Genomic DNA, 57,671 nt, shown 5'->3' with positions numbered 1-57,671 from the left:
CGCAGTGCCATTCAAGGTTTTCGCGCTCCTGAGTTGGGTCAGAGTCCGGGTTTATACAAAACCTTGAAGAAAGAAGGATTTCGCTATGATACTAGCAAGGTAGCAGCAGCGAATTACTGGCCAAAACCAGAAAATGGGATTTGGAATTTTCCCCTGGCTTCCCTAACGACGGCAATTACCCGCAAAAATGTTCTGTCGATGGATTATAACTTTTACTATCTGCATTCCCAGGGGAAACCTAACTCTAGTAATGCCAAGCACTACGAGGAAGATACTTTTCAAACTTATTTAAAATACTTCCAGAGTAACTATTCTGGCAACCGCGCGCCTGTAAATATCGGTCATCACTTTTCGGCTTGGAATCAGGGGGCTTACCAGAAGGCACTGTTTCGCTTTGCTGAGGCGGTTTGTGGGAAACCAGAAGTCCGATGTGTCACCTATAGTGAGTTGGCGGATTTTATGGATTTGCAAACGCCGGAACAAATTGCTGTTTATCAGAAGGGGGATTTTCCTAAACTGGATTTAGGGAAAATGAATTGAATTATGTTCTCATTTATCAGAATTTTTTGACTCGTAAATTCCGCAATGTCAGAAAACATTCAATTGCTTTTTGATAAAACTATATGGTAGTATAATTTTATAATCAATCCTGATTCCTAAAGGGGTGAAAAACCATGCTCTTTCGCCAATTGTTCGACCCGGAAACCAGTACCTATACCTATCTAATGGCGGATGAAACCACTCAAGAGGCGGTTTTAGTCGATCCCGTATTAGAACAAGTGGAACGAGATTTCACCCTGTTGCAAGAGTTGGGGCTGACCTTGCGCTATTGTTTGGAAACCCATGTTCACGCCGATCACATCACTGGAACTGGGAAATTGCGAGAACTAACTAAATGTCTGGGAGTTGTTCCAGAAAACGCTATTGTTAATTGTGCCGATCGCTGGATTAAAGATGGAGAAATCTTAGAGATTGGGGATGTTAGAATTGAAGCGATCGCAACTTGCGGACATACCGATAGTCATGTGGCTTATTTAGTGAATGGCGATCGCATTTTAACCGGGGATTCCTTATTAATTCGAGGCTGTGGACGCACGGATTTTCAAAGTGGAAATTCTGGGTTACTTTACGATAATATTACCCAAAAATTATTTACCCTTCCCGATCAAACCGCCGTCTATCCCGGTCATGACTATAAGGGAAGAACGGTTTCTACTATTGGAGAAGAAAAACAATTTAATCCTCGTTTTGTGGGTCATGATAGAGACAGTTTTATTAACATGATGAATAACTTAAATTTACCCGACCCCAAAAAAATTGCTGAAGCCGTTCCCGCCAATCAACAGTGTGGAAATAAAGATTAAAGTGATAAGATTTTTGAAGTTCATTTTAAACATCCTATTAAAATGTTGTATAATACAATAGATCAGGTTAATTCAAATTACTTAATTGATCAATTCTAAAAATATGGTTAAATCTCTTAGCGATCGCTTACAGTCCATTGATTCCGAAACCTTAAAACAATGGCTAGATCAAGACAAAATTACTTTAATTGATGTTCGAGAACCTTCTGAACACGCCGGGGAATATATTGCCGGATCAATTCTAGTTCCTTTATCCACTTTTGCTCCCGCAAATGTACCCTTAGATCCCTCTAAATCCGTTGTTTTGTATTGTCAAACCAGCAACCGTAGTGGACAAGCGGCTCAAAAATTATTGGGGGCAGGATTTGAACAGGTGATCCACCTACAGGGGGGATTAAATGCGTGGAAACAAGCGGGATATCCAACAGTTATTAATAAAAATGCTCCCATCAGTATCATGCGCCAGGTACAAATTGTCGCAGGGTCATTGGTTTTAATCGGAACCTTATTAGGGGTATTTGTTTCTCCCAACTTCCTATTTTTAAGTGGCTTTGTCGGAGCCGGATTGCTATTTGCAGGAATTAGTAATACCTGTGCTATGGCAATATTATTGGCAAAATTACCTTATAATCAGCGTGCTTAAGTTAGGAAGAATGCGGGAATATTTTCCGATTTTAGATTGGGGATTAAATTACAAACGAGACGATTTAACTGGAGATTTAACCGCCGGAATTATTGTGGCGAGTTTATTAATTCCCCAGGGAATGGCCTATGCAATGCTGGCAGGTTTACCGCCGGAAGTAGGACTCTATGCCAGTATTTTTCCTCAGATTGTTTATGCGTTTTTGGGAACAGCTTCCATGCTATCTGTGGCTCCGGTGGCGGTGGATTCCTTAATGGTAGCAGCAGCCGTTAGTGCGATCGCCACCGAGAACACACCGGAATATTTGGGATATGCTTTAACCTTAGCATTATTAGTCGGAATTATTGAACTTTTAATCGGAATTTTTCGCTTAGGATTTATCGCTAATTTCCTGAGTCAAGCGGTAATTTCTGGGTTTATTAGTGCGGCGGCAATTTTAATTGGATTTAGTCAAGTTAAGCATCTTTTGGGAATTAAAATCCCTCAGACGGAATCATTTTTTGATACGGTTGTTTCTATTATTCAAGCTAGTCCCAATCTGAATATCATCACTTTAGGGTTAGGGATCAGTAGTTTAGTCTTCCTATTATATTTTAATCGCGGTTTAGGACAATATCTTAAATCTCAAGGGGTTAAGGAATCGATTATTATTCCCCTGACTAAAAGCGGGCCGCTAATATTAGTCATTCTGAGTTCGGTTTTCGTGGGAGTATTACATTTAGATCAAGGATTTGGGGTGAAAGTCGTGGGAGAAATTCCTAGGGGGTTTCCGCCTTTTACCATACCTAATTTTGATTTAAACAATATCAAATTATTAGGGACTTCTGCCTTAGCTATTAGTTTTGTCGGGTTTATGGAAGCCTTTTCTGTTGGTCAGTTTTTAGCTAGTAAAAAACGCCAAAAAGTTGAAGCGAATCAAGAATTGATTGCTTTAGGAGCATCGAATATAACGGCTGCATTCACCGGAGGCTATCCCATAACAGGAGGGTTAAGTCGTTCTGTGGTTAACTTTTCATCTGGGGCAAATACAGCCTTAGCATCAATCATTACGGCATTATTTCTGATGTTAACTGTTTTATTTTTCACCCCCTTATTTTATTATTTACCTCAAACCAGTTTAGCGGCAATTATTTTAGTGGCGGTGGGAAATTTACTCGACTTTCCCACCTTAAAACGGTTATGGAACTATAATAAACTCGATGGAATTACTTGGGGTAGTACCTTTATTGCGGTGTTGCTAACGGGTGCGGAACAGGGAATTATTTTGGGGGTATTGATTTCTCTAGTTTTACATTTAGCTCGAACCAGTAAACCCCATGTTGCTATTTTAGGACGGGTGGAAAATACGGAACATTTTCGCAATATTTTACGCCATCCGGTGACAACTAGCCCCCATATTTTGGCGGTGCGAATAGATGAAAGTTTGTATTTTGTCAATACCAAATATTTAGAAAATTATTTATTAAAATTAGTAACAGAACAAAAAGAAGTCGAATATTTACTGTTAGTCTGTAGTGGGATTAACTCGATTGATGGCAGTGCTTTAGAAACCCTACAGCGTCTGATAGAGGATTTACACCAGATGGGAATTGAGTTTTATCTTTCTGAGGTTAAAGGCCCGGTTTTTGATCAATTAGAAAAAATTGGGTTTGTGGATAAATTAGGACGAGATCGGATTTTTTTAAGCACCGATCAAGCCATCAAAGAACTATCTCAAAGGGTTTCCCTTTAACCCTTAATTGATTTGATAGTGGCATTCCCTGTTTTTTCTGACCTAAAGATGGGATAATTTAATTATCTTGTGTTGAAAAGGATGCTGATGCACGATTCTACTGTAAAACCGATCACCCGTAATTTTTCACTGCTTGTGCCCGTACCTGAAATTCATTTGCTTTCCGGTCAGGATGTTTGTGAACAGGAAGGAAAAGTAGCGTTTGGGAGTCAAGATTTTGAAGTTTTCCGCAAACTTGACCAAGACCGAAATGATCGGATCGTTAAAGTTTTTATCTATGCAACTTTGCAAGAAAATCGTTCCTTTATTCCTAAAGTCACCTGGCAAGCCCTATATATTGGTCATGTAGACTCGCGCCGAGGTCGCCATCCCCAAGGAATGAAATATCGTCCAGCTACAGCCGCCAATGATGCCCCCAATTTTGCTATTTTTTGGGAAGTCACCGACCTCAAACCCTTAGATATTCCTCTGAATATTTCTAATTTCAAAGCCGTGGGGAAAAAAGATGCCTTTCAATCTCGATTTATTCCAGAAAAGCCGTTAATCATTCAATATTTTTAAAATATCTACAAATTTAGTATAAATTCTTCATGAGGTTAATTAAATATTCTCGCTTTCACAAAATATTGTAGGGGCGGGTTCTGTAATAATCTTGAATTGTCACAAATAATTTTAATCAACCCGCCCTACTCGCTCATGGAAATCTACAATTAACGATTAATTAAGATTGTGTTGGGGTCGGGTCGGGTTTAGTAGGTTTTGGGATGAGTTTTCTAGGTTGACTCGAACCCGCCCCTACGGGGTTTGATGAAAATTTAGGCGGGAAATGAGATAAACTATAGACAGCTTAATTTATCATTTCATTAATAATACCGTGTCTCCTCAACCTACAACTACTGCTAACACCAAAGCACTCGCCGCTTTAGACGATCAGCTTTCTAATCGTTTTATTCACCTTGATCCGGCGGGATATTTTATTATTTATATTGACCGAGAAGCGGGATTAATCTGTGCCGAACACTATACCAATGCTATCAATGAAAAAGGATTAGCTGTTGATCCTGAAACCGGAGAACCTTTCCCTTGTACGGGAAGTTTGAAGCGCGAACCTACGGCTATTTTTACGGGAAAAACCGCTAAGGAATTAGGGATTAAAATTACCGAAGAAACCCAACCCTGTCCGGTCAGTTGTTTGGATCATGCGTTGTATCTGGGACGGGAATTTGTGCGGGCGGAAATCTCCTTAATTTCCGGGTCTGATTATATTCAAGATTAAATTAACTAGAGACGTTGCCACCAACGTCTCCATCCTCTTGATTAGAGATCGCCACCACGAAAAGCTAGTAAGATAATGACTGCCGGGCCAGCAACCACAATCAGACCTAACATTGTAAGCTGGGCAATAAGCTCAAAGTTGATATCGCCCAAAAAACTGGTAATTGCGTCCATTATTCCTCCAAACCTAACGAGTGTAAATATTGACTGTTGGTAAAAATCAACAGTTGATCTTACCAGGCGATCGCACCCTCATTTTAAGATTTTTCACAAAACGCAATACAACTCAGGGGATATCGAACCCAGAAGCCGTAATCGGGTTTCCTATTCCCTGAGATAGAGGATGGAGTGGCTGATCTGAGATATAGAGACTAATCTAAGGACAGAACGCGGTAATCGTGGTAAAGTCATGCTCATCAAACCCATTTTAATAAATTCCAAATCACTTGAATGCACATTGCTTGGCTTGGAAAAAAATCACCCTTTTGCGGTAACGTTACTTATTCCCGGGAAATTACTAACGCCCTGTTAGACCGGGGCCATCGAGTTAGCTTTCTGCACTTTGCCCATGAAGGAACGAACGACCGTAACCCAGAATGGCAACTGGAAAACGGTAACTGGAAAATCTCGACTGAGGACAAAAATGGCAAGGTGACACCCTTTCCCATGACTCAGGAGGTGTCTTTACCCTGTCTGTATAAGTCCCAAGTCTATACAATTCCCACCCTCAGTTCTAGCAAAGTCTTAACCAAGTCCCTAAAACGGTTAAAACCCGATTTGGTTCATGCGTCCCTGACCCTTTCACCGTTGGATTTTGTCTTACCTGAAATTTGTGCGGAACTGAATATCCCCCTAGTGGCGACCTTTCATACGCCCTTTGACCATAAATTACGGAATTTTCAATCCGGGACACAACATTTAACCTATCAAATCTACGCGCCTTTTTTGGCAAACTATGACCGTGTGATTGTCTTTTCCCAAGTCCAACGGGAGATGTTAAACCGTCTGGGAGTCGAAAAACACCGGGTAGCTGTTATTCCCAACGGAGTCGATGGGTCGAAATATTCTCCCGGGCCATCGAGCTTTAAGGAGGAATTAGGGGCGGAACGGGTTTTTGTTTATCAAGGCCGTTTGGCTACGGAAAAGAACGTAGAGTCCCTACTCAAAGCCTGGAAAAAGTCGGACATGGGGCCGGGTTGTCTTTTAGTCATCGTGGGTGATGGGCCCTTAGCCCCCTCTCTCCAAGCCTCCTATGGGCCAGAGGATGGGATTATCTGGTTTGGGTTCGTCGGGGATGAAGACCGACGGATTGAAATTCTGCGGGGGGCCGATGTCTTTGTTTTACCGTCGATGGTGGAAGGCTTATCAATCTCCTTATTAGAGGCGATGTCCTGTGGTACGGCTTGTGTAGCGACGGATGCGGGGGCGGATGGGGAAGTAATGGAAGGTGGCGCGGGAATTATTATGAAAACCCAGGGCGTGACCTCCCAACTACGAACTCTGTTACCGTTATTACGAGATCATCCTGAAATGATCCCCCTAGTGGGTCAAAAAGCCCGTCAACGGGTTTTAGAACGCTATACCCTTGATCAAAATATCACTCAGTTGGAACATCTCTATCGAGATTTATTACAAGAACAGCGTTTGCCATTAAGCCACGTTGTTTAACCTGTAGGGGCGGGGTTCTCCCGCCCTTACTCAGTTATAATGCCCTGAACTAAAGTTCGGGCTGAAAGCTAAAGTTATCTAAAGATAACTAAATACCTGTCTTTCTTAACCCGTTTTAACGGGTTTGAGCTTTGAGCCTGAAATTGATTTCAAGGCTTTTGGTGCTTCGCCCCGACAATAGGGTTTAGTAAAAACGGGAAACCAGAATATAGATAGACCCAACAAAAAGGAGGGGCAATATCGGGCTTATGATGGTTATGTTACGCAATATGCGATCGCACGTAATCAAAAACTATGAATGGATAGAGCTTTGTATTATGATTATGATTTTTTCAGATAGATTATAATAAAATCTTATCTACCAAAATTTAAAATTAATGTCTTTTCCAGTCGAAATCACATACAAAATTCCAAAACTTTTTGGAGAACAGCAGAAAAGTTTTCTGCTTTATAGTGGACTAACTATATTTGTTGGGCCTAATGGATCTGGAAAAACTCAGGTTATGCGACACTTGAAAAATAAACTTCGTTGGTATGCTGAAAGCAGAAAAGTAAGGTATCTCTCAGCAGGTCGTATTGCTCCCTTTGAAAACTTTATATCTAATTCTACTGGACAACAAGGTAAACCGCAATATGACAAGGCTAAGTTAGGTGGTAAGGAACATAATCAGTATCGACATAACGCAGAGACTGGTTTCGGAGATTTTCATACCTTAAGTTCTAGACCAGACCTCTATATAAAAGTAGCTGCTCGACTTCAAGCACTTTTTAAACGGGATATATATATTGACTGGGATGCGGGGAATCTCAATGTAAAGTTTAAAAGACTTGATTTACCTGGTCAGTCCTATTCGTTTGCTCGCGAAGCAAGTGGATTGCTAAATCTTGTGGTCATACTTGCTGCTTTATATGATGATGAAAAGTGATAAAGAAGCATTCTTTAGTGAACGTCCTCTACTTGTTGAAGGGCCTAGTGATGCCATTATCTGCAATGCAATTGACCAATGCTTGAATCTCTATTTAGGAGTAGCAGGAACACAAATTGTGCCCGTAACAGGTAAAGGTAGTATGCCTGTTACAGCAAAATTAATGCGTTTGATTGGTAAAAAACCTATTATTCTTGCTGATTTAGATGGATTGGCTGATGGAAACGATTTAGCAGCTATTTTCTTCAATGATGCAAATGCCGAAAAACTTGTTCAAGAGAAAGGACATGGTAGCCTTAGTCAATTTACTAACCAAGTATATAGTGATTTTTGTCAAGCAGTTGAACAACATTGGTATGATCTTCAATTAGATGCCGAAAAACATACATACTGGGAAAATAGAGAGCGAAGTAAAGATGAGAAAATAGCTCGACAACGTTCAATGATGGCTGTTCTTCTATCTTCTAATGAAAGTCAAAGGAAAAATTGGAATAATTCTTTGTTTTGGGAAAGTTTATATACAAGGCTTGTAGCCTTACTAAATGCCATTGAGGAGGCTGGATGTTTTATCCTTCGGAAAGGAACAATTGAGAATTACTACCGATTTTCAGATTCAGCTACCGCTTCTGATAAGCCAAGGGTTGCCGCAGAAGAAGCTGAAAAACTCAGTTTTGAGTCAAGAAGCTTTATTGAAAAACACTATGCAGATGTGGTTAGAGCTTTAAGTTATGCTGCACAAGCACCAACTATTGATGAAGCGACTAAAGTTTCTGAGCTTCTTCTTTCAATTGCTGCTCCCATGTTGAGCCAATTGAAACAGGATACAAACCAAACCCAATTAGAAGCAATAGCAGAAAATATCTTACGGGAGAGAGCTACACTTTTTCAAGTGACAAATAATTCTACAGCAGATAACTTGTCAATTAAAATTGATCTTAAATCTCAAACCCTTAAGGTTTCTGGCTTTCCAATTGTTTTAACGAAAGGTCATGATCCTATCAAGGATGTTGAAACGAAAATAAAACGCAAAGACTTGTGAATCATGCTAGAAATTTCTAAGACGGTAAGCATCCCAGAGCATGAAATTGAAATGAGTGCAATTCGTTCTCAGGGTGCAGACGGGCAAAATGTTAATAAGGTCGCCAGTGCAATTTAGGAAAAGCTTACAGGTAACAAATAGCTATAATTAAGGTACAAGTTTTAGTATAAACTTCCTTCAATCCATTGAGTCAATGACTTTGCCCAATCAACCCCCCTACAACAGTTTAAAACCCAAAGCAACGAGTACAGTCGGTCGCGGAAAAGTTGTTAAACTAGATGCAAGTCCGAGCTTTTCTAAGTGGAGTGATGAATTCGTTACTTTGTACTTAGGTGATAGCCTTGAATATTATGCTCAATGGGAACAGCCCACTGTAATTGTTTCAGATGGGGCTTATGGTGTTTTAGGATTTGAAGGAGATACATCAGATCATCTTGATCTACCTCAGTGGTATGAACCTCATATTCAAGCTTGGTCAAAAGCAGCAATGCCTTGTACTACACTTTGGTTTTGGAATTCAGAAATCGGTTGGGCTGTTGTTCATCCCATTCTTGAAAAATACGGATGGCGTTATGTAAATTGCAATATTTGGAATAAAGGGAAAGGTCATATTGCAGGTAATGTTAATACAGAAAAAATTCGCAGGTTTCCAGTTGTTACAGAAGTTTGTGTTCAATATGTTAGAGAAGTAACGATTAACGATTTGCCTTTAAAAACATGGTTGCTAAAAGAATGGAAACGTTCAGGACTACCCCTTAAACGCGCAAATGAGGCTTGCAGTGTTGCTGATGCTGCAACCAGAAAATATTTTGATCAAGGACATTTATGGTATTTTCCTCCGCCAGAAATGTTTGAACGTCTAGTTAATTATGCAAATGAAAAGGGTAATTCAGAAGGTAAACCCTATTTTTCCTTAGATAATCAACGCTCTTTGACCAAACAAGAATGGAGCAAAATGCGCTCCAAATTTCAATGTCCTCACGGGTTTACAAATGTTTGGGAACGTTCTGCTTTACGAGGAAATGAACGAATTAAAACTAAATCTGGTAAAGCGTTACATCTCAATCAAAAACCCCTTGATCTCATGAGTCTGATTATTCAATCTTCTAGTGATGAAAATGATATTATCTGGGAACCGTTTGGAGGTTTGTTTAGTGCTTCTCTAGCAGCACGTCAATTAAACCGAAAAGCCTATTCCTGTGAAATTGACCCTGACTATTTTTACTGGGGTACAGAGAGATTTAATCCAGAATTTTATCAATACTCTCTTCTTTAATATCCAAATAACTTTGTAAAGCTTGCTTAATTCTTTCCTCTTTACGGCTGGATAAAAGTCTATTCCATTGCCCGATTTTCATACTACACATTTCAATATTAAAGACACGCTGCTTAAATTGCTCAATACCTGGATGTACAATTCGATCCATTTTTGCAAAATTCGTATCGAGTCTATATTTATAGCGGATGAGTAATTCGCGTAAAAGTAATTGATATTCTCTGGTTGGTTTGTAAATTCGTCCTTCACTAGTTTGGTCAAATTGGAAGTGATTTTGACTATCTTTGAAACGTGCTGTTATTTCCGTTGCGAGGGGAAACCAGGCTTTAATTTCTAAACCTGGTATGGGTTGAACGTTACCTACAAAAATAGTATCGGGAAAACCAGGGTCTTGCCGTTGCCACTTGCCAAACTCAGAAAAATCATCTTGTTTATTCAGAAACTCAACTGTATTAAATTCAATCAAATTCCCCAGGAGTGGCGAAAGCTTTGATATTACTTTAGATAGATTAACTGCGGCATCTACAGAAATCGGTTTGGAAATATCCAACAGATCAAAAATATGTCCAGATAAGCCATCTAAATAATGAGAGGCTAGTCTGATTACATCTTGTGTATTCATCTTGCTTTTCCACAAAATATATGTTCTAATTCCTCGTTAATTTCCCTAAGAATGTCACAGGGATCTATACCCATTACACGGGTAATTAACAAAAATTCAATCACATCTAATCGTCTTTCGCCGTTTTCATATTTAGCAACAAAAGATTGGGGTTTATTGAGAGATTGAGCAAGGGTTGCCAGAGTCAACTTAGCTGCCTTGCGTGCTGCAATCATGCACTGGCGAAATATGTCATACTCAGGGCTAAAAATGGTTTTCATCTTGCCTTTAGTGAAGCAATATCTTTACCTCAGACAAGATAAACCCAATTTAGGATAATCCCAAATTAGGATATTTGCGATCGCCTTCCTCTATTTCTCAAACCCAATTTTCTGATAACTTAATAGGGGCAAAGTAACCCCTCCCCTATAACTGATGACTGTTTCCACGCTTGGGCAAATTGGGAGACATATTCTTCCTGTTCGGTGGTTTCTACACAATATTCACGGGTATGGCGGACAATTGCGATCGCATTTTCTGGAGTATAACCCAAGGTGACTAAGCAACAAGACACAATCGTTCCCGTGCGTCCAAATCCCCCCATACAGTGAACCACAACAGTTTTACCTGCTTTGGCTCGGTCGAGAATTTGGGGAACTAAGTTAATCACTCCTGGCATGGAGGTGGGAACTTTCATATCGGGAATGGGAAACCAGATGGTTTCCATCCCTCTAGCTTGGGCTTCGGGGAATAAGGTGGGAATTTGGACTTTATGGAATTCGTGGGGTTCAATCAGGGATACCAAAACATCGGTGTGATAGAAATAGCGCAGGCGGTCTAGGTCATGATATAAATTACGATCCCAGAGCAGGTGCATCCCTTGATGGGATTTTCCGGGGGCGTAGGTCATGCCGATTTTTCCGGTGAAGGGGATGACATCGGGGGGGAGAAAATCAACGTTAATCGGGAAGTTACTGGATGTTCTAGGATAGTTCATGGTCAAGCGAATGGGTTTTGATGTCAACCTGCTTTACAAATTGTAATCAAAACCTTAGCTTTGGTCTACATTGCTCAACAAAATCTGATTATTGAACTCAAACAGGAGATATAGCGCTAGGTAATAGGTAATAGGTAATAGGTAATGAGTTTGCACAGATTTAGAAGTGTCCTAACTGTAATGCGTAGTGCTATATCAAGTCTAAATCAGTTGTACAAATAGCTAGAAATCCAAATAATTGTAGGGGCGAGGCGCACCGCATTAATGTCAACTTAAGCCGAAAACCTCTGATTATAGCCGACATTAGATCCCCCTAAATCCCCCTTAAAAAGGGGGACTTTGAATTCCTGTTCCCCCCTTGTTAATGGGGGTTAGGGGAGATCATTGACTTGGGATCAGATCCAGGTAATTCTGGTTTGATCGCCTACTTTTAGCGTTAAGTTGACACGGATGGGCGCGCCGTCCCCCTACAAGGGAATGTAAGTATTTTTTAGGGTTAATAACCCCGATCATTATGACTGTACAATTCATTTAGACTTGCTATAGTGCTACCCATTACAGTTATGACACTTCTAAATCTGTGCAAACTCATTCCCTATTACCTATTACCTTATTCGGATTTAAGTGATGCCATATCGATACAGAAGCGGTACTTAACATCGGACTTGAGCAGTCGCTCGTAGGCTTCGTTAACCTTCTGGATGGGGATAACTTCGACATCTGCGGTGATATTGTGCTGGCCGCAAAAGTCGAGCATCTCTTGGGTTTCTGCGATGCCGCCAATATTAGAGCCGGAGAGACTGCGACGCCCCATGATCAGGCTGAATGCCGCGATGTCGAAAGGCTTTGGGGGTGCGCCGACCAGGGTGATGTTGCCGTCCCGGGTTAGTAAATTGAGATAGGCATTGATATCGTGATCGGCGGATACGGTGTCGAGGATGAAATCAAAGCTGCCAGCGTGCTTTTGCATTTCGTCGGCGTTGCGAGACATGACCACTTCGTCAGCACCCAGGCGGAGCGCGTCCTCTTTCTTATTCGCTGAGGTGGTGAAGACGACGACGTGGGCTCCGAAGGCACGGGCGAACTTCACACCCATGTGGCCTAGTCCCCCCAGACCGACTATGCCGACCTTCTGGCCCTGGGTGACACCCCAGTGGCGCAGGGGCGAGTAAGTTGTGATCCCGGCGCACAGAAGGGGCGCGACTCCAGACAGATCGAGGTTGGCCGGAACGCGGACAACAAAGCGTTCATCGACGACGATGCTATCGGAGTAGCCCCCATAGGTAACGCCTCCGAGGTGTTTGTCCGGGGAGTTGAAGGTGAGGGTCAGGTTGGGGCAGAACTGCTCAAGACCAGCTTGGCAATTGGGACAAGTGCCGTCTGAGTCAACCAGGCAGCCGACGGCCGCGAGATCTCCGGGCTTGTACTTGCTAACGGCCGAGCCAACCTCGGTGACACGGCCAACAATTTCATGACCGGGGACAATGGGATAGACCGTGGGCATGAAGCTGCTCCACTCGTCACGCACGGAATGGATGTCGGAGTGGCAGATACCACAGAACAGGATTTCGATCTGTACGTCGTGTTCGGTTGGCTCACGGCGCCCGATCTGGCTGGAAGCCAGGGGTGATGTGGCACTGGCTGCGGAATAAGCTTTTGTGTTGTACATCAATTAATGCTCCTATGGGTGACTAGCAGGTGAGTCTTTTAGTTAATTAAAACTGAGTTTTCTCTTGAACAAATTGTAATCAAAATTTTAGCTTTGGTGTACGATGAGTTCTCTTAGATAATAAAACCGATCATTTCGCCAGTCTTCCGCTTTTTTTCGTCCGACATATCCAGCTAGAGGGGAAGACAGTTCGACCAGGATTTCATGAAGTTCCCGTTCTGATAGGAATTGAGGCTGATTTGAGCAATAACGTCCATGAATTCCTGAAACTGTTGCTTCTGCCATTTGAGCATTATTTAGATAGTCTTTGACTACTTTAATAATATGCGATCGCAATTGTAAACGATTAAACACGATTTTAATATATTCATCTATGTTATCATCCATTTGACCCCATTCCTCTTGATCCCTTTTCTTTTTTTTAAAATACTTTTTGAGTTCAATTAAGTCAACTGAACCGGGATATTGAGCTTGGAGTTTAACGAGCTTTTCTAATGTTTCAGGATTAATAATTGTCATCTTATGTACTTTTGCTTCCTCGTTCAGTTGTTCAGTAGGTTCACCAGGGCCTATAATTAATTTAGTGGTGTCTTTGAGCAGTTTTTCATCCTTTAAACGCAGTGTTGCTAAATTGAAAAGTTGAATTGCGGTATTATTGGGGATTTTTTTGCCTGCTTTACATTCTCCAACTAATGGATAGGGTTGTGAACAAAATAAGTCTAATCCACCTGCACCTCCTTTATGAGCATAGTCTATAGTAAAACCTAAAAATTCTAAGCTTTGTTTAACAATATTCTCAAAGTCTGTTCCGGCTTGATAGTTGCTTTTGCCTTCGTCTAGTTCTTTACTTCGGTTTCCGAATGCTGCTATTTCATTAATCCAATTTAAGCTGGAATCATTGGTTAAATTGGCAGGTTTTGAAGTTTTCCAACCTAAGAGTTGATGAATATTGGCTTTTAAAAGGTTTAAACCGAGTTGTTCTTCCTGGGATAAAGGGTTAGTTTGGAATTGGGCGATCGCATTTTCTAATTCTTCTAATTCTGGATGTTCTGGGGGTTGACGATTGAGAATTTTTCGATATTGTCTTTCAAAGTTATTATCATCTAAAATTGCCTGACTTTCATCAACCGTTATGGCATAAGGAAGGGAAATAAACCGACTATTAGAAACCGGATCAATTTCTAGGGGTTGGGGAAGTCGATAAACTCGAAAATACGCTAGAAAAATATGACCTCGTTGTTCTAGGGTTTTATGTAATGCTGCTTCTGTCCAAACGGTTAATTTTGATAATTCTGCAAAATGTTCGGGTTCATTCAGGGTTTGGCAAAGTTCACATTTAGCCCAAACTTTGATTTTAATTTTCTCCTGATTAAGTTCCGCAATACTCTGTTTAGCTGTTGGAATAAAACCAGGACGATAATATTGTTCTACGGGTAAGGAATTAAACTCTATATCTGTTGGATATAGGGCAAATTGTTCCCCTAGGCGCATAAATCGCCGAGGCATTAACAATATATTTCGACCTTGGTTTAAGGCTTCAATATCAGGTGCAGGTAGACACAAAGCTGTTGAAATTGTAGTCATCTGAATCAAAGAGTTTATAGGATTAAGTCACTATCTAAACTAGAGGTAACGTGAGGCATAATAATAGAAATATCTTCATCAATTAAACCATCGGGTGCTTGACCGGAAGGGTCACTCAGAATTTCACAAATGATCGGATTTTTAAGGATTAATTCTGATTTTTCGATAAATTCAAAAATTTCTTCTGGTTTTACTCCATAACTGTCTTGATTTTTGTAAACTGCGTATATTGCTAATAAAGGTTTAATATCTTCCTTGGGTAAACGAACCCATTCCCCACCTTTTTCGTCTTGCAGTTCTTTAAGATATTTTTGCGCTAATTTGGCATTACGACCAATTGTTTTAGACCGAACCAAACACCCTCGCGTTAAATCAAATCTTTGATAATCTCCAAGTTGTCTAAGAATGGCTTGGACTATAGCTCCTCCTGATTGCTGAATCACAGCTAATCCAATTTTAACAGGTTGACCGTTTTCTATTCCATTGATTTTGAAATGAAGATAACAGTTTGTCTGTTTAAATCTTTGGATACTTTTAATTTCGACATTTTCAATCGTTTTTCCGATGATTCGTTCAAAGCTAAAAGCTAAGGTTTCCGCAAGTTGATCACTGTCTTCTAAAAGGTCGGTAATTTTCTGTTCAATTTCTGCGAGTTCATTTTCAAAAGCAGGTTTAACTACATCTAGGTTAGCTGGAGAATCAATTTTGTCTTTTTTCCAATGGGAAGCACACCAACTTAAAACATCTCTAGTCATTGGTTTTTGCTTCCCTAATTCTATCAGTTGAGCTTGAGTAAATGGATATAAAGAATGAGGAGGATCGACTTGATACTGGGTGTAAAATTCTTCTAACCATTGAGATACTAATGCTACAACATCATCTGGTTTTAAATAGTTTAAATAAATCGGTTTTCCCAATTGAGGATAATTGGCAATTCTATGGATAACTGCTTCTGCTTGTTGCAAAGATTTAACATCCTGTAACCAAGTAGGTTCATACATTGCCAGAACAAATAAACCCCGCTTAATGTTATTGAATAAATCTTTAGCGAAACTAGCAGTGATTTGGGGTAAGGAAAAACCCGTTAACTCATCAAACAAAGGTGCATCAAGTTCATCAAAACAGATAACTGGTATTTTATATTGACTAACTAAATTCAGAATTTGGCAAGTTGTCTTAAAAGATTCTACTTCTTTTTCTCCAGTTTTGAAGTTTGGTAATCCCATATCTTGAGCTTGTCTTTCTGCCAATTCCATTCCCGATAACCAATAAGTTGCATACATGGCGTGGGGACTAGAAAGTGTCCATAAAATAGATCGAACGATATAGGGATTTTCAATGATTTGATTTTTTTGTGGGAAAACTAAATCTGTTAAATGATCTAAAATCCTAGTAGAATATCGATTTAGCCACTCAGGAAATTTTTGAATATATTGTTCTGCGGTATAGTTCCATCCTTTAGCTTCATTAATTAAATGGGCTGCTATTTCTTGCCATTGCATGATTCCTTGATATTGACCATAAGCTCTTAAACTGGAAGTTAGGTTTTCCAGAAATTTGCTTTTAATTTTCGAGAGTTTTTCTCCATATTCGCCCATATAAATAAACAAAATTTGATCGGTGTGTTTAAACTGATGACGAATGCGGCTAATAACTTGAGTTTTGCCTAATCCTCTTTCACCAACAACTGTAATCCCTACAGTTTGCATAGAGTCTTGATTTATTTTACTAATAGCCTCAAAAACCGTATCAGAAACATGAGCATTAATCGAGGGTGCATCGGGTAAACTTTTATTCCAGACTTGAGAATTTCTAACTACTGTATGTCCAGCAAACGGGTTATGTTGCTGAATCAGATCGTCAATACTACTAAACTCAGAAGCAGACATAATTTAATCAAAAAGAATAAGTGAACAATGAACAAATGAGAAATTTTATAACCGTTTAGCATAACAACGTAAACCAACCAGTTCTGTGCTGATAGAATCTTCAATTTTATCTAGTGCGCTATCTTCTACACTCCCTCCAATCAGTTGAACTAGATCATTAGCTTGCATTTCTAACATCCATTCACTGAACTGTGAACGAGTAACCTGCTCACCGATAGTCCGTCGGATGCGATAAATTGGGACTAAATTATCATAGTTATAATCCTTATTTAATTGATCATACACCTGAAGGGCGATCGCTTTAAACTCCTCATAGGAAGCGATCGCAGTTTCTTTAACAAATGTTGCGGAAGTTATTCCTTGATTCAATTCTCGAATTAAACCCACTAAACCATTAGCTAAACGAGCAGCGATAACCGTTCCATCAAACACAAAATCAGGACTACTTAAAGCATCAATTAACATTCGTTTTCCCGTATCTGTGATCGATACCATAGGGGTTTGATTTTGCTTATAAATCTTAATCGCTTCGGCCGCTTTCAATTCTTCATAAATTGTTTGAGCAACGCCAATTTTTTTGTTATTGCGTTTTTGCTTAACTTTACTGGTCAATTCACTTTTTTTGACTTCCCCCTCCGTCCCACTCATCGCCCACAAGGTCAGGAGGAGGCGAGTTTTATCCATTATTCCCTTCGTAGCAGTAACCGAATTAGACGAATCCAGAGCAGGTGTTAAGGACATATTATTAATCAGACTATGGAAAAATATGATCAAATTTTACAGCAAACTTGTCTCAATTAAAAGCACATTTGTTCATTTTAATGAGGTAAACTCCGTATATTCTCGTAGAGTTTATAAAATGTTGATACTAAGGTTGATGGATTTCCAGGCTTTTGACCTTAACGGGACATTTTTCTGAAAACAATTGTGTGAATTGATAAAACTCAGGATAGTCAAGGTTGGGATTTGTTATACTCTGCTATGATTAGCGACCTAAATAGAGGACGGAAAACAATGGGACAAACTCTACTCGAACAACTACGGGAAATTACCGTTGTCGTGGCGGATACTGGAGATATCCAAGCCATTGAGATGTATACCCCTAGAGATGCAACCACCAACCCCTCCTTAATTACTGCCGCTGCCCAAATGCCCCAATATGAAAGTATTGTGGATGATACCCTCAAAAAAGCCCGTCAGGAGTTGGGGGGAAGTGCTTCTCCGGCGGAAGTGGCAAATTTAGCTTTTGAAAGGTTAGCCGTGGCTTTTGGATTAAAAATATTAGCCATTATTCCGGGGCGCGTATCAACGGAAGTCGATGCTCGATTATCTTATGATACGGAAACCACCATTGCTAAAGGTCGTTATATTATCGAGCAATATGAAGCGGCTGGGATTTCCCGCGATCGCATTTTAATTAAAATTGCCTCCACTTGGGAAGGGATTAAAGCCGCCGAAGTCCTAGAAAAAGAAGGAATTCATTGTAATTTAACCCTGTTATTTGGCATTCATCAAGCGATCGCCTGTGCAGAAGCTGGGGCGACCTTAATTTCTCCCTTTGTCGGTCGGATTTTAGATTGGTACAAAAAAGATACTGGACGAGATTCCTACCCCCCCGAAGAAGACCCGGGCGTTTTATCTGTTACCCAAATTTATAACTATTATAAAAAATTTGGCTATCAAACAGAAGTGATGGGGGCAAGTTTCCGTAATATTGGGGAAATTACCGAATTAGCTGGATGTGATTTATTAACAATTTCTCCCGCCCTCTTAGAAGAATTACAATCAACTATTGGCGACCTTCCCCGCAAACTCAATCCCGAAACCGCCGCTAGTTTAGACCTGGAAAAAATCTCCATTGATCAAGATACCTTCAACCGAATGCACGCCGAAGATCGGATGGCTTCGGAAAAATTAGAAGAAGGAATTAAAGGGTTTTCTAAAGCCTTAGAAGCCCTAGAAAAATTCTTAGCGGATCGATTAGCAAGAATTGAAGGAGAAGAAGTAATTAGTCATGCGGCGGAAGACATTTTCCGCGCCTATGATTTAGATGGCGATGGCTATATTACCCGGGAAGAATGGTCAGGAACAGACGCCGTATTTGATGCCCTCGATCAAGATAATGATGGTCAAATTACCGCCGAAGAAATGGCGGCCGGACTGGGTGTATCCTTCCATTTAGCCACGGTTTAAACACCCAAAACTTGAGGAAAAACTGTAGAGACGTGCCACGGCGCGTCTCTCTCTACTGTATATTTATTCAAGTTAAACAATCTCTACCCTCAAGGGTAATAATTTTACTAATATGAGTCCATTAATTCCCAATTCTATTTTCAACTCTCTAATGGCTGATTATTCTGAAACGACACCCGCTTTAGAGGATTTGCAACGAGAGTTTGCGGCTAACCTACTCTATCTTCAAGGTCAATTACCCACAACCGCAACCCCCCAGGAGTTATATCAAGCGTTAGCCCATACCGTTAGACAATTTTTAATGCCTTCCTGGGTGAAAACAACTCAAACCTATTCCCAAAATAAAGTTAAACAAATTTGCTATTTTTCCACGGAATATTCCGTAGGATCTCATCTAGCTAATCATTTAGTTAATTGCAATTTGTGGGAACCTTTGAAACAATCCCTTGAAGCCTTTAACTTAAATTTACAAGACTTAATTGATCAAGAAATAGAACCCAGTTTAGGATATGGAAATGTTGCCCAATTACCCATCGATGAATTAGATTCTCTTTCTACCTTAAATCTTCCCGCTATTGCCTATGGAATTCGTTATGAATTTGGGAGTTTTGATCAAGAAATTCATCACGGTTGGCAAGTCGAAAAGATAGATAAATGGTTGCGGTATGGAAATCCCTGGGAAATTGCCCGTCCCGAGGCTACGGTGAATGTGCAGTTAGGGGGTCATACGGAAGCCTATTATGACCAACAAGAACGCTATCGGGTGCGTTGGATTCCCCAGCGTTGCATCAAAGGAGTTCCCTATGATACACCGATTTCTGGTTATCAAAGTCATACCGTCAATACCCTCAGATTATGGAAAGCAGAACCCATTGTTTCCTATAATTCTCAAGATTTTAATATCGGGGATTATTACGGCATAGTTCAGGGAAAACCTTATGTTGAATTACTCACAAAAGTATTATATCCCCATGATGAAAAGATTCAACAAAAACAACTGCGTTTAGAACAACAATTCTTTTTTGTCTCCTGTTCTCTCCAGGATATGATTCGGAATCATTTATCTACCGGAGAGAGTTTAGAGACGTTTCATCAGCACTATTCTATTAGACTACACGATACTTCTAATGCGATCGCGATCGCCGAATTAATGCGATTATTCATCGATGAATATGCCCTAGAATGGGAAAAATCCTGGTCGATTACTAGACAAACTTTTACCTATCTTAACCCGACCTTATTACCGGAAGCTCAGGAAAAATGGTCTGTGGGATTATTAGGAAGTTTATTACCCCGTCACCTAGAAATTATCTATGAAATCAATAATCGATTGTTGATTGGAGTTCGCAATCAATATCCGGGGGATTTTGGGAAGTTATCCCGACTATCTTTGATTGATGAAACCGGGGAAAGATATGTGCGGATGAATCATTTAGCTTGTATTGGAAGTTATGCGATTAATGGGATTTCTCTCTGGCAAACCGAAAGGTTAAAGCAATCAATTATTCCCGATTTTTATGAATTAACACCGGAAAAAATTAGGACAATTAGCAGTGGTATTACCCCTCGGCGTTGGTTGGTTTTAGCTAATCCCCGTTTAACGGAATTAATTACTCATAAAATTGGTAATAGCTGGATTAAAAATTTTGCAGATCTACATCGTTTAGAATCGGAATTAGATTCGGTAGAATTTCGTTTGGCTTGGCGAAATATTAAGCAAGAAAATAAACGAAACCTGGCTAGTTATATTCAGCAGAATTGTGGGATCACGGTAAATATTGATTCTATTTTTGATATTCAAATTGAACGAATTCAAGAATATAAACGGCAACATTTGAATATTTTAAAAATTATTACTCTCTATAATCGAATTCGGAAAAATCCCGATCAAGATTATGTTCCCCAAACCTTTATTTTTGCAGGAAAAACTGCCCCAGGTTATGTGATGGGGAAATTGATGATTAAATTAATTCATGCGGTAGGTCAAGTGATTAATTCTGATCCGGTGATTGGCGATCGCTTGAAAGTCGTATTTATTCCGAATGTTAATCAAACTTTAAGTCAACATATTTATCCCGCCGCCGATGTCTCTGAACATTTAGCCATGGCGGGGAAAAAAGCCGGAGGAATTGCTATTTTAAAGCCAGCTTTTAATGGAGCCTTAACTCTGGGAATTGTAGATGGAGCCAGTGAGGAATTACGCGATGCGATCGGAGCAGAAAATTTCTTTGACTTCGGATTAAGTTTACCTAAAATTGAAGTTTTAAAAGCCAAGGGTTATAATCCTTGGAGTTATTATCATGAAAATGAAAGCCTGCGGGAAAATATTGATCAAATTGCATCGGGTTATTTTTCCCAAGGCGATCCGAATCTGTTTAAAACCTTAATTGATACCCTCTTATATCACGATGAATATATGGTTTTTGCCGACTATCAATCCTATCTGGATTGTCAAGATAAAATCAGCCAAACCTACCGAGATTGGGAAACCTGGACGAGAATGTCTATTTTAACTGTAGCCCGTTTAGGTCGTTTTTCTGCCGATGGAATTGTCCAAAATTATTCTCAAAATGTTTGGCATATTAATCCGATTTAGTATAATATCAAGTTTAAGTTTTTTGCACCCTTTAACCCGCTAAATGAGTAAAATTACTTTTGCAGAGCAGTTCCGCTACAGATTTGACAATTTCATGTCAAAAGGCACCATTGCTTTAGTCAGTGGTTTAGCACTGGTGTCCTTCGCCTTTATTCTGATTATGGGATTTTTAGTGAGTCTCACCAGAGTTGCACCCCCAGGGGATACGGCGCTTAATCCCTTTGAGGCAATGTGGGCTGTTTTAATGCGTACCTTGGATGCGGGCACCATGGGAGGCGACCAGGGATGGTCATTTCGTCTGGCGATGTTATTAGTTACCTTTGGCGGAATATTTATTATTAGTACCCTGATTGGTTTACTTAGTAGCGGCATTGATACCAAGTTAGAAGACCTGCGGAAAGGACGTTCACGGGTGATTGAAACCGATCATATTGTGATCCTGGGTTGGTCAGTACAAATCATCACTTTAATTAATCAACTGATTTTAGCTAATGCTAACCGTTCCGATACTTGCATTGTTATTCTCAGTCCTGAAGATAAAGTTCAGATGGAAGATCGACTCTATGATGGGTTGGGGAAACTGCGTCAAGTTCGCCTCGTTTGTCGTACAGGAAACCCCAGTAATTTAGCGGATTTAGGCATGGTGAATATTCAGGCTGCCCGCTCAATTATTATTTTAAATGAATCTCTAAACCAATCCGATACTCATTTAATTAAGACTCTTTTAGCAATTAAAAATTTACCCCGTTTAGAATCTAAACCCTATCATATTGTCGCTCAAGTTCAGGATATTAATACCCTCGATATTATTCAACTGATTGGACAGGATGAAATTGAAGGATTACTGACTCAAGATTTAATTTCCCGCATGATTGTTCAAACTTGCCGTCAATCGGGTTTATCGATTGTTTATATGGAATTATTGGATTTTAGCGGGAATGAAATCTATATTCACGAAGAACCTGCTTTACAAAATCAATCCTATGGAGATATTCTCCTAGCCTATCTTGATTCTTCGGTGATCGGAATACAATCAACCGATGGAACAATTCAACTCAATCCGACCCTAGATAGGATCTTGCAACCGGGAGAAAAATTAGTTGTTTTAAGTGAGGATGATAGCACGATTCGCCTATCCGGTGTTTCGGAATTTGCGATTAATCGGAGTGTGATGCAACTGACGAAAGAAACAGCCATCTCGACTCCCGAACATACGTTAATTTTAGGGTGGAATGATCACACTCCTCGGATTCTAGTTCAACTGGATCAATATGTTGCCACTAACTCCAGTGTTACCCTGGTTTCACCTTTCCCAGAAACCGATATTATTAATGTCTTAAATACCTTGAATTTACAACAACAAACCCTGGAGTATTATCAAGGATCAACCACCGACAGAAATGTTTTAGAATCTCTCAATTTAGAGAGATATCACCATGTTATTGTGTTGTCTAATCCTGAATTAGAACCTGAAGAAGCCGACGCTCAAACCTTAATTACCTTAATCTATCTTCGAGATATTGCCGACCGCAAAAATCCTAATATACAGATTGTCACTGAAATGTTAGATACCCGCAATCAAGCCTTAGCTCAGGTGGCGCGTCCCGATGATTTTGTGATTACTGAACAAATTATTAGTCGGATGTTAGCCCAAGTTTCAGAACAGAAAAACTTAAATGCTGTATTTGCCGAATTATTTAGTCCTCAAGGGTCAGAAATTTACCTTAAACCAGTCAGTAATTATGTCACTATTAACGAACCGATTAATTTTTATACCGTTGTTGAAGTGGCTAAACAACGGGGAGAATCAGCCATCGGTTATCGGTGTTTGAAGGATGCTAAAAATTTAGCCAGAGGTTATGGAATTGTGATCAATCCGAAAAAAGATGAAGTGATAAAATTTTCCCCTAAAGATCGGATTATCGTTTTAGCGGAGTCCTAACATCAAGCCGGGTGCATCGCTATTTGTTGATATTTAATCAGGGGTGTTTCTATGATGCTAAAAAAATAATTATTTGTTATAAATCCCGGGTAATTTTTAGTTAAAAATTATTGCGAAAACTTGACTTAATCCTCTATAAACAACTACTGTTGTATATCCTCAGTATTAGGATGGAAAAATGATTACTTCAGAACCCATCATTTTAAGTTTTAAAAACGTCACTTTAAGCGACGAGCAATTTTATCAACTTTGCCAAGATAATGAAAATTGGCAACTCGAACGAACTGTCGAAGGAGAATTAGTAATTATGCCCCCCGTTGGTGGAGTCAGTGGTAATCGAGAATCAGATTTAAACGGTGAACTTTGGTTTTGGAATCGTCAAACTCAACTGGGAAAAGTTTTTAGTTCTTCTACTATATTTCGCTTACCCAATGGTGGCGATCGCTCTCCTGATGTGGCTTGGGTAGCTAAGGAACGTTGGGAATTACTAACACTAGAAGAACAAGAAAAATTTTCCCCAATATGTCCTGATTTTGTGATTGAATTACGTTCTCGCACTGACTCCCTAACCCAACTTCAAGCAAAAATGCAGGAATATTTGAACAGTGGTTTGCGCTTAGGTTGGTTAATTAATCCCCAAGAACAACAAGTAGAAATATATCGTCCTAATCAAGCTCTTGAAATTGTCAAACTACCCACAACTTTATCAGGAGAAAATATCTTGCCGGAATTTATTTTAAACCTACCTCTTTTTTAATTATTTTGCTTATTAACTACAAAATTCACCTTAAAATAACCATAGGAGTAAATTAAAAATGGTTCAATTACTAACTAAAACCTATTCCTTTGAAGAATATTTAGCTTATGACGATGGCACGGATAACAAATATGAATTAGTTAATGGAGAATTAAAACTTATGCCTATTGCTAGTGGTTTTCATGCTTTAATTTTGGTTTTAATCTATGATATTTTAAAAGCGGAAATTGATCGAATTCAACAGCAGTGGAAAGTAATGCCTGGTACAGTAGGAGTAAGAACAGCCAAAAAGAAATCAAGGATTCCTGATTTAGTCATTTTGTCAGAAAGTCAATGTCAAGAACTCCGAAAAATGTCCGCCGCCGTTTTAGAAGCACCTCCCCTATTAGCGGTAGAAATTGTTAGTCCGGGTAATTCTGATGATGATTACCGTTATAAGCGTTCTGAATATGCGGTTAGAGAAATTCCTGAATATTGGATTATTGACCCAGAAACCGCAAAAATCTCGGTTTTATTATTAGTTGCTGGTTTTTATGAAGTTACCGAATTTACAGGTGAACAGGAAATTAAATCTTTACTTTTTCCTGAATTAAAGTTGACATCTAAACAGGTTTTTGAGGTCTGAAATTTTTGATTAAAAACGAGACTTGGATTTTTCGGAGTTTGCTATAATTATAAAATTGATATTTTTTTCACAAATTCTTGATGTTCTACGGTTAATAAACCCTCTTGTAAAGCAGTTAATACTTTAGCCAAATTTCCGGCTAATAAAGCAGCTTTATCTAACCATAATCCCGGGAATACTTGAGAACAAATTATATCATCTGTATTAGGCTCAAGTTGAATATATTCTCCTTCATTTAATCTAAACCAATCAAATTGACGGTCATAAACTCGCCAAACTAGATATTCTTGTACTCCATTACGACGATAAACGTTTAATTTTTGGTGCAAATCGTAGGAAGCGGTAGAAGCTGCAATTTCTACAATTAATTCTGGTGCACCTTCGATATAATCATCTTCACTAATGCGCGACTGTCCTCCGGTTTCAATTCTTAGCAGTGCATCGGGTTGAGGTTCATTATCCAGGTCAAGACGCACTGTAGTATTATCCAATACCTCCACTCCTAGCGTAGCAGCTTCGTAAGTGACTAGCCAACCCATAATTCCAGCATGGGGTTTACCGTGACGTTTTGCTCTAACAGGAGATGCCATATAAACTATTCCTTCAATTAATTCCGCTTTTTTGAGATTAGGCAATACCTGATAACGACGCTCAAATTCAGCACGGGTTAATTTGTCGCCGTTTTCTAAGGTCGGAATAGTTAAGTTGGTCGAAATTGCATTAGCAGCTATCATCAGCTTTTTTTTGCTATATACGGATGTTAAGTATAGCATATTTTATATAATCTGCGGTTAATATAGCAAGTCTAAATCAGTTGTCTAAATAGCTGGAAATCCAAATCATCGTAGGGGCGAGGCGCGCCTCGCCCCTACACACCTTTCCTAATATTCAAAAAGCGATCGCTTCCTTATTGATTAAAACTTACTTTACCGCCAATCTCCCTGAACTGTAAACGCCGCCCAATAATAGGGAGATTGCCATTTTCCCGATTTCCACATTTCTAACTGAGCCTCTCTTAAAGCGATAATGGGATTCTTACCCCCCTTCAATATCGGCTGATAAAATCGAGTCATTAACTCAGAAGTTGACGCATCATTAACACTCCACAAACTAACAACAACCCGCCGCGCACCAGCATACATAAATCCCCTTGTCATCCCCACTAAACCTTCGCCTTTCGTCTCTTTCCCTAAGCCCGTTTGACAAGCACTTAATACCACTAATTCCGCAGGTAAATTTAAGTTAAAAATATCGTGGAGACGCAAAAACCCATCCTCAGCTTGTCCTTGTTGATTAAATAAGGAAAACACCACTCCCGATAGTTCAGGATTGACAGAATCCAGTAAACCATGAGTAGCAAAATGAACTATTTGATATTCAGATAAATTGGGATTTTTGGCTTCTTCTAGGGAGGCTTGAAAGTCTAGGGCTTGTAACCTTTGATTTTCAGGAACTAATGCTAGAATTTTCTCAGCTTCGGTGCGGGTATACTCCAGACGGCCATAAGCTTTAGGCCCTTCCCCAATACCTAAATTACGGGTAGCCCGTTTGAGGGCTGACTGGTTTACAGTTTCTCCAATAGCCCCCCTTTCTAAGGGGGGTTGGGGGGATCGACTTGTCAGGCGAGAGTCATTAAGGCTGAAAACGGGGTCGGCTAATACCGCGACAGTTTTGGCTACCGTTGGGCGATTTTGTAGTTGTTCCCGTTGAATAGCAATGGTTGAAGTTGAGGGAGAGGTAACAATTTCATGCTCTACTAAAAGGGGTGTATTAGGTTGAGATGGAATGGGTAAGGCGGCAAAGGGAATATATTGTAATACCCCATCCCCAACAATTAATAAACGTTTATTTCCCAGTTGAGAAGCTACGGGTTTTAGTAATATTTCACTGAGGGGGAGTCCGCTTTCTACGGAAGTAGATTCATTAATTTCTCGCCAAGGTTTGGCAATTTCTTCTATTTCACGTTGTTTAGGTAAAACATAGCTGGTGATGCTATTTTTAGTTACAGCCCAGAGATAACTGCGGTCTTCTCCCAAGGAATATTGTAATAGTAGGGTATCATCATCAAGGACTTTTTCTTGGATTTGTTGTAGGGTGAGAGGCTGGGGATATTTGAGGTTAGCATAACGGGGACTGGTAAGGCGAATTTTAGCTTCTAATTCGTCGAGTTGATTGAGTAAAGATTGAGATTGTTGTTTAATTTCATCGAGTTGTTGTTGGGTATATTCAGCGCTTAAGAGTTCCTGTTTGCGACGTTCTACGGCGTTGAGTTGCCGTTGTAAATTTTGTTCCTGTTCTAATAGTTTGGGGTCAGCACCTTGGCGAATATTAGCACCCGCTTCGGTGAGGAGTTCTACAAGACTTCTAGCACGACTGCTTTCGCTGGCATGAAAAGCTAAAGCATCATATCCTTTTTGGGGGTTTTGTTGATGTAGCTGCATTAATAAATCAATATAAAACTGGTAATAATCTTGGACAGTGGCAAAATAAGATTGTCGGAGTTCCTGACTACCTATTTTTGTGCGAAGTCCTTCGATAATTTTAATTGCAGCTTCAATATTAGTCAGAGATTGATTAAAATTGCCTCTATCTCTTTCTATTCGAGCAATTATTGCTAACTCGAATGCTTGATTACTAAGATTTCCCATCCCTTGCCATAGTTGCAGGGATTGGTTATGGTATTTAAGTCCTTTCTCGTAATCTTTTAACAAGTAATAGGTATTGGCAGCACGGGAAAACTCAAGAGCTTTAAACCCCGAGTAGGTTAAGTTTTCAATTATTGGAATTGCCTGGTTTAGATATATTAGTGCTTGATCTTTATCTCCTAACAAGCTATATACCATAGCCAATTTTACCAGGGTTTCTGCTTCCCAAATAGGGAGTTTTTGAGCTTGGAATATTTGCAGTGACTGATTTAGATATTCCTGCGCTTGTTGGTAATTTCCAGACCAATAATAGATACTACTGATAGCATTGAGAATCTGGGCTTCTTCTGACTGGTTATTCAATGATCGCCAGACTGAACGTGCTTGTTCATAGTAGGAAATAGCTTGTTCTGTATCGTCTAAAATGGTGCGATAGGTTAAACCAATTTCTGATAGCATCTGGGCTTGACCTGCCGAATCATTGAGAGCTTCCCAGAGGGAAAGAGCTTGTTTTTGGTAGGATAAACTGGTATCAATATCGCCTAGCTGTATGTAGAGTTGACCTAAAAATTGGAAAGACTGAGCTATCCGATCTTTTTCTCCCAGATCTTGCCAAATAGAAATGGCTTGGTTGTAGTAATTAATTGCTTGCTGATAATTACCTAAATTACTGGCAGTAGCACCCATAAGTTTTAGCACGCTGGCTGCCTCACTCTTGGAGTTAATAGCTTGCCAATATGAAAATGCTTTTTCGTATTGAGCGATCGCACTCTGATTATTGCCTGATAATGTGTAAATTAATCCCAAGGCTTTCAGGGTATTAGCAGCATTTGCAGAGTCTTTTTCGGCTTCATAGAGGGTGATGGCTTGGTTAAAATAAGCGATCGCTTGCTCGAAATTGCCTAGAGATTGGTATGTTGAGGCAATTTTTGCTAAAACGAGAGCTTCTTGAGCTTTTTCCCCTGTGGTTCGCAACAGAGGTAATGCTTGTTTGTAGTAAGATATAGATTGCTGTAGTTGATTCAATTTTTGGTAAGCCAGCCCAATCCTAACTAAAGAAGTGATTTGATTGGGAATATTTTTTTCAGCTTCAGATAATTTTAATGACTGGTTTAAATAGTTAATTGCCTGTTGTTGTTCGCCCAAGTCCGAGTAAGCAATACCCATACTACCCAGAGTTTTAGCTTCTCCATGTTGATCGGCTGCGGCTCGAAATAACTGGAGTGCTTCTTGATATTTAGCGATCGCTTGTTTCAAGGATTCTACAGTTTCTTGATTTTGGAGTTGCAAGGCTTCAGCAAAGGCTTTTTCAGCAAGTTCTTTAGCTGTCTGTTGTTCGGTAGTAGCTGGCTGTTGTGCTATATTTGATATTGGTCTTTTGCCTTGATTAAAAAGGGGTTTGGGTGTGGCGATCGCTAACACTCCAGGGAAAAGGAATAATATAGTTGTCAGTAATGCAGTCCCCCAAAATTTATTTTGTTTATTCATTGGTTTAGGGAATGTTTTTTATTTTTATTTAACATCATTATACACTAATTTTTACCCTATTCTTCAGCGAGTCAGGACACTCGCACTGCTGAAGGGATAAAACTATGCCAATGTCAAGAACTCTTTTTCGGTTTCAAGTATTTTCCAACAGATGAATTAACAGAATTTTTCCTTAACCATTGGGCTAAAGAGTCTTGAGTTTCTTGGTCAGTTGCTAACCCTTCCATGATTTGCACAACCTCGATTTCTGGAACTTCTAATAAATAGCTATTCACTAACAAAAAAGTTGCCATTACTGCAAAAGCTGTGCGTTTATTACCATCAATAAACGGATGGTTTTTAGCTAAACCATAACCATAAGCGGCTGCCAGGTCAAATAAATCAGGTTGACCGTAAGCAAATAAATGTCTGGGTCTGGCTAAACTTGCAGAAAGGAGATTTTCGTCCCTGAGTCCTAAACTACCACCATGCTGCTGAATTTGATCCTGATGGATGACTCTAACAATTGCTTCAGAAATCCATAAGGGTTCATTCACTGGGCTAATTCCCTTAACGCATTTTTATATTTTTCGCTAATCACTTGATAAGCTGCCATTGCTTTGTCAAATTCAGATTGATCAATAGTTGAGGAATTATCCGGGTGAGTTTTCTGTGCTTTTTCGGCGAGAGAACGCAAAAAAACCAGGGCTTCTGGTAACAGTTCATCAGGTAATTCTCTGGCTAAGGTAACGATTTCTTGACGCATTTCTTGAGTCATGGTTATTGCCTATTATATTTTAAATTATAACAAAAGACATCTGATCACGGCTTAATCCGGTTTTTTCTAACCTATTAATATTCCTCTTAACTTATCAAATGCAGGGGCGTTCCTACGGTTACGGGTTGCTCAATCTTTGCCTGTCCTACTAACCCATCACGGGAAATGATTTTCACTTTTCCTGTACCATTAATAGCAGTAAATATTGTTCCTGTTGTCACCTTTCTTAAATCAATTCCCCCTAACCATAATTGGGCTGTGTCACCACTGACTGCCGTTACAACTGCTTGGGCAGGAGATTTGGGAGAATTAATAAAATAGGGCAGTTGTTGTTGATACCCACTCCCCACTTTAACTTCATAACGGGGAACTTGGTTGTATCTTTCAGGAATTTCTGGGAGAATTTTTTGAAATACTCGTTCAATATTGTTGTCTTCCTGCCAGAGATAATAAGTTAGTAAATAACTAAATAGACCAGATTGAAAACCATTAATATTTTCTTCCCGCGACAGTTGGTTTGGGGAAGTTGCTGCTAATACGACCCCTTTAGCTACCCCGGTCTGATAGCTTTTAACAAATTGTTCGGGAGATAAATTTAATCGAGATAACCACTGTTGCTGATAGTTTTTTTCATCAGAAGAAACTAAAATATTTTTACCTCCTTCCCTGGAACGCACCCGGACTTCTCGGGTAGCCCCACCGGAAAAACAACTATCTAAAACCACCGTCACATTGTCGGTTTTCAGGGCTGACATTAATAAAAATAAGGTATGCCCCATAATATCTTGGACAACTCCCCCAACTTCAGGATATCCGGCAGGTAAGTTACTATTAATAGGAACAAAGGTTCCATTTAATCCTTGTCTATCTCCTAATCGGGTTATAATTGGATCGGGATCAAAAATCCGAGAACCATGCCCCGAATAGTGATAAACCACAATATCTCCGGGTTTAGCTTGTTTGATTAAATGTTCTTCAAAGGCGGTTAAAATTCCTGTCCGGGTGGCTTCGGTTTGGGGTAAAATATAAATATCTTTAGGATTAAATCCGAAGCGATGAATTAACAAATAGCGTTGTAAATCTATATCGTTGACACATCCTTCTAGGGGGTTGAAAGGATATTGATTAATCCCTACTAATAAAGCTAGTTTGCGGGGGGTACTTTGGGCGAGGACTTTGCCAGCTTGTTCAGCTTTTTGTTGGAATAGGAATTGATTAATTCCCAGAGTTGCTAGTGCTGAACTTGCAAATTTGAGGAAATGACGACGATTAATAAGGGTCATTTTAAAACTTATTAAGAAAAGCATTTTTTAAATGTGATCGCTGTTCTGAATCAAAAAGCGATCGCAAACGGTATTTTAATAACCTGTGCCAGCATCTAAATTAGCTATTTCTGAATTGACTTTTGCAGAACACCCAGATAGTATTGCTAATTAACCATGATCGGTCGTCTCATCAGGAGGTTTACTAATTCCTAGACTTTTTTTGGATGAACGTAATTTTTTCCAAAGTTGTTTGATTTGTTGATAAGCTTCCTCTGAACTTACTTTCCCATTCGTCTCCAATCCACAAATATAGTTAACTCGCTGGGCAAATTCCTGCAAGTTGGAATTGAAAATGAGTTTTTCTGGGGTAAACTCTCCCTGGTAGCGACTGCGAGGGTAGAGAAAATCATCGCGTTCTGACATAGCTATCTCCCAAACAATTAGGACTGTGGGGTTCCGAATAGGACGGAAAATGGACAATTAGCCACCACTGGGATTTACCAAAAGCAGTTAAGGGCTATTGATATTCTATTGAGTTTAATCCTCATTGTACTTAGCATAGCCTATCTGCTTGATTAATTGTGCCTTTAACAACTATTGACTAAGCCGTGGCTGAATATTAAGACTGGGAGTAGTAGGGGCTCTGGGTAAATCTGATAGCAGCGAGAGCCTAAACCCTTACAATGTTTGTGAATACAATCGTGTTGAGGATGTGAATTTCAGTGGCCAATCCATTTTTAACCGTTAACGACGAACCCATTCTCTTAGGTCAAGCCCTAAAATACCTGCAAACGGCTGGGAAACTACAGCCCATGGTAACCGATATTTTGCGAGAATATATCCTAGATCGGGAATTGCAATCCCGAACGGATTTGGATATACCTGCTGCTAGTATTGAACAATCGGTAGTGAATTTCAGATTAGAACGGAATCTCAGTGACCCCCAAGCCTTTCAACAGTGGTTAGAAAGTAACCGCATGACCTACGAAGCCTTTCACCAACAAATTGTTTCTGGGTTTAAACGGGAAAAACTCAAACTCTCGATTGTACAACCTCAACTTGAGGAATATTTTCAGCAACGGAAACCTACTTTAGATGCAGTGGTGTTATCCCGAATTTCCTTGAATGACTATGAACTTGCAGAAACATTAGTCTCTCGTTTAAAAGAACAGGAAAGCCGATTTGAAGAATTAGCCCGAGAGTATTCCATTACCAATGAACGCTCTTTTAATGGGATGATGGGAGCCGTGGGTTGGTCAACTATTCCCGATCCCCTCAAGGTCATATTACAACAAACCCCACCTGGACAAATTGTTGGCCCGATGGAAGTGGAGGGAGGCTGGTGTATTTTCCGAGTGGACGAGTTTTTAGAAGCCTCCTTAGACAACCCTCAAGTTAGACAACGGTTGCAAAACGAATTATTCGAACAGTGGTTAAATCAACAACTACAATCCGCTAAAATCTCCCTGAATATTCAAGATTAATTCTCTAATAGTAGGGCACAGAAAACGGTTTAACGGGTAACAAAAACGACAATAATTTACTCTCTAGGTTTGAACATTAGTGTTTGTCCTAACCTTGCTTCTGCGATAAAAACACAGGAGTTAGAATTAATTCTAACTCCTGTGTTTTTGCAATTCTGCCCCCCTGGAGATAATATTCCATCCCTTGAAGTTTTCTACATATCTGTTAAGTTCAGTAATATTACTGAATTTACGGGTAAAAATTTGACAGATTAATTGAGCAAAATTCAGTATTTTTTCTAATTGATTAAGGGGCGTATTCAAAGTTAATATTTTGTCTAATAAAAAGATTACCGAATCATTCCCTAGGTCAGCGGTTGGATTGCTCCTGATTCAAGGGTAATAAGTGCTGATGTCGTCTTCTGAATCGCAAAACCAGCTTTAGGGTATAAGCGATTGTACGCCTAAATAGAGCAGCTTGATGTTGCACTCTCATGTTGTGTTAAATCTAGGACTGACGCTTAGGAGTCGCTATTTCAGAAGGATTCTGAGGTATTTACTCCGTTTGTAGAAGTTCAGCTTGTGGAAAATTAAGTGTTTCAACATGACCAAACTTTGTAAACTCTCTGTTTTTGGATTAAGGAGCTACCCGGAATGCGATTAAAAAAATTATGTTTAGTAGGAATATGCACAAATTCAATTGAATCAATAGAGGAGGGCGGTCAACATGACATCTTTTGAGTCTACTGACAGCAATAGCGTTGAAGCAAATGGAATATCTCTAGAAATAGTAAATCCTAACTCAATGCTGTTTTCTACTAGGGTTTATCCCATTCCCAAAAATGAGCTTGGGGCTACTACTAACATTGAATTTACTGTACGTATTATTAATAATACTTTAAATCCAATTCGCCTCAACCCATACCAGACATTTATTCCAGAGCTTTTAACAGCAGATGGTCAGCCCCTACAAAAACAAATAGCTACTGTGCAGCCTGTTACCAACACTCACACAAACGAAAATTGTTCATCAATACAACAGCCCCATGAAACCAGAAAATTTACTCAATGGGCAGTCAAGTCTGAATTACCGACAACTACTTCTCTAACTGCCAAACTCTCTTGGTACGACAACTTGCTCCAACTTAAAATCCCTACTGTTCCTCGTTTCTTGCTTAACTCTAATAACATCTGGTGTTTCAATTTAATCGAGTCAGCAAGCTATCAGTTTCGATTCATTTTGAACACTAACCACGAGACAACATCCATCGTGGAATCAAAAAGAAACGAAGTAAAAACTGCACAGCCAATTGGGTCAGAAGTCGTGGCAACACCTTGGGTTAATCTTCGCCTAGTTCAACCCGTAGCGACTGATAGCAGTGCAATTGAAATTGATGGTCTCCAATTCAAAGTTGAGATGCCGGAGACTGTATTGACGATTCCCCCTAGATTACCTAGTGCACAGACTCCTGTAAAACTAGGTATTCGCGTTACTAATAATACATCAGCCGTTCTTCGCTTTGAGCAAATAGGTTCTCTTGGCTTCAATCTAATAGACTCCGACGGTAAAGAAATACAATTCACTGAGGCGCAATGGAGACGTTGGGTAGACAAGGGACTAGAGTGTTACATCGTTCAACCCGGAGAAAGCGAAATCTTGGTTTTAGATGGAACGCTTTCCTGGCATTGTTCTCAACTACAACTTGTAATTCCTAATAAAGCTGGTGGGTTTTATTATTTTCGTGGGCTAAAGCAGGGTATATATCAAATAAAAGCTATCTATCATACTTCTGAACACAGAGCAAACTACCTAAATAAAAAGGGAGTGAAAAATGTCTGGAGTGGCTGGATAGCGATGCCCTTTGTAAAATTTTGCATTGTTTAATAAACATCAAAAAGCTATGAAAATCTTATTAAGGCAACTTCTCTTTGTTGGATTTGTGTCAACCTTCACAGTTACGCTAACTGAACGTTCAACTGTTGCATTTACTCTTGTACCTGCACAACCAGGCGCTACTTCTAATTGGAGACCAGTTTCACCCTACCTTATACAAGATAATTTGGGCAACTTCTATGAAGGTAGTACAGAAGTAGATACTAGATTATGGATGCAGCCTATACCTCCAGGATGAACTGGGACATTTAACATCACACTTGGTCTCTGGGCAACTGCGTCTGAAAGAGGATTTTTCGGGTGGAATTTTCAGCCAGCAGAGCAGGAATTAAAAGGTAGCTTTGATATCGTAAATTATCTCGCCTGCGGTTATAGCGTACTTTGTGGTATTGAAAACCCAGGGGAACCTGATCCCAGGGATAATGGAGTTGGCGCTACTTTTTATTTAAAGTATCGTCCAGCACCTGATGACCCTCAACCTGGACAACAAGGTAGACAACTCCATTGGATTCAAATGGTACGAGCTAACTACGGTGTAGGTTTCCCAGGTGGCCCTATTTTACCTGGTCTTCCGTTCATTGACAATTTGGCGAAAAGGGACGACCCATACTACGATACTGCAGCGTTTCCCGGTGAAGCAGGCGAAGACTTTTTTATGGACAGACCTTATAGCCCCGGTGAAATAGCAGCTTTATCAGAGACTTATTTCGAGGCAGAACTTTACCTAGTTGAGGAGACCACACCTGTAGGAAATCCGGTAAGGGAAGTCACAATTTATAATGGCATCAAATGGGGCTGGATAAATAAAATCTCCCCTATCTGTCCAAATAATACTATTAAAGTTAACGGAGTCTGCCTTCCTCCTCAACCCACCCAAACATTTTCCAGCACTCTCACCGCCGGCTCCAACGAAAACCAACATCAAATCAACGGCTTAACTCCAGGAAACTACTTTTATGCCTGGACTAAAAATGACCTGCCCTCAAATCAATGCAATCCCAACACCTACTTAACTACATATAACAACAATAGCTCTTGGGATGACGACGACAGCAGTTTAGTCGGAGACGGCTTCGCTTCTGCACTCGCAGGTATCGTAGCCGATGACGGTACTATTAATCTAAGTGTCCGTGCAGCAAATCCAGGGGGTCGAGGAGAAGACAGTGGCGACTACGAACTTTATACCACAGTCTACCATCCTGAATCTGCCCCACCAGACATCATCGTCGGAAGCAGTGGAGGTGGGGGAGTCGTCTTTCAAAGACCCCGGCCAGGTGGAACCCAACAAAATCCCATCCTACCCACCAGTAGTAGTTCTGGGGGTTGGCAAATCTTCAACAACGTACCCGGTTGTCGGTTTATTCATATTGGGGGGATGGGGGATCTTTCAATGGCGAAAAATTCAGAAGGATAAAGAGCCATGAAATATCTCTATACTTTGTTGTTAGCTCTGAGTCTGATTCTGATTAATCCTTGGGGTGATAATCGAGGCGAAATCTGGACTTATCCTAAAGTTTTTGCGGTTCTACTCATAACTCTATTAAATCTTTCAATTCTCTGGACAGAAAGATTTGATTTAACGATCTTAATAAGTTCAGTAATATTACTGAATTTACGAGTAAAAATTTGACAGATTAATTGAGCAAAATTCAGTATTTTTTCTAATTGATTAAGGGGCGTATTCAAAGTTAATATTTTGTCTAATAAAAAGATTACCGAATCATTCCCTAGGTCAGCGGTTGGATTGCTCCTGATTTAAGGGCAATGAGTGCTGATGTCGTCTTCTGAATCGCAAAACAAGCTTTAGGGTATAAGCGGTTGTACGCCTTGCACCGGAGCAGCTTGATGTTGCACTCTCATGTTGTGTTAAATCTAGGACTGACCCGAGGAGTCGCTATTTCAGAGGAATTCTCATGCGTAACTTTTTGATTTTCTGTTGGGCTTTGGCTTTAGTTTTAGTAGGGCAAATAACGCATTTTCTGATGCCAACCGAGTTAAGTGCGACGGAAGATTTAGGCATGAAGAAATTCGCTAACTTGATATCTGTTGAATCGACTGACAGCAATGCAGTTGAAGTCGATGGTATCCGGTTTGAAAGCTTAATACCCCAACGGGTGCTAACTATCCCCCCTAACAGACCTGATGCCCAAATTCCCGTGCAACTTGGTCTTCGCATTACGAATCAATCCCAAAAACCCGTTCGCTTTACTCGGTATGATACCCTTTTCCCACTACTTATAGGGCCGAATGGTCAACGATTACAGCTTGGAGGAGGTAGGAATTGGAGTGCCTCGCCTGGTGTATCCGATTGTCCGTTACTTCAGCCTCAAGAGAGTGTGACATTCTTTCTCGACGCCAGGCTTTTCTGGCAAGATAATCTGCTTCGACTTGGAGGATCTGATGGATTTGGTGGTATTTGGTTTTTTGACGATCTCAAGCCAGGTACATATCGAATCGCTCTCGGTTACTCCATATCTTCTACGCCAGTGCTACTGGTATATGACCCAGAAATAAAGACATTCAGAAAATTAACCGATCTCTGGAGAGTTCCGGTACCTACACCCTTGGTAGAGCTTCGCTTAGTCCAACGCTGATTTGTATAAAAAGGAACAAAAAATGCAATTACGACAATATCCCTTAGCTTTCTTGGCAACCACTTTGTTACTCACCATAACCGAGCAGCAAGGGGTCGCTTTTACATTAACGTATCAACCTGGTGGCACTTACACCGCTTTGAAGCAATACCAACCCTCGAATGGTGGGCAAGGCATCGTGCAAACATCTGTTCCATTTATCGTCAGCCCAATTGGGACGGATAATTTTCTCGAAAGACTCAGAGCAGCTTTTCCTGCCAGTACAGGCTGGACTTTTAATCAAGCGACTAAAGACATAGCGGGTAATCAAGTGCCATTTGACTTAGCTGGTAGCTTTGATATTAGCCAGTATTACGCTGATGTTGTATATCAACCTGCATATTTGGGTTTATTTGAACCAGTGGCTGTAGGGGCGCAAATTCAACTTCATTACACTCCAGGTCTAGGTGATCCAACACCTGCAATCAATCAACTTCACTGGATTCAACGGGTAAGGAGCAACCATAGTTATGCAACCAACACCCATGGCGATAATGAAGATGTCATCGATGTTCCTCCTGGGCAGAGTAACCCGTTTTACGACCTAATTCCAGGTATTGCCTATACGGACGAGGAAAATTTCGCAGATGGGCCGAAACGATTTGATATCCAGAACAATCATCTTTGGTCAGCCGAACTCTTTTTGGTTGAAGTACCTGACCCAATCAAGCCAAAAACAGTAACAGTGTACAACGGTATGTCATGGGGTTGGAGAAATTTATATACTCCTGGGCCTCCTCAACCCACCCAAACATTGTCCGGCACTCTTACCGCCGGCTTCAACGAAAACCAACATCAAATCAACGGCTTAACTCCAGGAAATTACTTTTATGCCTGGACTAAAAATGACCTGCCCTCAAATCAATGCAATCCCAACACCTACTTAACTACATACAACAACAATAGCTCTTGGGATGACGACGACAGCAGTTTAGTCGGAGACGGCTTCGCTTCTGCACTCGCAGGTATCGTAGCTGATGACGGGACTATTAATCTAAGTGTCCGTGCAGCTAATCCAGGGGGTCGCGGAGAAGACAGCGGCGACTACGAACTTTATGCCACAGTCTACACCCCTCAATCCTGCATTTCCAAATTAACGGTTTAATCATTGGTGGAGTTATTCTGGCTCTTAGTATTTTTCCTCAAGTTATTAATTGGAAAATCGACTATACAGCCACATCAGGTCAACTCTTACAGACTAATATTTTAGTTAGCACAATTTTCCAAACCCATCAGCCGATTGGTTTGTATTCCCATCGGGGACACACTGCGTTTGTGTTAGCAGCAGTGGCGGTATTAGCAGTCACCTGTTGGCAGAAAAGATGGCTCAGTCATCGTAGATTAGTAATTTTTCTCATCCCAATTATTTTAGCTTTATTGTGTACTCAAAACCGAGCCGCTTTATTGGCTTTAATCGGAACAGTGATTTACCAACTCGGACGCAAATCTTATCAATTCTTAATTCCGGCTGCCCTAGTTGGTTTGCTAGTCATTGGTATGAATACAACTACCCGTAAAATCGAGAATCTACCTTTAATCAAACAAGTTACATCAGGTCGCATTTATTTAGGGCAACTATCAGGAGCGGGAATTGTTCAGCGTCCTCTATTGGGATGGGGGATGAATGGTTTTGGAATTGCTTATCCTTATATTTTCAATCCTAAGTGGCAACCGAGAATTGTTCATCTGGGTGATTTTAGTTTTGAATACATCAATAAAAAAGGCGTAATTGACAGAAAAGCGATCGCAACCCATAAAGCTCACAATTTAATTTTAGATAGCTGTTTATCGGTTGGTATTTTGGGGATGGCGTGCTATTTGGGACTGTTTGGTTTTAGCTTATGGCAAGTTATACAGTCACCTTACCGTGGGATGGAAGCCATGGCAATCTGTTATTTAATTTTTACCCTAACCTGGTTTGAATGCGCCCAATTTACCCATCTATTTTGGTGGGCACTCAGTCTGTGGGGGCACAATGCTCAAATACAAAGCAGAAAAAGAAGGGAAAACCTATATCGAAATTGATCGGTTTTTCCCTTCTTTTAAAACTTGTAACGTCTGTCTAAATCAAGTCGTAGGGGCGAATAGCCATTCTCCCCTACGACTTGATGTTAGAAGAACGCAGAGACGTACTAGAAGTGTAGGGAGTTCACTCTTTTTCCTTCGGCCCGAATACCATTTGCACCACCATGGTTTCTCCTCCCTGTTGATGATATCGATCTGCCCATTGCCGAATAATTTCATCTAATTCTTCAATGGCTCGATCAATTCGTTCACGGGGGATATCTAATTCTTCTAAAACCCTCATTACCCTAGGCTGACGTTCAGCCCACTCCTTCATTAATTTGAAATATCTGGCTGTATCTTCCACCATAATAAAAGTTCTTTCCTCCTGATCTTCGGGGGAATAGGTGGCTCGATTTAGGGCATAAAACGGCATTCCCCAAGGAGATTCGATTTTGATTACGGTTTCAGAATAGGTTAAACGGCGTTTAATATGTTCGGCTAAGGCTTCACTTAAAGGCATTCTCCGATTGGGCTCTAAATCTTCCTGAGAACGGGTATGTAAAAAATCAATTAATTCCATAAATTGAAAGGAATTAATTAATTGAGCATCGGGTAAACCTTGAGGCAGTTTACTTTCAATTACCCGCTTTTCTTCTTGAGTTAAACTACTCCCGGAAATCCGAGAACGTCCCGGTTGCCAAGGATAATGTTCTAACCAAACATAGGGAAACTGAATCAAATATCGAGGTTCTTGAGACCCCAACATTTTTAAGAGTTTGCCTTCGGTTAATGCTTGTTGAACTTCCTCAACAATCACCTTGACTCGCTTGGGTTCAATATGGTGCAGGTGTCCTGTCATTCTCAGGTTTTTTCCCTGTTCCATATAGGTCATATAAATGGCGCATTTTGCCGCCGTGGCAGCCGCATCAAGGAACGCCCCATGTCGATGTCCACTGGTTCGCATGGCACTAAAAGCTAGATATAACAGAATCTGATCCATGGCACTGGGGCTAAGACTTTTGATCAGATCGGTGTCTTTTGTCATAGAAACCTCATAGAAATTTAGAAGTGAGCGTGGCTTTATTCCTGAACATAAAAGAGACTGAAGGGGTTTCAGTCACCTACAAAATGCTCAAGTTGATCACAGCAACAAACCAACGACTGCACCGCTCATGAGTCGGTAGGCACTTTTGCATTGTTGATTAGCCTATCAAAATTAAGTAGATTATTTAGCACCCTTGGCACTCAGGGTTCCAATATTAATTGATTGATCACACAAATCTATTCTATCTTAAATATTGTTCGCAACAGCTTATTAAACCCCATATTAGCGGTTATATCAATTGGGGTCAACCCATCAAAAATCAAAAAAACCCAAAAGCCCAAACAACCATTAACCTCCCTAGCCTGATGTAGATAGCTAGAGAGGTTAATGGTGTAAAACTTGCTAGATTAGGAGCGATTGATCTGATTTGCTATATCTGTGAACATCGCCAGACTCGGCCCTGGCCGACGACGGGGGGTGGAGGCTTGGGGCATTAAATATTCCGTAGAAAAGTTCACCCCGGCAGGTGTTTTTACCTGGGGGTTAAGGGGGGCGGGTTCCTTAACTGGGGATGGTTGAGGGGGAGGAGGAGCAACGGTCGTGGTTTTTGGTTGAGATGCGGCTGGTTTTGCTGATGCTGCTTTGGCTTGGGGTGCTGGTTTAGACTCGGCTGGGGGTGCTTTTTTATCTTGAGCATCGCCAAACTCTAAATAATAGTCATCTTTTTTCTTGGAACCCAAAATTTTATTTAACATTATGCTTACTCCGTGGGTATTTTTAGGAAATTTAAAGCCTTAGCCCTGAATTCAGACTAGGGAAAAATGAAAGATTTGTCTACAAAAATTTACATATTGTTACATTTTGTTGAAATAAAACCACCGATTTCCCCAGGTTGAGGTAAAAAATTTCTCATCTGTTTGCATTTATTTACAGATTTCTCAGAATAGGAGTGAGCCGTTAATCAATAACCAGTTGGATGACTGTCCTCCAATTGCATCCAGAATCTCCCGTGATAGTCTAAGTTGGAACCAATATTCATCCAATTTTAAATCCCATGGATAACAGCACTCCTCGCAATCCGGTTTTATTGATTCACGGTATATTTGATACCAAAGCAATTTTTAAGACCATGACAACCCATCTAACTAAACGGGGATGGGAAATTCATAGTCTGAATTTGGTTCCCAATGACGGTCGATTTGGGTTAGAAACCTTGGCCAAGCAAGTTGCAGAGTATGTGACTCGAACCTTCCTCCCCGAACAACCGATTGATTTAATCGGGTTTAGTATGGGAGGAATTGTCAGTCGTTATTATCTCCAACGCTTGGGAGGCATTGAACGAGTTCAACGTCTGATCACGATCTCCTCCCCCCATCACGGAACCTTAACGGGATATCTTTACCCCACCCTAGCTGCATCTCAAATGCGTTCCAATAGTCCGTTTTTAGAAGACTTAAATCGGGATTTAGAAATCCTAGACTCGATCAATTTTACCTCAATTTGGACACCTTTAGATGGGATGATTGTCCCGGCCCAAAGTTCTCAAATGCCCATTGGTCAAGAATTCACGGTTAATGTTTTTCTTCATGCTTGGATGGTGACTGATCCCAAGAGTTTAGCATTAGTTGAGAAAGCCTTAAATTCACCCCTAAAAACCTTAACCCCTTCGGTGTCACCCGCTACCCTTTAAAGGTCTCCAACCTGGGCGTATTCGTTACAGCCAAATACGGCTTCGGGATGACAGTAATATTTGAATTCCAATAGATTATAAAAGGGATCTTCTAGGAAAAAAGTGCGATGTTCTGTGGGTAAACTCGGAAAACGGCGTTTGGGTTCTTGGTAAAATTTTAGGTGTTTTTTTTGGGCACGGTCTAAGAGGGTTTCCCAGTCCGTCTCGGAAGTAAAGATTAACCCAAAGTGTCGGGGATAAATCCCATTTTGGGGTGTAAGGGGTTCTTGACTCAGATGGGCGACAATTTGATGGCCGTAAAGGTTCATAATCATGGAATTACGGGTTTCTCGACCGATTTCGCAGCCTAACCCCTCCCCATAAAAGGCTTTAGTTTGTTCGATATTGTTCACGGGAAAGGCAAGATGGAATAATGTTTTATTCATGGTTTTGAGATCGAATTTATGATTTATGAATTAGTGTCGCTTAATCCTTGGTTATTTGCGATCGCTTTAAATACAGTTTTAATTAGTTTAGGGGTGATTGTCGCCAAAAAGTTATTAACCCCCGCCGGATGGATTCATGCTTGGATATTGGGAGTCCTGATTTGGGGATGTTTGGGTTGGCGGGGTTATTTGATTGTGGTGTTCTATTTTTTAGTGGGTTCGGGTGTAACCCGGATTGGCAAAACCCAAAAGGAAGCCGCGGGAATTGCGGAAAAACGCGGGGGAGCCCGGGGGCCAGAAAATGTCTGGGGTTCGGCGTTAACGGGGATGTTATGTGGGTTAGGGGTATTTTCCCTACAATTATTGTTTCCTGATGCAGTTGGAATACAATCTTGGATTCCACTATTATTATTAGGATACGTTGCTAGTTTTAGTACAAAATTATCCGACACCTGTGGCAGTGAAATTGGCAAAGCCTACGGGAAACAGACATTTTTAATTACCACCTTAAAACCCGTGCCTAAAGGTACGGAAGGGGCTGTAAGTTTGGAGGGAACTTTAGCTGGGGTGGTGGCTTCTATTGTCGTTTCTGTGTTAGCTTGGAGTATCGGTTTAATTGATATTTGGGGGATAATTTGGAGTGTGATGGCGGCGTTTATTGCCACTAATTTGGAAAGTGTAATTGGGGCAACCTTACAAACCAAATGGACATGGTTAACCAATGAAATTGTGAATTTTATTAATACTTTAATTGGGGCGATCACTGCGATATTTTTTGCTTATTTTTGGCAATTTTTATAATCAGCTTTAGGGGTGAACTTCACAGGATCAAGGGTAAAAATCAGACTCGCTAAAAAACCCATTTCTCAGACCTTATTGACTCAAATTGTTAGATTATGACGCTTATTGTTGCTGGAGAACGTAGTGGAGTTGGGAAAACAACAATTACACTAGCGATTTTATCCTATTTAAAGAAACACAATTATAATATCCAATCTTTTAAGGTTGGCCCCGATTATATTGATCCCATGTTTCATCACTATGTTACGGGTAAACCTTGTTATAATTTAGATTCGATTTTAACTTCAGAATCCTATATTAAAGCCTGTTATGATCAACATATTCAGGCCTGCGATTATGGTTTAATTGAAGGAGTTATGGGTCTGTTTGATGGGATTCCTAATGGGGAAAAGGTTCCAATTGCTTCAACGGCTCAGATTGCCTTAATTCTTGATTTACCTGTGATTTTAGTCTTAGATTGTAGTCGATTATCTGGTTCTATTGCCGCGATCGCAATGGGGTTTAAAAACTTTAATCCTAATATAAAATTAGCGGGTTTGGTTTTAAATAAAGTGGGAAGCGATCGCCATTTAGAACTGTTAAAAGCTTTCTTAGAACCTCTGAATATTCCGATTATAGGAACGATTAAAAGACAAGAAAATATTGTGATTCCCGATCGCCATTTGGGGTTAATTCCCACGAATGAACTGCCTCAGATGGATTTATTCATTCAAGAGTTAGCTGAATTAGCCCAAACTTGGTTTGACTGGGAACAATTATTACCCTTATTAAAAAATACTCTAATTTCCGATCCTAGTCATCCAGTTAAGCAAGAAAATTCCATCCCTACCCTATGGGTTGAACATAGCTATCAACCAATTAGAATTGCGATCGCCAAAGATGCGGCATTTAATTTTTATTATGCTGATAATTTAGAGATTTTACAACAGTTGGGTGCGGAATTAATCGAATGGAGTCCTTTAAAAGATGCTCAACTCCCGACCGATATTAAAGGATTATATTTTGGCGGGGGGTTTCCCGAGGTATTTGCTCAAGAATTAAGTCAAAATCAGTTAATTTTAAATGCAGTTAAAACCGCTATTTTATCAGGGATGCCAACCTATGCAGAATGTGGGGGGTTAATGTATTTGTGTGAAAAGATTATTGACTTTGAAAATAATTCTTGGTCAATGCTGGGAATATTACCGACCACTGCGGTTATGGGAAAACGCTTAAAATTAGGATATTATCAAGCAAAAGTCTTAAAAAATACGCCCTTATTATTAGAGGGAGAAATCATCACCGGACATGAATTCCATCGGTCTGAACTGATAGAAAACTCGTCTGATCCTTTATATGAAATGCAGCGTTTTATGTCATCGCAAACCAACGCCCCCGTATTAGAAGGTTGGGGAAATTATTCCAATGTTCATGGGTCTTATTTACATCTCCATTGGGGAAATAGGGTTGATATTCCTACGCGGTTTTTAAAGTCTTGTATAGAATTATAGGAGGGAGGATCACGGATTTAAGAGGATTTCGCGGATTTCACGGATTTTAATCTGTCCCCCAATCAAGTCGAGGGCAGGGTTAATCTGCGTAATCTTCTTAAATTCGTAATTCGTAATTCGTAATTACCCATTACCCAATTGACTTAACCTTTCTTGGAGAATTTCTGCTTGTTTTTCCGCTTCTGCTAAACTATTGCGGGTATTTTCTACAACTTCTGGTTCCGCACGGTTAACAAAATTTGGGTTATTCAAATTCCGTTGAAACCCTTGAATTTCTTTTTCTACTTTTGCTAATTTTTTCTGCAATTTCGTTTGAAATGCAGCTAAATCAACTACCCCCGCTAAGGGCATTAATACCTGTACAGTTCCCACCACTCCGGCAATAGTTTGACCTTCATTTCCGGTTAACTGTTCGGTAATGGTTAATTCTTCAACTTTCCCTAACTCTTGAATATAGGTTTGTCCTCGTTTCAAGATTTGCTGTTCTTTAATGCTTTCACTTTGCAGAATCGCATTAACCTTAACTTTCGGTTTAATATCCGCTTCCGCGCGTAAATTTCGGACGGTACGAATGGCCCCAATAATTAACTCAAAATCCGCCTCTAGTTTCGGATCAATAATGCTGATAATTTCACTGGATTGCTCTTGACTAATCGGGGAATAAATGTTAGGAGTTTCAATGTTTTTATCTGCTTTTTGACTCCCGATAAATTCCGTTTTCAACTCCTGTAAAATCTTCCCAAGTTCCTCCCGTTGAGATGCTTTCAGCAAATAGCGATACACAAACCAACCGGAATATCCCATCCCAATTAATTCAAAAATTGTAGATAATAAGGGTAACTCATTAATCGCATTTAACGCGGCAACAAAACATTTAATTGTTAAAAAGGCAACAAAGAATAGACCCGTCAGAATTAGCGGTTTTTGATATTGTTTAAAGAAACCTCCTAAAACCTCCGGTAATTCAAACAAAATTGTAATGGATTGACCTAAAATTGAATCAGGATCATTCACAAACTTTCCTAACCGTTGCACTTCTAGGTCTAATACATGATCTTCTACTACCACCGGATAGGGTTGCAACGCTAAACAAGATTCTTCTCCCGTTTGGGTTAAACTATGCCATATTTCTTCGGTAATATGGGGCATAAACGGATGGAGAAGTTTTAAAATCCCTTCTAAAACATAAGCTAAAGTTTGTTGGGAAACCTGACGAGAGGCGTTATTTTCTCCTTGTAAACGGGGTTTAGCTAATTCAATATACCAATCACAAAAATCTCCCCAAATAAACTCATAAATGCCTTTAGCCGCTTCACCAATACCGTAATTATCCATATCCTCACGGGTTTGTTTGACGGTTTGGTTAAAGCGAGATAAAATCCATTTATCACTCAGTTCTAATTGATTAATATTGGGTTCTCCTAACTGTTTGGGAGATTTTCCGTCTAAATTCATCATCACAAACCGAGAAGCATTCCAGAGTTTATTGGCAAAATTTCGAGACGCTTCAACAGATGCAGATTCGTCGGTTTCTCGATTATATTCTAAGCGAATATCCTGCCCTGCCCCGATGACTTCTTTCATTAAGGTAAACCGTACCGCATCAGTTCCGTATTTATCAATCAGTAATAACGGATCAATACCGTTTCCGGCGGATTTTGACATTTTCTTGCCGTTTTCATCCCGAATTAACCCATGAATATAAACGGTTTTGAAAGGCATTTTATCGGTAAAATATGCCCCCATCATCGTCATCCGGGCAACCCAGAAAAAGATAATATCAAACCCCGTTGACAGGGTACTGGTGGGATAATATTTACTTAAATCCAAAGTTTCTTCCGGCCATCCCAAGGTGGAAAACGGCCATAAACCGGAAGAAAACCAAGTATCCAAAACATCAGGATCTTGTTCTAAAATTACAGTTTCTCCGAATTTGGCGATCGCTTTTTCCCTGGCTTCCGCTTCATTTCTGCCGACAACAAATGGCGTGTTATCGGTAATTTTACCGCCCGTTTCACTAACCGCATACCAAGCCGGAATTTGATGTCCCCACCACAATTGTCGAGAAATACACCAATCATCTAATTTCACTAACCAATCTCGATAAACCTTTGTCCAACGGTCAGGAACAAAGACAGGAGCATCCTGATTATCTAAACAATTTAATGCCTTATCTGCCAGAGGACGAATTTTAACAAACCATTGGGTTGATAATAGCGGTTCTACCGGAACTTTACCGCGATCGCTATAGGGAACCGTATGTTTATAGTCTTCAATTTTAACTAAAAATCCCTTATCTTTCAGGAATTGAATCAGATTTTTTCGCGCTACAAATCGATCCTGTCCGGCGAAGGGCCCGGCATTTTCATTCAGAGAACCATCCTGATTCATAATATTAATCATCGGCAGTTGATGCCGTTGACCCATTTGAAAATCATTCGGGTCATGGGCCGGAGTTACCTTAACACAACCCGTGCCAAAATTCGGATCAACAAAATCATCCCCAATAATCGGAATTTCCCGTTTAATAATCGGTAAAATCACCGTTTTTCCAATTAAATCTTTATAGCGAATATCATTAGGATTCACCGCCACCGCCGTATCCCCTAACATTGTTTCCGGTCGAGTGGTTGCCACTTCCACATAACCCGTACCATCGGTTAAAGGATAGCGAAAATGCCATAAATTCCCATCAACTTCCTTATTTTCAACTTCTAAATCCGATACCGCCGATTGACTCGCTGGACACCAATTAACTAAATATTTACCCCGATAAATTAACCCATCTTCATATAGTCTAATAAAAGCTTCTAATACTGCTTTTGATAACCCTTCATCCAGGGTAAATCGTTCCCGCGTCCAGTCACAAGAAACCCCCAACCGTCGCAACTGATTAACAATAGTTCCGCCGGATTCTTGTTTCCATTCCCAAGCTCGTTGTAAAAATTTTTCTCGCCCTAAATCGTCGCGGGTTTTTCCTTCAGCTTTAAGTTGTCGTTCTAAAATTGTTTGGACTGCAATACTGGCGTGATCCATCCCTGGCAAATACAAAGCGTTATGACCCTTCATCCGGTGATAGCGAATCAGGGCATCAATCAGGGAGTTATTAAAGGCATGACCGATATGGAGATTTCCCGTAACGTTGGGCGGGGGAATCATAATACAATAGGGTTCCCCGGGTTGGTTCGGGTCAGCTTTAAACACCTGATGGGCTTCCCAATACTCTTGCCATTTGGCTTCGGTACTAAAGGGTTCGTATTTTGTGGCTTGGCTTGGGGTGGTTGCAGTCATGTTTCGACAAGATGGGCAATTTTAGACAATCTTTTCTATTCTGCCATATTTGGGGTTGAGGGCTGCTCTTTGATCCTAGAAATGCTGAACAGTATAGGTTTGAGCGATCTTAATTTTTTTTTGAAAAAGGGGTTGACATTCCCAGAAAAAGCGAGTACATTAGTAAATTGTGAGAGGCAAGCGGAACACAAACGACTGCAAACCTCAAACCCAGGTAAAAGTTTGTAGAGCTTTCCTGGTGCCTATGGCTCAGTGGAACCACTCCGATCCATCTCGAACTCGGAAGTGAAACGCTGACACGGCGAAGATACTTGGAGGGTAGCCTCCTGGGAAAATAGCTCGGTGCCAGGTTAATAATCAAAAACCCCCTTCCAGTGATAAATCGGAGGGGGTTTTTGTATGAATAGATTTTTATTATTTTTTTATCAAAGCTATTGGTAGGCAAATACATCAACATTGATAGATTTAACAGGTTAGGATCGGGTTCATAAATAGTAATAATTTTGGTGATTTCTGATTCTTGGCATGAAACTTGGATGTGCAGAACTTTACCTGTTCTCTAATTGAATTAAATTAGCCCTGTATGGTAAAATTTAGCTATTTACTATTCCTGATTAAATTGAGGTTGAGAAACAAATTTTTGATTTTGATCAATAGAATAACCCGTAGCGGAATTCATTAATTGATTTACCCTTTCGTTTGCTTCAAAACCAGGCTGTTTTAGGGTTGAAGATTGATTAATATTTGAGAGTGTGACCTGAGTTTTTTTAACCGCTTCTGCTAAAGGTTCTAATTTTTCCGACATTGATTTTTGTCTTTCTAAACGTTGGGTTGAGTTAAATAATCTCCCCAAACCATTAATTAAGTTTTTCAGGTTATTTTGCAATTGTTCATCCCCGGTTAATTGGCTCACATCTTCACTAATTTTTTGCAGGGTTTGTAGGGTATTTCGAGTGGAATTTAAAGTTTCTTGAATGAGGATTAAATTTTCAGGATCACTCACTCCCTTTGATAAATCTCTGAGGTTAGCTGATGTGGCTTCTGCATTCGCTGAGGCGGCTTCCAAATTTTTAATAATATTAGCCTGTTCTAATTGAGTCATGATCGGGTTTAGACTTCCGACTAAAACACTGAGTTCCTTGGTGGTTTGATTAATATTTTCTAAAGTAGAAATTAAACCAGAGCGATTATTGGCTAATAATCCATTAAATTGATTACTAAGAGCGCCCACTTGATTCGCCGCCCGACTGACAGAATTTGCAGAATCAATAGTCGCTATGGTGACTTCTTTTGTGTCTTTTTGAACAACAGTTGAAAGATTAGCCATTTCTGAAGTCAAAGCATTAACTCCCTGGCTCACCGATTGATTTAACCCCCCAATTCCAGTCCCTACAGACGCATTGAGTTGTTCAATTTCTGACTGGGTGACAGCCAAAAATTCTGATATTTTTCCACTTAATTTTATAGCTTCTTGAGCCGCACTAGAACTGGACTTTGCCGCGGAGTTTAAGTTAGTAAATAATTCAGGATTTCCATATATTTCTGCAAATTGATATAAACTCCCAATCAGTTTCATAATATCGATTCCCGGTTCCCCAGAAATTCGCGTATTATTACAAAGAATAGTTTCAGGACAATCGGGACTCATTGGATCGGCATTAGCCAAACTTTGAGAAAATTTTCCTTGAGGAATAATGTCAATATATCCTTCATTTAATAGACCAATTTGGTTAGATTGAATGATCACATTCCGAGGAATAATAAAACTACTGGGTGTAATTTCTAAGATGGCATCAACAGCATTTAAGGAAGCTTTAAGTTGAACCAATCGACCGACTTTAACCCCTCGATATCTGACAACTGTTCCGATTTGTAATGCAGACGCATCAGAAAATTCTGCAATAATCGTGTAACTACTACTTCCTAAACTAATATTTTTCAGCCATAAAACTACGGCTCCAAGTAAACCCAATCCTAACAAAATTAATAGACCCACAGAACCTTCCCGAATAGCTCGTGATCTCATAGTTTTCTCTCTCACAATTAGGGTGAACTTTTAACATCATAAATCTGGTATTTCCCTCTAACTTAACTGGACAACAATTTGATTATTTAAAAGCAGTTTATCGGTTAATAAGTCCTCAACCGTAATTCGTAAAAATCGTTTTTCATCCACTTGAAATAAGACTTTAATCCGATCACTTCCTGGGTTTCCGGGTGGGGTTAATTGAGCAATGGTTCGACCGCCTGGGGTATCATTCAAAGATTGGACAATTTGGCTTTGATCTAAACGACGGGTGACCAAGCGATCGCCATCAAAATACACCTCTGTTCCTCCGGTTTCATCTCCTAATTCCCCTAAAATCAATTCAATACTGGGTTGATTTTCTAAAGATGCACCCAACAATAATTCTATGGGTGTTGTCATCGGATAGGGTTGACCTGATCTTATAATTGAATGCCAACTATGGCAATTATCCCGACGATTCCAGTAGCGAACCCCATAGCTATGATATAAAAAATCTTCTATTTTTGTCCCTTGATTTAGTTGTAAAGCTCCATGGGAAATCGCCTCGAATGGCTTTTCACAGCGAATTTTATCATGATCAAAATATTGCTGAATCCAAGTTTGTACCGATGGAATTTGGGCACTTCCTCCCACTAATAAAACAGCATTAATATCAGAAACTTCAATTCCTTGACGGCGAGCTTGTTGGAAGACTTTACCAATAGAATCATCTAAGGTTTCAAAAAAACTAGCATTAGTAAGAATAGTTTCAAATTGATTCCGGGTTAAGGTTAATTCATAACTATCTAAGGTTTGATCATCGAAATAAACTTCCGTTGCTTGGGTTTGTAAAGATAATTGAATTTTCAAGCGTTCAGCTAAACGAGTTGTTAAGGCTGTTTTGGGTAAATCTTGGGTTTTAGCAAAATAATCCAATAACCAATTATCAATATCAGAACCCCCTAAATTTTGCCCCGCTTTGGCTAAAACCCTAGCAGTTTGTACCCGTTGTCCTGATGATTCTGCAAAGGATTTTTGTCCCCATTTTAAAATAAAGCCTAACGGTTTTTTATTGCTATTTATTTCTAACCGAACTAAGGAAAGATCTAATGTTCCTCCGCCTAAATCAATTACCAGTAAAAGCTCTTGATCGGCTAATCCATAACCTAGGGCCGCCGCCGTGGGTTCATCTAATAATTTTACCTGTTCTATATTAAGGGATTCAGCAACTTTTCCGAGCCAATGACGATAGGATTCAAAGCTATCAACCGGAACCGTAAAGACTAAGGAATTAAACTCTATAGGGATTTGACGAATCTCGTTCACAATTCCGTTTAAAAATAGGTCTCCCACTCGTTCAAAGCTAATAATCTGACCATCAATTTCGGGTAAAAATCCCTGAATATTACTGCCAATTCCCCGTTTAAAGTTCCTGAAAAATCGAGGATCATTACTAATATCATAGCCTCCATCCCGCACTTGTTGACCCAATAAAATATCCGGTTGAATCGCATCTTTTAGATAAACTAAACTCGGAATTAGGGGCGGATTTTGGCTGGAAATTTGGGATAAATTAGGCAGTTTTAAGGTTTCGGGTTTTTGTGTCGCCGAATTCCAACGAGAAATCACTGTATTACTGGTTCCAAAATCAATCGAAATAGTCATTTTTCTAAATACTTTATAATAGAAATAATTAAGAGTTTGCTTCTTTTTCTAAGATTAACGTAACTGGGCCATCATTTTCGATTGAAACTTGCATGATGGTGCCAAATTTTCCTGTTTCTACTTTCAAACCACTCAGACACAATTGTTCAACAAACTGTTGATAAAGCTTTTCAGCCGTTGCTGGAGGTGCTGAACAATCAAAGGACGGACGCCGACCCTTGCGACAGTCCCCATAGAGGGTAAACTGACTCACCACTAATAATTCACCCTGGATTTCTTGGATGGATTTTTCCCATTTTCCGGTGTTGGTTTGGGGATCGGAAAATAGTCTTAATTCTAAACATTTTCGCACCATCCAATTAATCTCTATTTCGGTATCTGTCTCAGCAATTCCTACTAATAGATTCAGTCCTCGCCCAATTTGACCGATAATTTCACCTTCGACGGTAACTTGAGACCCATTAACTCGTTGAACAATGACCCGCATATCAGTAATTAGTAGGGGCGAGGTCTCCTCGCCCAATCCGTTATCAGTAATTGGTTATCAGTTAAGATTTAACTGTATATTTTAACTGTCAACTGTTAATCGTTGCTATTTTCCAAAGCCTTTTCCTCGACTGGTAGAGGGAAGACATAAACAATGATTGAGTTGAGATCGCAGGGTTTCATGATCTAATTCCTGACCAATTAAAACTAATTGGGTTTTGGGTTCAGTTTTCCACTCATCATCATCAATAGAAAACCGTTTTCCGCTTAGATGAAAAATATGACGTTTGGGACTTTCATCAAACCATAAAATTCCTTTAGCTCGAAACACACTTGCGGGAAGTTGGTTATCTAAAAAGTATTGAAATTTTCTTAAAGAAAGGGGTTGATCACTTTGAAAAGAAAGGGAGGTAAAACCATCATTTTCTAAGTGGTTGGAATGGTCATGATGGTGGTGATGATCATGATCATGATCATGTTCACAATGGTCATCACAGACATGATCTTCATGGTCATGGTCGTGATCATGTTTGTGCTCGTGTTCATGGGATTGATCATCAAAATATTGATCGGATTGAAATAATCCCACACTCAGAATTAAAGGGAGAGCAACTTGAGAGTTACTGGTGCGTAAAATTCGGGCGTCTTTTTTCATATCCCGAATTCTGACTTCTAATAAATCTACCTCTGCTTCATCCACTAAATCAGTTTTATTTAAAACAATAATATCCCCGTAGACAATTTGACTATTGGCGGCTTGACTATTGAATAAATCCAAACTAAAGTTGGCACAATCAACCAAGGTGACAATAGAATCTAAACGAGTCATATCGCGTAATTCTGTACTTAAAAAAGTCAGAGCGACCGGGAGCGGGTCGGCGAGTCCGGTGGTTTCTACCACCATATAATCCACTTTTTCAGGACGTTCTAAAACCTTGTAAACTGCATTGACTAAATCTTCATTAATGGTGCAACAAACGCAACCATTACTTAACTCAACCATCGTGTTATCTTCATTGGTATTGATAATCAATTCATTATCAATTCCAATCTCCCCAAACTCATTGACCAGGACGGCGGTTTTGATTCCCTGTTGATTGGATAAAATATGATTCAGCAGGGTTGTTTTCCCACTCCCGAGGAACCCGGTAATAATGGTGACAGGCATTCCCCGTTTGGGGTCATCCATGGTTAATTCTGTCTCAGGTGTGACGGCGGACTGCATAGGGGTACTACCAAAAACGTCAAAAACTCAAACTGTAATTTTCAGTGTATCGTATTATTCCTACGATGACAAAGTTTCTACCTGGGAATCTCAAAAAAAATTTTTGCTTAAAATTTCAGAATTAAAGGTGATGGAATAAAACCTTTAATAACTGCTCAACCACAATTTTCCAGGTAAATCTTTTTGATACAAAATCAGGCCCAATTTTTTGGAGGGATTGATAAAGGGTTTCTTTTTGAATGACCATTTCCATTAACTGTAATAAATGTTCCTGATCGGGTTCTAAAAAAAATCGAGTTTCCCCTGTTTTTAAAGTCATTTTCTCGAACTTACTTCTGATTTTATAGACTAATGTGTCATCTGTAAAATCATCCGTTGGCCCCCCGTCGGTACAGATAACTGGAATACCAGAAGCCATCGCTTCTAATACCGGAAGATTAAACCCTTCGGCGGCATAGGGAGACACATAAGCATCGGCGGCTTGATACAGTTGTGCCATTTCTAGGGAGGATAAATTATTCCCAATATAAACCATTCGAGAGGAAATCCGTTGTATTTCTGTCTCGGTTAATGTGTCTTTTGTCGCCTGTTTGAGATAGTCTTTAGACGGAAAAATAGCATCTCTACCTTTTAAAACTAATCGAGCTTGGGGATATGTTTCTGTAATCTGGGCGAAGGCTTTTAAAATCCGATCAATTCCCTGACGTTCATTCCACATTACTCCAATATTCAGGAAGATAAAACAATCATTCCAGCCAAATATTGTTCTGAGTTCCTGTCGTTTTTCTTCGGGTAAAGGATGATAAATATTAGGGTCAATTCCTAAAGGAATCACTACCACTCGTTCAGGAACAGCCCCACTACGAATAAATCCTTCCCTCGACCAATGGGAAGACGTAATAATTAAGGTATCAGAATGGCGATGAGCTTCTCTAAAACATTGAATTTTCATGCCATTTAAAATAGAACGTGGCACAATTCCCCATTCTGTACAGCCAAAAATTGCGGTTTTTTTACTAGCAGAAGCTGTTAAATTAAAGGGACAATAAATCCGTAGGGTAACATCCGCTTGTTGCTCGGTTTGAGGAACCGGAATTCGGTCTAATAAATCTTCAGCTTCAACACTTAATAAATGTTTGCTGGGTTTCCAGTCGGAGGTTACATAGGGAATATCTTTATGAAAAACTTTTAACGCGGGATATTTAACCATTTCCAACAGTTGATAACTGTTGATAAAGGAATAGGAATGGGGAATATCTCGCCATCCTTCGACAATAACACTGTGGGGAGCAGATAAAGAAACAGAATCTTTAATCATGGGATTTGCCCAGGATATTGCTGTTTGATCCTGGCAAATTTCTAAGAGTTGATCAACAGTATGTTTCCAGGTATAATGTTGATTAACCCAGTCAGGAGCAGTTTTTCTAGCCTGTTCTCGCCAGGTAGAGTTATCTATGGCTTCCTGCATTAATTCCGCCAAATGGTTCCAATTTGGATGCAGAAAGAATTGACTTTGATGTTGAATAACTTTAGTTTTAAATCGAGTATCTATTTTTAAGGTAAACTCTGGATTGATAATTTCCTCAGTTGCTCCTCCAGAAGTGTAAATAATCGGTAGTCCCGATGCTGCTGCTTCTAATACGGATAAATTAAAGGCTTTAGCAATATCCACCGCTAAATAAGCATCGGAAATTTGGTACAATTGGGCTAGGGATGTACAGGATAGGGTTTGATTAAAATAGGCAACTCGCTGTTTAACTTGAGTAACTTCTTCCTCAGTTAATACCTGTTTACTAGCACTGGTTAACCACTGGTTAGAGTCATGGAAAAAATCCGATCCTTTTAAAACTAATCGCGCCTGGGGATATTTTTCTATAATACTAGAAAAAGCTCTTAAAATTGGTTTAATTCCATCTTGATCCTGTAAACTTCCGACATGGAAAAAGATAAAATAATCTTCCCATCCCCATTGTTTTCTTAATCGAATTCTTTCTGTTTCAGTTAAGGGATAATAAATTTTGGGATCAACACCCCAAGGAATAACCTTTATTTGTTCAGGATTTAGACCACTGCGAATCAGTCCTTCCCGTGACCATTGGGAGGGGGTAATTATAGTAACATCGGGATTAATAATTTGATTTTTTAAGTGAAATAGGGGTTTAAGTTGGGGGGAAGAATCAATTAAAATTCCCCAGGGTGCAGTGGCATAGACCAGGGTTTTTTGACTGTGAGATGAGTTAAAATTAAAGGGTTGATAAAAACGGATAGTAACATCAACCGAGGGATTAATGGCTTGAGGAATTTGTTGTAACTGGGTTTCTAATTCTGACGGGAACAATCCGTTTAAATGTTGCCATTGGGGTTTTAATCCGGCAATATCTTGATGGGTTATTTCTAAGGGCGATCGCTTTAACAGTTCCAAAAGTTGGAATTGATTGGCAATACTATAAGCATGGGGAATAAAACGCCAACCTTCAACATGAATTTTCATAGATAAAAATTTCTCCTCTTTTCCTGGAATCAGTTATTATAACACTCAAAAAAACAAACCATCATTACCCATTTATCATGGAATCTCTCCCCATCCCCCTATTTAACAATTATAAGATAGTTAATAACAGATCAATAGATAATTTCTCTTGACGAATGTTCCTGTAATGATTAGACTAAATCAAGAAAGTGAATAGAATTAAAACATAGTTTTTGATCCGTATCCACCCCGGAGACTAACTTACCGCAAATCTTGGAATTCACCCGTTGTATCAACTTTTATCTGTTCTGGGAGGGGTACAAGTTCTCGGAATTTTAGGTGCATTAATTTTACCCCCTTGGTTTGCCGGAGTAGCGGCATTAGTTGAAAATCTGTATCTACAACCGAAATTAATTGCTGAACAACAGGGGGAAAGTCCTGACCCGGGTGACGGGGTATCGTCAGGGAACTAATGTTTCATTTTTGATGACTTGCTAATTCCAGAGGCTAAACTAGATCCGTTGCCCCAAAAAAACATTGGGAAAACTAGCCCCCCCTTGCTCTGTTTTCCCCTGACTGCATCCCGACTTCTTCAACCGGTGAAATTCTATGCACTACGCGCTCCAACGCCAACTTAAACGCCTAGGTCTTGATCAACAAACTCCTCCGGTTGATATCACTACATGGCAAGAATTTCTGGAAGTGGTTAACCACAGCTACCATGAAGCGGATCGGGAACGAAATTTAATCGAGCGATCGCTCACCCTATCTTCCCGGGAAATGTTGGAATTATATAACCAACAAACTCAAGAATCGGCGGCCCGTTTACAAGCCGAACGGAATCGAGCCAAATCGGTGATTAGTTCCCTCGGGGCGGGGTTATGTATTTTAAATCCCCTAGGCCGTTTGTTATCAATGAATCCCGAGGCCGAAAGGCTCCTAGGATGGTCGGAAGTTGAATTAGTCGGAAACCCGATTTTAGAGTGGATTGGAGGGCGATCGCAATTATCCTTAGATGGGTTTCAACAGATGACCGAATCCTCCTCCCCCGGAGAGTTGACCTCTCTCATGGAACCGATCAAATCCAGTGATGATCAATTTCTCTGTGCCGATGGCAGTATTTTACCCGTTTCCTATGTATTAACTCCGATTTTGGAACAAAACACTTTTATCGGAGCCGTTTTAGTGTTTTTAGACATTACCGAACGCAAACAAGCTCAGTTAGAAGCCGAACGATCGCTCTCTCTCCTCCGCGCCACTTTTGATTCCACCGATGCCGGAATTTTAGCCGTTGATCGTACGGGTAAAATCTTAAATTTTAATCAGAAATTCGTGGAAATGTGGCAAGTTCCCACCACCCTATTTAAACCTCCCCATGATCAATCTGCCTTAGCCTTTGTGTTAAGACAATTAAAAGATCCACCTCGATTTCTCAAAACGGTAATGCAGCTTTCTTCTGAACCGCAAACACCAACTTATGATGTGGTAGAGTTCAAAGATGGTAGGATTTTTGAGTTATATTCCCATCCTTCCCAAATGGGGGAAAAATTAGTGGGCAGAGTTTGGAGTTTTCGAGATATTACCCAACGGAAACGAGTGGAAAAAGCCTTGCAATATCGGGTAGAATTTGAACAATTAATTACTAATTTATCGACTCACTTTATTAGTTTAACCACCGATGGGATTGAAAATGGCATTCAACAGGCTTTAGAACGAATTAGTATCTTTATTGGGGTAGAACAAAGCTATTTATATTTATTCGCTGATCAGGAAATCCAGATGAATTCGGTTTATCAGTGGTTAGCAAGCAAAAGTCCCAATCTTGGCTTGCAGGAAAACTCCAGATTAACCGATTTATTAAAAAAAATATTACCCTCAAAACTTTACCTGTGTGATATCCCTTGGTTAGAAAAACAACTCAACCGCTATGAAAATATTTATCTAGCCATTCAAGATTTACCCCCAGAAGCACTAAAGGATTTAGAATATTTACGACAATTTCATCAAAGTTTAGAATTATCATCCTATTGCGAAACCGATACTTCACCTGCAATTGCATCCATTATTCTAGTTCCGTTAGTCTGTCGTCGCGCCCTGGTGGGCTTTCTGCGATTTGATTCTATCTATTCTAGTTATACCTGGTCATC

General features: G+C 39.9%; 49 protein-coding genes, 1 rRNA gene and 2 pseudogenes (2 of these 52 cut by a window edge). 29 read left to right on the top strand and 23 right to left on the bottom strand.

What is annotated here, in order from left to right; genetic code table 11:
* The 6 genes from AC2D3N_RS00545 to AC2D3N_RS00520 all read left to right on the top strand — a co-directional run.
* Nucleotides 1-540 carry the 3' end of a polysaccharide deacetylase family protein gene (locus AC2D3N_RS00545; RefSeq protein WP_484692459.1) on the top strand. It extends 936 nt beyond the left edge of the window, so only the last 540 of its 1,476 coding nucleotides appear in the window; its start codon lies beyond the left edge, outside the window; the stop codon is at nt 538-540.
* Between the two features lie 134 nt (nt 541-674).
* Nucleotides 675-1,364 carry an MBL fold metallo-hydrolase gene (locus tag AC2D3N_RS00540; protein WP_484692458.1) on the top strand — a complete coding sequence of 230 codons (690 nt, stop codon included), beginning with the start codon at nt 675-677 and terminating at the stop codon, nt 1,362-1,364.
* Nucleotides 1,365-1,467: 103 nt separating this feature from the next.
* Nucleotides 1,468-2,007: a rhodanese-like domain-containing protein gene (locus tag AC2D3N_RS00535; protein WP_079680271.1), complete on the top strand. Its 540-nt coding sequence runs from the start codon at nt 1,468-1,470 to the stop codon at nt 2,005-2,007.
* 10 nt (nt 2,008-2,017) lie between these two features.
* Nucleotides 2,018-3,739 (top strand): SulP family inorganic anion transporter, encoded by a 1,722-nt coding sequence (locus AC2D3N_RS00530; RefSeq protein WP_484692457.1) that lies wholly within the window; start codon nt 2,018-2,020, stop codon nt 3,737-3,739.
* Between the two features lie 87 nt (nt 3,740-3,826).
* Complete coding sequence (locus AC2D3N_RS00525) at nt 3,827-4,300, top strand: hypothetical protein (RefSeq protein ID WP_079680332.1); 474 nt, start codon at nt 3,827-3,829, stop codon at nt 4,298-4,300.
* Nucleotides 4,301-4,613: 313 nt separating this feature from the next.
* Nucleotides 4,614-5,015, top strand: coding sequence for a DUF4346 domain-containing protein (locus AC2D3N_RS00520; protein WP_079680273.1), 402 nt, complete (start codon nt 4,614-4,616; stop codon nt 5,013-5,015).
* Nucleotides 5,016-5,056: 41 nt separating this feature from the next.
* Here AC2D3N_RS00520 and psb30 read toward each other — a convergent pair whose 3' ends face one another.
* Nucleotides 5,057-5,188 (bottom strand): photosystem II reaction center protein Ycf12/Psb30, encoded by a 132-nt coding sequence (gene psb30, locus AC2D3N_RS00515; protein WP_026785372.1) that lies wholly within the window; start codon nt 5,186-5,188, stop codon nt 5,057-5,059.
* A gap of 276 nt (nt 5,189-5,464) precedes the next feature.
* On the opposite strand from psb30, the gene AC2D3N_RS00510 reads away from it, so the two are divergent.
* The 5 genes from AC2D3N_RS00510 (at nt 5,465) to AC2D3N_RS00490 (ending at nt 9,923) form a co-directional block, all read left to right on the top strand.
* Nucleotides 5,465-6,682: a glycosyltransferase family 4 protein gene (locus tag AC2D3N_RS00510; protein WP_484692456.1), complete on the top strand. Its 1,218-nt coding sequence runs from the start codon at nt 5,465-5,467 to the stop codon at nt 6,680-6,682.
* 377 nt (nt 6,683-7,059) lie between these two features.
* Nucleotides 7,060-7,608 carry a hypothetical protein gene (locus AC2D3N_RS00505; protein ID WP_484692455.1) on the top strand — a complete coding sequence of 183 codons (549 nt, stop codon included), beginning with the start codon at nt 7,060-7,062 and terminating at the stop codon, nt 7,606-7,608.
* On the top strand, nt 7,592-8,647 hold the full coding sequence (locus AC2D3N_RS00500; protein ID WP_484692454.1) for a TOPRIM nucleotidyl transferase/hydrolase domain-containing protein: 1,056 nt from the start codon (nt 7,592-7,594) through the stop codon (nt 8,645-8,647). The genes AC2D3N_RS00505 and AC2D3N_RS00500 overlap by 17 nt, the downstream gene beginning before the upstream one ends.
* Before the next feature lie 3 nt (nt 8,648-8,650).
* Nucleotides 8,651-8,764: a peptide chain release factor-like protein gene (locus AC2D3N_RS00495; protein WP_484692453.1), complete on the top strand. Its 114-nt coding sequence runs from the start codon at nt 8,651-8,653 to the stop codon at nt 8,762-8,764.
* 76 nt (nt 8,765-8,840) lie between these two features.
* Entirely contained in the window at nt 8,841-9,923 is a 1,083-nt protein-coding gene (locus tag AC2D3N_RS00490) for a DNA methyltransferase (RefSeq protein ID WP_484692452.1), read from the top strand.
* Here AC2D3N_RS00490 and AC2D3N_RS00485 read toward each other — a convergent pair.
* The 7 genes from AC2D3N_RS00485 to AC2D3N_RS00455 all read right to left on the bottom strand — a co-directional run bounded on the left by AC2D3N_RS00485 (nt 9,889) and on the right by AC2D3N_RS00455 (nt 17,404).
* The gene (locus tag AC2D3N_RS00485) at nt 9,889-10,545 is read right to left on the bottom strand and encodes a hypothetical protein (protein WP_484692451.1); all 657 of its coding nucleotides are present in this window, start codon (nt 10,543-10,545) and stop codon (nt 9,889-9,891) included. The genes AC2D3N_RS00490 and AC2D3N_RS00485 overlap by 35 nt on opposite strands.
* A complete protein-coding gene (locus tag AC2D3N_RS00480) occupies nt 10,542-10,805 on the bottom strand; it encodes a helix-turn-helix domain-containing protein (protein WP_484692450.1) in 264 nt (87 codons plus the stop codon). The genes AC2D3N_RS00485 and AC2D3N_RS00480 overlap by 4 nt, the downstream gene beginning before the upstream one ends.
* A gap of 119 nt (nt 10,806-10,924) precedes the next feature.
* The gene (locus AC2D3N_RS00475) at nt 10,925-11,521 is read right to left on the bottom strand and encodes a cyclin-dependent kinase inhibitor 3 family protein (RefSeq protein ID WP_484692449.1); all 597 of its coding nucleotides are present in this window, start codon (nt 11,519-11,521) and stop codon (nt 10,925-10,927) included.
* Between the two features lie 610 nt (nt 11,522-12,131).
* Nucleotides 12,132-13,190 carry an NAD(P)-dependent alcohol dehydrogenase gene (locus AC2D3N_RS00470; RefSeq protein ID WP_484692448.1) on the bottom strand — a complete coding sequence of 353 codons (1,059 nt, stop codon included), beginning with the start codon at nt 13,188-13,190 and terminating at the stop codon, nt 12,132-12,134.
* An 87-nt stretch (nt 13,191-13,277) separates the two neighbouring features.
* Complete coding sequence (locus tag AC2D3N_RS00465) at nt 13,278-14,774, bottom strand: DUF1802 family protein (RefSeq protein ID WP_484692447.1); 1,497 nt, start codon at nt 14,772-14,774, stop codon at nt 13,278-13,280.
* 14 nt (nt 14,775-14,788) lie between these two features.
* Nucleotides 14,789-16,663 carry a hypothetical protein gene (locus AC2D3N_RS00460; protein WP_484692446.1) on the bottom strand — a complete coding sequence of 625 codons (1,875 nt, stop codon included), beginning with the start codon at nt 16,661-16,663 and terminating at the stop codon, nt 14,789-14,791.
* A 45-nt stretch (nt 16,664-16,708) separates the two neighbouring features.
* Nucleotides 16,709-17,404 (bottom strand): hypothetical protein, encoded by a 696-nt coding sequence (locus tag AC2D3N_RS00455; protein ID WP_484692445.1) that lies wholly within the window; start codon nt 17,402-17,404, stop codon nt 16,709-16,711.
* A 273-nt stretch (nt 17,405-17,677) separates the two neighbouring features.
* On the opposite strand from AC2D3N_RS00455, the gene AC2D3N_RS00450 reads away from it, so the two are divergent.
* From AC2D3N_RS00450 to AC2D3N_RS00430, 5 genes are all read left to right on the top strand, one after another.
* The gene (locus AC2D3N_RS00450; RefSeq protein WP_484692444.1) at nt 17,678-18,856 is read left to right on the top strand and encodes a transaldolase; all 1,179 of its coding nucleotides are present in this window, start codon (nt 17,678-17,680) and stop codon (nt 18,854-18,856) included.
* A 151-nt stretch (nt 18,857-19,007) separates the two neighbouring features.
* On the top strand, nt 19,008-21,452 hold the full coding sequence (glgP, locus tag AC2D3N_RS00445) for a glycogen/starch/alpha-glucan family phosphorylase (protein ID WP_484692443.1): 2,445 nt from the start codon (nt 19,008-19,010) through the stop codon (nt 21,450-21,452).
* Between the two features lie 94 nt (nt 21,453-21,546).
* On the top strand, nt 21,547-23,394 hold the full coding sequence (locus AC2D3N_RS00440; RefSeq protein WP_484692442.1) for a CASTOR/POLLUX-related putative ion channel: 1,848 nt from the start codon (nt 21,547-21,549) through the stop codon (nt 23,392-23,394).
* Nucleotides 23,395-23,572: 178 nt separating this feature from the next.
* Nucleotides 23,573-24,151 carry a Uma2 family endonuclease gene (locus AC2D3N_RS00435; protein WP_484692441.1) on the top strand — a complete coding sequence of 193 codons (579 nt, stop codon included), beginning with the start codon at nt 23,573-23,575 and terminating at the stop codon, nt 24,149-24,151.
* Between the two features lie 58 nt (nt 24,152-24,209).
* Nucleotides 24,210-24,776, top strand: coding sequence for a Uma2 family endonuclease (locus AC2D3N_RS00430; protein WP_484692440.1), 567 nt, complete (start codon nt 24,210-24,212; stop codon nt 24,774-24,776).
* Nucleotides 24,777-24,823: 47 nt separating this feature from the next.
* Here AC2D3N_RS00430 and AC2D3N_RS00425 read toward each other — a convergent pair whose 3' ends face one another.
* The 6 genes from AC2D3N_RS00425 to AC2D3N_RS00400 all read right to left on the bottom strand — a co-directional run bounded on the left by AC2D3N_RS00425 (nt 24,824) and on the right by AC2D3N_RS00400 (nt 31,354).
* On the bottom strand, nt 24,824-25,510 hold the full coding sequence (locus AC2D3N_RS00425; RefSeq protein WP_484692439.1) for a Uma2 family endonuclease: 687 nt from the start codon (nt 25,508-25,510) through the stop codon (nt 24,824-24,826).
* Between the two features lie 192 nt (nt 25,511-25,702).
* Nucleotides 25,703-28,909: a CHAT domain-containing tetratricopeptide repeat protein gene (locus tag AC2D3N_RS00420; RefSeq protein ID WP_484692438.1), complete on the bottom strand. Its 3,207-nt coding sequence runs from the start codon at nt 28,907-28,909 to the stop codon at nt 25,703-25,705.
* Nucleotides 28,910-29,022: 113 nt separating this feature from the next.
* The gene (locus tag AC2D3N_RS00415) at nt 29,023-29,445 is read right to left on the bottom strand and encodes a type II toxin-antitoxin system death-on-curing family toxin (protein WP_484692437.1); all 423 of its coding nucleotides are present in this window, start codon (nt 29,443-29,445) and stop codon (nt 29,023-29,025) included.
* Nucleotides 29,442-29,666, bottom strand: coding sequence for a hypothetical protein (locus AC2D3N_RS00410; RefSeq protein ID WP_484692436.1), 225 nt, complete (start codon nt 29,664-29,666; stop codon nt 29,442-29,444). Before AC2D3N_RS00410 ends, AC2D3N_RS00415 begins: the two co-directional genes overlap by 4 nt.
* 86 nt (nt 29,667-29,752) lie before the next feature.
* Nucleotides 29,753-30,949 (bottom strand): caspase family protein, encoded by a 1,197-nt coding sequence (locus AC2D3N_RS00405; protein WP_484692435.1) that lies wholly within the window; start codon nt 30,947-30,949, stop codon nt 29,753-29,755.
* A gap of 150 nt (nt 30,950-31,099) precedes the next feature.
* Complete coding sequence (locus AC2D3N_RS00400) at nt 31,100-31,354, bottom strand: DUF7219 family protein (RefSeq protein WP_079680290.1); 255 nt, start codon at nt 31,352-31,354, stop codon at nt 31,100-31,102.
* 299 nt (nt 31,355-31,653) lie between these two features.
* On the opposite strand from AC2D3N_RS00400, the gene AC2D3N_RS00395 reads away from it, so the two are divergent.
* The 7 genes and pseudogenes from AC2D3N_RS00395 to AC2D3N_RS00365 all read left to right on the top strand — a co-directional run.
* Nucleotides 31,654-32,415 carry a peptidylprolyl isomerase gene (locus AC2D3N_RS00395; RefSeq protein ID WP_079680291.1) on the top strand — a complete coding sequence of 254 codons (762 nt, stop codon included), beginning with the start codon at nt 31,654-31,656 and terminating at the stop codon, nt 32,413-32,415.
* Between the two features lie 706 nt (nt 32,416-33,121).
* Nucleotides 33,122-34,279: a hypothetical protein gene (locus tag AC2D3N_RS00390; RefSeq protein WP_484692434.1), complete on the top strand. Its 1,158-nt coding sequence runs from the start codon at nt 33,122-33,124 to the stop codon at nt 34,277-34,279.
* A gap of 664 nt (nt 34,280-34,943) precedes the next feature.
* Nucleotides 34,944-35,702: a hypothetical protein gene (locus tag AC2D3N_RS00385; RefSeq protein WP_484692433.1), complete on the top strand. Its 759-nt coding sequence runs from the start codon at nt 34,944-34,946 to the stop codon at nt 35,700-35,702.
* 499 nt (nt 35,703-36,201) lie between these two features.
* On the top strand, nt 36,202-36,882 hold the full coding sequence (locus tag AC2D3N_RS00380) for a hypothetical protein (RefSeq protein ID WP_484692432.1): 681 nt from the start codon (nt 36,202-36,204) through the stop codon (nt 36,880-36,882).
* 22 nt (nt 36,883-36,904) lie between these two features.
* Complete coding sequence (locus AC2D3N_RS00375) at nt 36,905-38,026, top strand: hypothetical protein (RefSeq protein WP_484692431.1); 1,122 nt, start codon at nt 36,905-36,907, stop codon at nt 38,024-38,026.
* A gap of 170 nt (nt 38,027-38,196) precedes the next feature.
* Nucleotides 38,197-38,946: an O-antigen ligase family protein gene (locus AC2D3N_RS00370; RefSeq protein ID WP_484692430.1), complete on the top strand. Its 750-nt coding sequence runs from the start codon at nt 38,197-38,199 to the stop codon at nt 38,944-38,946.
* Nucleotides 38,894-39,037: pseudogene (locus tag AC2D3N_RS00365) on the top strand (zinc ribbon domain-containing protein); the annotation flags it as partial. The gene AC2D3N_RS00370 and the pseudogene AC2D3N_RS00365, both read left to right, overlap by 53 nt.
* A gap of 33 nt (nt 39,038-39,070) precedes the next feature.
* Here AC2D3N_RS00365 and hetR read toward each other — a convergent pair.
* The gene (gene hetR, locus AC2D3N_RS00360; protein WP_484692429.1) at nt 39,071-39,973 is read right to left on the bottom strand and encodes a heterocyst differentiation master regulator HetR; all 903 of its coding nucleotides are present in this window, start codon (nt 39,971-39,973) and stop codon (nt 39,071-39,073) included.
* A gap of 407 nt (nt 39,974-40,380) precedes the next feature.
* A complete protein-coding gene (locus tag AC2D3N_RS00355) occupies nt 40,381-40,728 on the bottom strand; it encodes a hypothetical protein (RefSeq protein ID WP_079680294.1) in 348 nt (115 codons plus the stop codon).
* A 299-nt stretch (nt 40,729-41,027) separates the two neighbouring features.
* Between AC2D3N_RS00355 and AC2D3N_RS00350 the strand changes: the two genes are divergently transcribed.
* Entirely contained in the window at nt 41,028-41,663 is a 636-nt protein-coding gene (locus AC2D3N_RS00350) for an esterase/lipase family protein (RefSeq protein ID WP_079680295.1), read from the top strand.
* On the opposite strand, the gene AC2D3N_RS00345 is transcribed toward AC2D3N_RS00350, so the two are convergent.
* A complete protein-coding gene (locus AC2D3N_RS00345) occupies nt 41,660-42,088 on the bottom strand; it encodes a VOC family protein (RefSeq protein ID WP_484692428.1) in 429 nt (142 codons plus the stop codon). The genes AC2D3N_RS00350 and AC2D3N_RS00345 overlap by 4 nt on opposite strands.
* Before the next feature lie 18 nt (nt 42,089-42,106).
* Between AC2D3N_RS00345 and AC2D3N_RS00340 the strand changes: the two genes are divergently transcribed.
* Nucleotides 42,107-42,889, top strand: a complete 783-nt coding sequence (locus AC2D3N_RS00340) for a TIGR00297 family protein (protein WP_079680297.1) — start codon at nt 42,107-42,109, stop codon at nt 42,887-42,889.
* 95 nt (nt 42,890-42,984) lie between these two features.
* A complete protein-coding gene (locus AC2D3N_RS00335; protein ID WP_484692427.1) occupies nt 42,985-44,379 on the top strand; it encodes a cobyrinic acid a,c-diamide synthase CobB in 1,395 nt (464 codons plus the stop codon).
* Between the two features lie 123 nt (nt 44,380-44,502).
* On the opposite strand, the gene AC2D3N_RS00330 is transcribed toward AC2D3N_RS00335, so the two are convergent.
* Nucleotides 44,503-47,670 (bottom strand): valine--tRNA ligase, encoded by a 3,168-nt coding sequence (locus AC2D3N_RS00330; protein WP_484692426.1) that lies wholly within the window; start codon nt 47,668-47,670, stop codon nt 44,503-44,505.
* 234 nt (nt 47,671-47,904) lie between these two features.
* Here AC2D3N_RS00330 and rrf point away from each other — a divergent pair.
* A 5S ribosomal RNA gene (gene rrf, locus AC2D3N_RS00325) occupies nt 47,905-48,021 on the top strand.
* 253 nt (nt 48,022-48,274) lie between these two features.
* Here rrf and AC2D3N_RS00320 read toward each other — a convergent pair.
* The 5 genes from AC2D3N_RS00320 to AC2D3N_RS00300 all read right to left on the bottom strand — a co-directional run bounded on the left by AC2D3N_RS00320 (nt 48,275) and on the right by AC2D3N_RS00300 (nt 55,545).
* The gene (locus AC2D3N_RS00320) at nt 48,275-49,696 is read right to left on the bottom strand and encodes an MlaD family protein (protein ID WP_484692425.1); all 1,422 of its coding nucleotides are present in this window, start codon (nt 49,694-49,696) and stop codon (nt 48,275-48,277) included.
* Between the two features lie 57 nt (nt 49,697-49,753).
* Complete coding sequence (locus AC2D3N_RS00315; RefSeq protein ID WP_484692424.1) at nt 49,754-51,343, bottom strand: Hsp70 family protein; 1,590 nt, start codon at nt 51,341-51,343, stop codon at nt 49,754-49,756.
* A gap of 28 nt (nt 51,344-51,371) precedes the next feature.
* On the bottom strand, nt 51,372-51,830 hold the full coding sequence (gene dtd / locus AC2D3N_RS00310) for a D-aminoacyl-tRNA deacylase (protein ID WP_484692423.1): 459 nt from the start codon (nt 51,828-51,830) through the stop codon (nt 51,372-51,374).
* Nucleotides 51,831-51,935: 105 nt separating this feature from the next.
* A complete protein-coding gene (locus AC2D3N_RS00305) occupies nt 51,936-53,054 on the bottom strand; it encodes a CobW family GTP-binding protein (protein ID WP_484692422.1) in 1,119 nt (372 codons plus the stop codon).
* 121 nt (nt 53,055-53,175) lie between these two features.
* Nucleotides 53,176-55,545 carry a glycosyltransferase family 4 protein gene (locus AC2D3N_RS00300; protein WP_484692421.1) on the bottom strand — a complete coding sequence of 790 codons (2,370 nt, stop codon included), beginning with the start codon at nt 55,543-55,545 and terminating at the stop codon, nt 53,176-53,178.
* A 245-nt stretch (nt 55,546-55,790) separates the two neighbouring features.
* Between AC2D3N_RS00300 and AC2D3N_RS00295 the strand changes: the two are divergent.
* Nucleotides 55,791-55,997 (top strand): annotated as a pseudogene (locus AC2D3N_RS00295) (AI-2E family transporter); the annotation flags it as partial.
* 136 nt (nt 55,998-56,133) lie between these two features.
* Nucleotides 56,134-57,671: the 5' end (the start) of a PAS domain S-box protein gene (locus tag AC2D3N_RS00290; RefSeq protein WP_484692420.1), read on the top strand. The gene runs 2,128 nt beyond the window's last position; 1,538 of the gene's 3,666 nt are visible here — the first part of the coding sequence; it begins with the start codon at nt 56,134-56,136; its stop codon lies beyond the right edge, outside the window.

The sequence above is a fragment of the Planktothrix sp. PLAVEN19ND genome, from assembly GCF_057220675.1.
This window is presented reverse-complemented; position numbering and strand designations above follow the sequence as displayed.

Bases quoted from the DNA above. Each gene is read 5' to 3' on its own strand.
- AC2D3N_RS00540 (WP_484692458.1), top strand. From the start codon at position 675: ATGCTCTTTCGCCAATTGTTCGACCCGGAAACCAGTACCTATACCTAT.
- AC2D3N_RS00535 (WP_079680271.1), top strand. From the start codon at position 1,468: ATGGTTAAATCTCTTAGCGATCGCTTACAGTCCATTGATTCCGAAACC.
- AC2D3N_RS00530 (WP_484692457.1), top strand. From the start codon at position 2,018: ATGCGGGAATATTTTCCGATTTTAGATTGGGGATTAAATTACAAACGA.
- AC2D3N_RS00525 (WP_079680332.1), top strand. From the start codon at position 3,827: ATGCACGATTCTACTGTAAAACCGATCACCCGTAATTTTTCACTGCTT.
- psb30 (WP_026785372.1), bottom strand. From the start codon at position 5,188: ATGGACGCAATTACCAGTTTTTTGGGCGATATCAACTTTGAGCTTATT.
- AC2D3N_RS00510 (WP_484692456.1), top strand. From the start codon at position 5,465: ATGCACATTGCTTGGCTTGGAAAAAAATCACCCTTTTGCGGTAACGTT.
- AC2D3N_RS00505 (WP_484692455.1), top strand. From the start codon at position 7,060: ATGTCTTTTCCAGTCGAAATCACATACAAAATTCCAAAACTTTTTGGA.
- AC2D3N_RS00500 (WP_484692454.1), top strand. From the start codon at position 7,592: ATGATGATGAAAAGTGATAAAGAAGCATTCTTTAGTGAACGTCCTCTA.
- AC2D3N_RS00495 (WP_484692453.1), top strand. From the start codon at position 8,651: ATGCTAGAAATTTCTAAGACGGTAAGCATCCCAGAGCATGAAATTGAA.
- AC2D3N_RS00490 (WP_484692452.1), top strand. From the start codon at position 8,841: ATGACTTTGCCCAATCAACCCCCCTACAACAGTTTAAAACCCAAAGCA.
- AC2D3N_RS00485 (WP_484692451.1), bottom strand. From the start codon at position 10,545: ATGAATACACAAGATGTAATCAGACTAGCCTCTCATTATTTAGATGGC.
- AC2D3N_RS00480 (WP_484692450.1), bottom strand. From the start codon at position 10,805: ATGAAAACCATTTTTAGCCCTGAGTATGACATATTTCGCCAGTGCATG.
- AC2D3N_RS00475 (WP_484692449.1), bottom strand. From the start codon at position 11,521: ATGAACTATCCTAGAACATCCAGTAACTTCCCGATTAACGTTGATTTT.
- AC2D3N_RS00470 (WP_484692448.1), bottom strand. From the start codon at position 13,190: ATGTACAACACAAAAGCTTATTCCGCAGCCAGTGCCACATCACCCCTG.
- AC2D3N_RS00465 (WP_484692447.1), bottom strand. From the start codon at position 14,774: ATGACTACAATTTCAACAGCTTTGTGTCTACCTGCACCTGATATTGAA.
- AC2D3N_RS00460 (WP_484692446.1), bottom strand. From the start codon at position 16,663: ATGTCTGCTTCTGAGTTTAGTAGTATTGACGATCTGATTCAGCAACAT.
- AC2D3N_RS00455 (WP_484692445.1), bottom strand. From the start codon at position 17,404: ATGTCCTTAACACCTGCTCTGGATTCGTCTAATTCGGTTACTGCTACG.
- AC2D3N_RS00450 (WP_484692444.1), top strand. From the start codon at position 17,678: ATGGGACAAACTCTACTCGAACAACTACGGGAAATTACCGTTGTCGTG.
- glgP (WP_484692443.1), top strand. From the start codon at position 19,008: ATGGCTGATTATTCTGAAACGACACCCGCTTTAGAGGATTTGCAACGA.
- AC2D3N_RS00440 (WP_484692442.1), top strand. From the start codon at position 21,547: ATGTCAAAAGGCACCATTGCTTTAGTCAGTGGTTTAGCACTGGTGTCC.
- AC2D3N_RS00435 (WP_484692441.1), top strand. From the start codon at position 23,573: ATGATTACTTCAGAACCCATCATTTTAAGTTTTAAAAACGTCACTTTA.
- AC2D3N_RS00430 (WP_484692440.1), top strand. From the start codon at position 24,210: ATGGTTCAATTACTAACTAAAACCTATTCCTTTGAAGAATATTTAGCT.
- AC2D3N_RS00425 (WP_484692439.1), bottom strand. From the start codon at position 25,510: ATGATAGCTGCTAATGCAATTTCGACCAACTTAACTATTCCGACCTTA.
- AC2D3N_RS00420 (WP_484692438.1), bottom strand. From the start codon at position 28,909: ATGAATAAACAAAATAAATTTTGGGGGACTGCATTACTGACAACTATA.
- AC2D3N_RS00410 (WP_484692436.1), bottom strand. From the start codon at position 29,666: ATGACTCAAGAAATGCGTCAAGAAATCGTTACCTTAGCCAGAGAATTA.
- AC2D3N_RS00405 (WP_484692435.1), bottom strand. From the start codon at position 30,949: ATGACCCTTATTAATCGTCGTCATTTCCTCAAATTTGCAAGTTCAGCA.
- AC2D3N_RS00400 (WP_079680290.1), bottom strand. From the start codon at position 31,354: ATGTCAGAACGCGATGATTTTCTCTACCCTCGCAGTCGCTACCAGGGA.
- AC2D3N_RS00390 (WP_484692434.1), top strand. From the start codon at position 33,122: ATGACATCTTTTGAGTCTACTGACAGCAATAGCGTTGAAGCAAATGGA.
- AC2D3N_RS00385 (WP_484692433.1), top strand. From the start codon at position 34,944: ATGGACAGACCTTATAGCCCCGGTGAAATAGCAGCTTTATCAGAGACT.
- AC2D3N_RS00380 (WP_484692432.1), top strand. From the start codon at position 36,202: ATGCGTAACTTTTTGATTTTCTGTTGGGCTTTGGCTTTAGTTTTAGTA.
- AC2D3N_RS00375 (WP_484692431.1), top strand. From the start codon at position 36,905: ATGCAATTACGACAATATCCCTTAGCTTTCTTGGCAACCACTTTGTTA.
- hetR (WP_484692429.1), bottom strand. From the start codon at position 39,973: ATGACAAAAGACACCGATCTGATCAAAAGTCTTAGCCCCAGTGCCATG.
- AC2D3N_RS00355 (WP_079680294.1), bottom strand. From the start codon at position 40,728: ATGTTAAATAAAATTTTGGGTTCCAAGAAAAAAGATGACTATTATTTA.
- AC2D3N_RS00350 (WP_079680295.1), top strand. From the start codon at position 41,028: ATGGATAACAGCACTCCTCGCAATCCGGTTTTATTGATTCACGGTATA.
- AC2D3N_RS00345 (WP_484692428.1), bottom strand. From the start codon at position 42,088: ATGAATAAAACATTATTCCATCTTGCCTTTCCCGTGAACAATATCGAA.
- AC2D3N_RS00340 (WP_079680297.1), top strand. From the start codon at position 42,107: ATGATTTATGAATTAGTGTCGCTTAATCCTTGGTTATTTGCGATCGCT.
- AC2D3N_RS00335 (WP_484692427.1), top strand. From the start codon at position 42,985: ATGACGCTTATTGTTGCTGGAGAACGTAGTGGAGTTGGGAAAACAACA.
- AC2D3N_RS00330 (WP_484692426.1), bottom strand. From the start codon at position 47,670: ATGACTGCAACCACCCCAAGCCAAGCCACAAAATACGAACCCTTTAGT.
- AC2D3N_RS00320 (WP_484692425.1), bottom strand. From the start codon at position 49,696: ATGAGATCACGAGCTATTCGGGAAGGTTCTGTGGGTCTATTAATTTTG.
- AC2D3N_RS00315 (WP_484692424.1), bottom strand. From the start codon at position 51,343: ATGACTATTTCGATTGATTTTGGAACCAGTAATACAGTGATTTCTCGT.
- dtd (WP_484692423.1), bottom strand. From the start codon at position 51,830: ATGCGGGTCATTGTTCAACGAGTTAATGGGTCTCAAGTTACCGTCGAA.
- AC2D3N_RS00305 (WP_484692422.1), bottom strand. From the start codon at position 53,054: ATGCAGTCCGCCGTCACACCTGAGACAGAATTAACCATGGATGACCCC.
- AC2D3N_RS00300 (WP_484692421.1), bottom strand. From the start codon at position 55,545: ATGAAAATTCATGTTGAAGGTTGGCGTTTTATTCCCCATGCTTATAGT.